Raw genomic sequence first — 57,671 nt, 5'->3', positions numbered from 1 at the left:
ACCCTTAGCATAGAGCTAGATAAAGATGGTAGACCCTATTTTACCCAGATATTTATGAAAGTAGAATAATCAACCAAAAACATATAAGAAAAGGAAAGGAGGGTGTTTAAAAAGTCTTCATAACTTGATTTGTCAGGTTGAGCCAGTCGAAACCGATATTGATTATCAGTAAAGTTGAAAATATTTCGACAAGCTCAATATGACATCGCCTTACTTTTTAGATACCCTCTTTTTTGTGAATCGTTATGTTGCTGGCAAGTTTTTTTTACCTTTAGTAAAATCTTTAACATGGCGATACAGGCACCTTTCAATCTAAATAAATGGGTCGAGGAAAACAGGGAAACCCTAAAACCTCCGGTTGGCAATAAAAATCTCTACAAAGAGTCGGGCGACTATATTGTTATGATCGTGGCCGGACCCAATGCAAGAAAGGATTACCACTACAATGAAACGGAGGAGCTTTTTTATCAACTAGAAGGCCATATAGAAGTACACATTCAAGAAGATGGCCAGAAAAAGACCATGAAATTGGGACCTGGAGATATGTACCTACATCCCGCTAAAGTACCACATTCCCCTGCCCGCCATGAAGATTCCATTGGGCTGGTAGTTGAGCGAAAACGTGTAGACCTTGATGCTGAAGATGGATTGCTTTGGTTCTGTGATAACTGCAACCATAAATTGTACGAGGTCTATTTTAAATTGAATGATATCGAAAAAGACTTTTTGGGTCATTTTAAGCACTTTTATAGTTCTGAAGAATTGCGCACTTGTGATAATTGTGGAACTGTTATGCCCGTTGATGAACGTTTTGTAGCAAAAGAAGAATGATACCCCTAGTGGCAAAAATTATTATTGGTGTTGTGGCATTGCTCCACATCTATTTTCTGTGGTTGGAAATGTTTGCATGGACTACCAAAGCGAAAAAAGTATTCCGTAACTTCAGGGAAGATTTGTTCGAACCCACAAAAACTTTAGCAGCAAATCAAGGTCTTTACAATGGTTTTTTGGCAGCAGGTCTTATTTGGTCCTTGATTATTCAAGACTCGCAATGGCAAGTTTATGTTGGACTCTTCTTTTTGAGTTGTGTAGTCGTGGCAGGTATCTATGGAGGTATAACGGCATCAAAAAAAATATTTGTGGTTCAGGCGCTTCCAGCCCTTATAGCAATTATTCTTTTATTGACCCATCTATTGCTGTAAACCGTTTATCCTCTGCAAGATTATTCGTAATATTGTAAAAATATAACAATTCACTCCTAAAAAGTTATAAATGTCAAAAATAGCAACTGCTTTTGGAATACAAGAAGCCTTAAAAGAACTTGGTTTAAATGAAATAAACAACGGTACCTCCACAGGAAAAAACTGGTTTTCCGAGGGAGATATCATTGAATCCTACTCACCTGTAGATGGTGCATTGATCGGAAAAGTGAAAGCCACTACCAAAGAGGATTACGAAAAAGTAATCAGCACGGCTACGGAAGGGTTTAAAACTTGGAGGACAATTCCTGCCCCCCAACGTGGTGAGGTGGTTCGCAAATTTAACGATGAGCTTCGCAGGTTAAAAGAGCCTTTGGGCAAATTGGTATCCTTTGAAATGGGGAAGAGCTACCAAGAAGGATTGGGCGAAGTACAGGAAATGATAGACATCTGTGATTTTGCTGTAGGCCTGTCACGTCAATTGCACGGGCTCACCATGCACAGCGAACGCCCGGGTCACCGCATGTACGAACAATACCATCCTCTCGGTGTTGTTGGTATTATCTCTGCCTTTAACTTCCCCGTAGCCGTTTGGTCATGGAACACCGCCTTGGCATGGGTTTGTGGGGACGCATGTATCTGGAAAGGTTCCGAAAAAACTCCTATGACCTCTGTGGCATGCCAAAATATCGCAGCCCGTGTGTTTACTGAGAACGGAGTACCAGAAGGTATTTCCTGTTTGATTACCGGCGACTACCGCGTGGGTGAATTTATGACCAAAGATGAACGTGTTCCATTGATTTCGGCCACAGGTTCTATCCGTATGGGAAAAATAGTTGCAAAAACAGTTGCCGAACGCCTTGGAAAGACCTTGTTGGAACTTGGTGGTAACAATGCTATCATCGTTACACCTGATGCAAACATAAAAAATACTGTTATCGGTGCCGTATTTGGGGCTGTGGGAACTTGTGGGCAACGCTGTACCTCAACAAGACGATTGATCGTTCACGAAGATGTGTACGATAAGGTTAAAAATGCCATTGTTGACGCCTACAAACAAATACGAATTGGAAATCCATTGGATGAAAACAACCATGTAGGCCCATTGATTGATAAAGATGCCGTAAAAAATTATTTGGATGCCTTGGAAAAGGTAGAGGCCGAAGGCGGAAAAGTATTGGTTGAAGGGGGTGTATTGGAAGGTGAAGGCTATGAAAGCGGTTGCTATGTAAAACCTGCAATCGCCGAAGCCGAAAACCATTTCGAAATCGTTCAGCATGAAACCTTTGGTCCCGTCTTATATATTTTGAAATATAAAGGCGACCTTCAAAATGCTTTGGATATGCAAAATGGTGTCAGACAAGGACTTTCATCAGCAATTATGACCAACAATTTGCGGGAAGCAGAGCGCTTCCTTTCTGTTGAAGGTTCCGATTGTGGAATTGCCAACGTAAATATAGGTACATCCGGAGCAGAGATTGGTGGTGCCTTTGGTGGTGAAAAAGAAACCGGAGGTGGTAGAGAAAGTGGTTCGGATGCATGGAAGATTTATATGAGAAGACAAACCAACACCATTAATTATACTACGGAGCTTCCATTGGCACAAGGCATTAAGTTCGACCTATAAAAAAAGCCGCCCATTTGGGTCAAACCTCAAATGGGCAGTCTTTAAAACCAACTTAACTAACTCAAACTTAACTTTAAAACCCTATTTCAATGCCGGATCTTCGTCGGGAGAAACAGGGTTCTTTACCTAATATTGAGTTATAAATTTCTAAATTTTATCTTTAGTAATTAAGAGCTATATTACAAGTGGCTATAAAAAGTGTATGGTTGGTACATTTTATTTCGTTTTCGGACTCGGGTTTTCTAGTAAAAATTCCTTTCTTTTATGAATAGCCTAATTTCCAGTATTATAATTTAGGAATTTAAGGTTTTTTTAATATTTTAAAAGTGCGGTTGATAACTTGCATTTACTCAAAATATGGATTTGGAAAGTTCTACGATATGGTATTGGGGTATTTTGGCCATTACAGGAATCATCTCTGGGATTCTTGGCTATTTTTTTGGAAAATCCAGCAGTCATTCCTCCCCAGAAAAATCCATGGAGCTCAATAGTCTAGAAATAGCCAATGCCAAATTAAAATCCGATTTGGAAACCTGTCGAAAAAGACTCGAACCCTTTACCACAAAAACTAAAGAGTTTACGATTGATGACCATCCAGAACCTTTGGAAAAAGAACCTTTTTTATTTGATGCAAAGGAAGCTAAAGCGGTATTTGGAAAAACCATTAAAGAAAACGACCTTAAACTTATTGAAGGTATCGGCCCAAAAATCGAAGGCCTCTTCCACAATTTTGGCATTAAAACCTGGAAAACACTTGCAGAAAGCTCCACGGATAAATGTCAAGAAGTGTTGGATTCTGGAGGAAAGCGTTATCGTGTCCACGATCCCGCCTCATGGCCAATGCAGGCAAAAATGGCCTACGAGGGGCATTGGGAACAATTGTTTGAATGGCAGGAAAAGCATCGGGCCGGTAAATACTAATGAATTAAGACCGACTTGTCTTTCTATAACATTCCATTGGCTTCTACCCATTTAAAAGTATGCTGATCTTGGGTGAACTGCATACGTTCGGATATTCTTTGTAATCTGTCCGGTAGCTTCATTAAATAAACCCTGGCTTTTTCCGCTTCATCGGAAAGCCCGCGCAGATTTCCTATGTCCCAATAAGCGTTCAGCTTTTTAAGAATATCGATATAGTCCTGGGCGGTATAAACGCCCAACCGTTGTGCGCAATTGGAAAATTGTTCAAACGCCTCACCGATGCTTCCACCGGATTCCCTTAAAAAATGAGCAGGCATCACAATTTTTTTCTTCATCATATCGGCAAAGGCCAACACCATGCCATCAGGGTCTTGCCCCATAATGGTTTTTACAAACTCTCGGTAAGCCAAATGGTGCCTCATTTCATCACCAGCAATAATGGTACACATTTTGGCGAGCAGCGCATTTCCTTTTTGCCTGGCCATTTTCCCTACGCGCTTATGGGAGATATTTGTAGCCAACTCTTGAAAAGTGGTGTAAACAAAATTTTTATAGGGATCCCGATCCGTTCCGATATCAAATCCATCGGATATCAAATGCTGCGTAGTCATCTCTATTTCCCGCATATTCACGCGTCCGGATAAGTAAAGATATTTGTTTAAAACATCGCCATGCCTATTTTCCTCGGCGGTCCAAGCGCGTACCCATTTGCTCCAACCGTTATCCTTGCCGTTATGTTGGTCAATACCTTCCACATCCATCAGCCAAGACTCATAAGTTGGCAATGCTTCTTCAGTAATAGTGTCTGCAACAAGGGTCACCCAGAAATCGTAGCCGAGTTCCTTGGCTTCACCACGGATTTTTTCCACTTCATCATAAAAACTATCACTTTGTGAGTTTGGCAAGAAATCGGTGGGCTGCCAAATTTTTTCGGCTGGAATTAGAAATTCATTGATATAACCTTCAACTTTAGGCTCAATGGCCTGCATAACTTCCAATCGGACATTCTTAATCGACATAACAAGAGGTTTTATACAAAGGTCTAGATAAATTCTTGGAATTCTCTTAATTTCTTCCTCTTTCGCCAGGGTAAAAGGTAAAAACAGGGTCACTTTGCCAATATTCTTTGGATTCTACGTCCATCATCGTCAATCCCCCCTTAAATGCAGCCCCGGTATCCACGTTCCAAACATTGGCCCTTTTTTGGGGCTCCACAAACGCTGTTTTCGATAATGGGGTATGGCCAATGTAAACTTCCTTGTAATGAGTCAATCTTTTGGGAAACTTAGGGTCCGAAGGTTCTAAATTGCGATCCATTGCCGTAGCAAGCTCCCATAATGTTCGATCCCAATAAAAGGTTTGTTCAAAATATTCATAATCTATTCCTTTGAGATTGGTATAGCCTGCATGCAAATACAAACGGTTGTCATCGGTGAGGTGATAATTCTTTAATTCCCTATAAAATTTAAGATGCTCTTCCCATTTTTCCCTGTCTGCATTCAAGTAGGATTCCCTTGTTGCTTTTCCACCATGAGCCAACCATTGTGGATTCTCTTTTTGGTCCATCAACCAAGCTCGGCAAAGCTCGTCGTGGTTGCCGCGGATAAAAGTGCAACGGTATTCTCGTTGAAGCCGGATTAAATAGTCAACGGTCTCAACGGCCGTGCTCCAAGCATCTACATAATCTCCTAAAAATATAATATGATCTTTGGAGGTAACCTTGGCTTTGTTGATCAATTGTTCCAAAGCCCTCACCCCAGAATGGATGTCGCCCACTACGAGTGTCCGCATAGAAAAGTTTTTAGCAAAATTACACACAAATGCTTGGCCCGTGAAAAATCATTGCTGCTTTATAACGCATTTAACCTATAATTTAAATTAACCTAACTGTTTTTTTGGACATGGTACATTTTTCTATGTACCTTAGAATATTCCGAAAACCTATGAAAAAAGTATACTGCATTGGGGAATTATTGATCGATTTTGTTGCTGAAAAGCAGGGAAGCGACCTGTCCAAAGCAAATGAGTTTACCAAAAAAGCTGGTGGTGCACCGGCCAATGTGGCCTGTGCGATATCCAAATTGGGAGGAAACGGAGTTTTTATTGGTTGTGTTGGCAAAGACCCCTTCGGTAAATTTCTTTTGGAGACCTTAAAAAGAGAAGGCGTTGATATATCACTGGCGCAATTATCGGACACTTTTACGACCTTGGCCTTTGTTTCCATTGCGGAAGATGGAGAACGTGATTTTGTTTTTAGCAGAGGGGCGGACAAGGAATTAAAATACAATCCCGCTCTTAGAAAAAATCTATCCGGAAACATTCTTCATTTAGGCGCTGCCACCGCTCTACTGGGAGGTCCCTTGGAAAAAACATACGCCAAATACCTGTTTGATGGCCTTACCAAAGAAATGTTCATCTGTTTTGATCCCAATTTTAGAAGCGACCTATGGAAGGATGATGAGGAAACATTCGTAAAAAAATGTATGCCTTTCGTGGAGAAATCACATTTGTGCAAGTTTAGCCTAGAGGAAGCTCAACTTCTATCCGGAAAAGAAGATCTGAACGAAGCTTGTGATAAATTGCATAAGGTTGGAACAAAAATCATTGCCGTGACTTTGGGGAAAGACGGAACCCTTCTAAGTATGAACGGAACCAAAAAAACAATCCCAAGTGTACCAGTAAGCCCAATCGATACTACGGGTGCTGGAGATGCTTTTATCGGGTGTTTGTTATATCAAATTTCCGATTTGGGCAGTTTTGACCCTGTTTTGGAGGATTTTGAACTACTGGAAAAAATGGTTGCCAAAGCAAATAAGGCCGGAGCCATAACCACTACCAATTATGGTGCGATTGTAGCCTTGCCCACAAAGGAACAGCTCGAAAAATAAATGAACCAAGCCAGCTTACATAGACTACTTTCACAAAAAGGCAAGGACAGCAAGGAACTCTTTGACCTACGATTGGCCACCAACCTGACCCTGATTCAAAAACAGTTTTTTTCCCTGTATCCTGAAGAGCGTCACGAGAAAAATTTTAAAAAATTGTTGCAACTTCTGCCCAAATTGTATTTGGAAAGACCCGAAGCGTTGCGGAATCAAGATTTGCAGCGATTAAAATCGGGCAATTGGTACCAGTCCGAGAAAATCGTGGGCATGCAATTGTATGTGGAGCATTTCAATAAAGACCTAAAAGGGCTGCAAGAAAAAATACCCTACTTTAAAAAACTGGGGGTAAACTTTTTGCACCTTATGCCCATTACTACCAGACCCAAAGGAGAAAGTGATGGCGGTTATGCGGTGAACAGCTACCTTGAAGTGGATAAAAAGTATGGTTCCAAGAAAGATTTACTGGAGCTCACCTCAGCTTTACGTAAAAACGGTATTTATTTGATGCTCGATTTTGTGGTCAATCACACTTCAAATGAATTTTCTTGGGCCAAAAAGGCCATTAAGGGCGATAAAAAATACCAAAACTACTATTATACTTATGAGGATTTCACTATCCCGGCCGAATTTGAAAAAACTTTGCCAGAAGTCTTCCCGGAAACCTCTCCTGGCAACTTCACCTATATCCCCGAAATGGAAAAATGGGTGATGACCGTTTTCAATAGCTACCAATGGGACCTCAACTATACCAACCCCGAAGTATTTTTGGAGATGCTCGCCAATTTGGTAAAGTTAACGGATTTGGGCGTGGATGTAGTTCGTTTTGATGCGCTCGCCTTTCTTTGGAAAAAAATCGGGACGATTTCCCAAAACCTTCCCGAGGCCCACAATCTTATTTCCTTGTTCAGGATGTGTCTACAAGTAGTGGCCCCAGGATCCATTTTATTGGCCGAGGCCATTGTGGCACCCACGAACATTGTAAAATATTTTGGGGAAAGCGAAAAACGGGGCAACGAATGCGAAGTGGCCTACAATGCATCATTGATGGCACTTTTATGGAATTCCATTGCCACGAAGAAAACACAATTGCTCTATAAAAGTTTGATGCACGTCCCTCCCAAACCCAAGGATTGTACTTGGATCAACTACATCCGTTGCCACGATGATATTGGTCTGGGATACGAAAACCATCTCATCCAAGAATTGGGCTGGAATCCAGAAATGCACCGTAAATTTTTGTTGGACTACTATTGCCAACGATTGGATTGGTCCCCGGCAAAAGGCATGCTTTTTATGTACAACCCAAAAACTGGAGACGGCCGCATAACGGGAAGTGCAGCTTCTTTGTTGGGGCTTGAGAAGGCCATCGCAACAAAAAATGATGATTTGATAAAAGAATCGGTAAATAAAATCATAATGCTGCATGGAATAACCTTGGCCTTTGAGGGTATCCCCCTGATTTATGCCGGGGATGAAATCGGCACTTTAAACGACTACTCCTTTCAGAATGATGCATCCAAAAAAGGGGACAGCCGATGGGTAAACCGACCGAGGCAAGATTGGGAAACCATTTCAAAATTGGAGAAAGAGGATTCCCCTCAATCGGCAATATTTCGCACGCTTCAAAAGCTCATCAAAATAAGAAAGGAAAATACGGTTTTTGCCGACCACAACAATCTGGAGATTTACCACACGGGGAACGACCACATTCTTTCTTTAGAAAGAACGCACGATGACAAAAGGCTATTGGTGATTTGCAATTTTGATGAAAACCCACAGGTAATTGACAGCAGTTGGATCAAAAAACTGGGGTATTTTAGCAATGGTGAGCCCATGGATTTGGTGTCGGCCGAAAAAATAGCATTGAACAGTGCCCTTTTGGAAGTGATGCCTTATCAAATGCTTTGGCTGATGAAATCCTAGGCGTACCTAACTTTTCTCAGAATCCGTTGTGACTCCTTCAAGGATTGATACACGTGGCTATCATATGCCTTGAGCAGTGCACGCGACCCATCCATTTTGTCCTTCGCCTCTTCAAAACCGTTCAAATAACAAATAAGATAAGTTGCCGGTAGGTGCGTAATATCGGTATGTTCCGAATCGGTCAAGGGAATATGGTTTTCCAATTTTTTAAGCAACGCATTATTGGAATTGTATACGTGATAAAGGGTTTTTTTATCAAATTGTGGCGGCTCAAATATTAATTCACTGTTGATGGTGTACTTGCCATTGTCTGAAAATGTGATGACCACTTCTTCCAAGGGATAATATTTTTGTTGCGAGCCCAAACCCAGTTGCACATATTCCAAGGTTTTAAATGAATCTTCATCGTGCTCAATAGTGATTTCATCCAAAGCGGAATAGAACAACTTTACCTGTTCGTTGATGAGTTCTATGTCCACTCTCGAATAATAGACCTTGCCCTTCACCTTTTTCTTGTTTCCGGCCCAGCAGACCACAAATTGCTCCTTAAATACTTTATAATCGCTGGTAAGATCGGGGTGCCGGGTATTAAAAAACTGCATCACGGCATCCAGGGTAAGTTCAATGTTGTTTCGGGCGTGCTGCTCAATAGTGGCCACCTTGTCGGAATTGATGTCCTTCAACTCAATATCAAAAGCTTTGGGCAGGCTGATACTTCCCTCTCGGAAGAAAACCGCACCTCCATAATACTTCCAAATATTCTTCCGAAGGGCACAGACCTTACCATTGGACCTGATAGTGACCAGACCAACTACTTTGCCTTCGGGCAAATGCGGAAATGGAATGTTTTCGTAGGAAATCAAAGGGGGATTGTCCAGATAGGCATTGACGAGGTTCTGTATTTTGCTGTCATCAAAAAAATCGACGCCAACAATGGTATTGTCCTCATCCTCCACGCCGATCACGATAAAGGAATTGTTCTTTGGATTGCTGTTGGCCAAGGCACAGACATGCTTTAAAAACTTGGCCTTGCCTTCTTTTTCACCAATGGATATAAAACGCTTTTTGTCGTAAAAACTATTCTCGTCGTTGTGGGCCAAAAGGTTTTTTACGAGTAGGCGTTTGTTGATCATATTTTAAGGTTTCGAGATTTTATAAACCAAAGAAAAATTCGTCATTTCGAGTGGTTTTTTGAACCTAAGTTCAAAAAAATGTATCCAGAATAGAATTTTTAATCGTACAAACCTTGTTCTCGATACTTTTTCCTTCAGAAAAAACTCGAACTGACGGTTTTGACCTTTAAACATCAACTATGAACCATTTTTGTTGACAATCGTGCTGCTGGCCTGTGCAGTGGGCATCACCACAAGGTCGGCAATGTTCACATGGTAAGGACGCGTGACAACAAACAGAATGATATCCGCAATATCTTCCGGTTTTAAGGGCTGAAAGCCTTTGTACACTTTGGAAGCTTTTTCCGTATCGCCCTTAAACCTAACATCGCTGAATTCCGTTTCTACCAGGCCGGGGTTTACGGCCCCAACTCGTATGCCATAGGCATTTAAGTCGATTCGCATTCCTTGGTTGATGGCATCCACAGCGTGCTTACTGGCACAATACACATTTCCGTTTGGGTAAACTTCCTTGCCTGCCGTAGACCCAATGTTGATAATATGCCCCGATTTGCGCGCTACCATTTGGGGAATAACGGCCTTGGACATGTACAACAATCCTTTGACGTTAATGTCCAACATCGCATCCCAATCGTCAGGGCTACCTTTATCAATTGGGTCCAAGCCGTGTGCATTCCCCGCATTGTTGACCAAGATATCGATTTCTGAAAATTCCCTGGGCAAACTTTCAATGGCCGAGAATACGTCCTCACGATTTCTCACATCAAAATTGAGTGTAAAAATCGCCGTATCCCTGCCCAGTTCGTTCTTAAGTTGGTTCAAACGCTCTTCCCTGCGACCACAAAGAATCAAATTGATTCCTTGCTCTGCAAAAAGTTCAGCAGTTGCCTTTCCTATGCCGCTTGTAGCTCCTGTAATTAATGCTGTTTTTTCCACTTTTCATTCTTTACTAGGGAACATCATGCCCTTGACCTGCCACCAAAAGGGCGAACCAATCCTGAAGTTCCAATTCTATTTTGCTGGCCTTTGCAGCCAATGCTATTCTTTTTTTGTTTGTGGTCCCAATAACCGGATACACTTTTGCGGGATGTTTTAAAATCCAAGCCAAAAGCAACTGACTCTCTTCAGCATCATACTTCTCCATCAAAGGTCCCATAGCCTCTTTTATCCGTGTCACTTGTTCATCATCCTCCCTAAAAAATGTTCCCAAAGGGCTCCATGCCATCGCCATTTTTTTAGTGGCTATACAATCATCAAAAGTACCATCGTACATAGGGCCGTGATGTGTCAGCGAAAATTCTACTTGGTTTCCTTCAACAGGTATAGCAGTTTCCAACATGGCCACTTGTGATGGTGTAAAATTGGATACCCCAAACCGTTTTATTTTTCCGCTTTGCAGCAATTGCTGTGCAGCTTCCGCCATCTCTTCGGGTTCCATCAGCGGACTTGGTCTGTGCATCAAAAAAAAGTCCAGATAATCTGTTTTCAACTTTTTTAGAGATTGCTCTGCGGACCAAATGATGTAATCCTTGTCGTACTGATAATGATTAATTTGATTATCCCTGCCACGAGTCATTTGAATACCGCATTTGGTGATCAATTGGATGTCCTCTCTCTTGATTCCACTATCCCCAAAAGCCTTACCAAAATCCGATTCGGTAGAATAGCTCCCATAAATATCGGCATGGTCAAACGTGGTAAGCCCACAGGCTATGCTGTGGTGCATCAATTCAATCATTTCTTTTTTGGAAAGTTTTTTGCCCCAACTTCCCCATGTCATCGCTCCCGATATAATGCGGGAAAATTTCGTTGTCTGTTTCATAAGCGCTTAAAGTATAAAATTAAACCCTTAAATCCTTCATAAAACTAGGGGTTTAGCGTTTTTTTTAACCATTAATTAACAGCTAGGTTTTAAATAAATTTTCATTTTGCACACCTTAGAAAAAACCCCGACATTAACACCAAACAATAAAAGTATATAATGGAAGAAAACACTACTATTGATATTAGTGCTGTGAATGAAAAAATCGCCAAGGAAAGCGCTTTTATTGACCTTTTGACTGTTGAAATGAACAAGGCCATCGTAGGGCAGACCCATATGGTGGAGCGCTTACTGATAGGTCTTTTGGGAAAAGGTCACATTCTACTTGAAGGTGTTCCAGGACTCGCAAAAACATTGGCTATCAACACCTTGGCCAAAGCTGTTAAAGGAAGTTTTAGCAGAATACAGTTTACACCAGATCTTTTGCCAGCCGATGTGGTGGGAACACTCATTTACAATATTAAAGAGAACGATTTCTCCATTAAAAAAGGGCCTATTTTCGCCAATTTTGTTTTGGCAGATGAAATCAACAGAGCTCCCGCAAAAGTACAATCAGCACTTTTAGAGGCCATGCAGGAAAAGCAGGTAACCATTGGTGACGAAACATTTATTTTAGATGCCCCATTTTTGGTAATGGCCACCCAAAACCCAGTGGAACAAGAAGGTACTTACCCGCTTCCCGAGGCACAGGTGGACCGTTTTATGTTGAAGACCGTCATCGACTATCCAAAATTGAACGAGGAACAACTGATCATCCGTCAAAACCTGAAAGGTGCGACCGAAACCGTAAACCCTGTGGTTTCTTTAGAGCAGATCCTAAGAGCCCAAGAAACCGTTGGCGAGGTCTATATGGACGAAAAAATTGAAAAATATATACTCGACCTCATTTTCGCTACGCGATACCCAGAAAAATATAATTTGGAAAGCTTGAAGCCACTTATCAGTTTTGGTGCTTCTCCAAGGGGTAGTATCAACTTGGCCAAAGCGTCCAAGTGTTATGCATTCATCAAGCGAAGAGGTTATGTGGTTCCCGAAGATGTTAGGGCTGTGGTGCACGATGTACTGCGTCATAGAATCGGAATCACCTACGAGGCCGAGGCTGAAAATATTACTTCCGAAGAAATCATCAACAAGATTGTAAACGAGGTAGAGGTGCCTTAGCGGTTCAATGTTTATCGGAATATAAGTAGCAATACTTTTAACCAACCCGAAAACCTATTTTTTTTGAACCAAATGGATACAAAGGAACTACTAAAGAAAGTACGCAAAATTGAAATTAAGACCCGACGTCTTTCCGACCATATTTTTGGTGGGGAATACCACTCTACGTTCAAAGGTCGGGGGATGACGTTCAGCGAAGTACGCCAGTATCAGTTTGGAGATGATGTACGGAGTATTGATTGGAACGTTACCGCGCGCTACAATGAGCCTTATGTAAAGGTTTTTGAAGAAGAGCGCGAACTCACGATGATGTTGATGGTCGACGTGAGTGGGTCAGAACTTTTCGGTACGTCCAATCAGTTCAAAAAAGAAATCATCACAGAGATTTCAGCCACGCTCGCATTTTCTGCGCTTCAGAACAACGATAAAGTAGGTTTGATCCTATTTTCCGATAAAGTAGAGCTTTATATCCCGCCTAAAAAAGGAAAAAGCCACGTACTTAGAATTATTAGGGAATTATTGGAGTTCCATCCAAAAAGTAGTGAAACCAATCTTGCAGAGGCATTGAAGTTCCTGACCAACGTGATGAAGAAGAAGGCCATTGTTTTTGTGCTTTCCGATTTTATCGCAGACGACTACGAGAACACGCTCCGTATCGTTGGCAACAAACACGATGTAACGGGAATCAGGGTATACGACGAACGCGAGGAGGCCATCCCAAACTTGGGAATGGTACAAATGCAAGATGCCGAAACGGGTGAGGTTCAGTTGGTGAACACCCAATCCAAACAGGTGAGGTCTGCTTACGGGCAACATTACAAAGACAAGGTCGCCTACTTCAGTAATTCCTTCAATAAGTCAGGATGTGGCGTAATCAATTGTCGAGCAGACGAAAGTTATGTAAAGAAACTATTGGGGTATTTTAAACGAAGGGGATAATGCGAATGGATGGTCTACATATAATACAAGGTAAAAGAAAGCTCCAAAGTGCATGGATGGGGCTACTATTTCTATTGTTGATGACCACATCCGGTTTTTCGCAAACAGGCCCCAAGGTAAGTGCCAAAGTGGATACCCTGGACATCAAAATAGGAGAGCAAATCCAATACAAAATTACCGTTGAAACAGATTCCACCGATGTGGTTTTCTTTCCGGAAGGCCAAACTTTTTCCCCGCTGGAAACTGTAGAGGCCATTATGGCCGACACCCTAAAAAACGACAACAAGGTCATTCTTCAAAAAATATACTCCCTAACGCAATTTGATAGTGGCGCGTACACCATTCCACCGCAGCGCATTGCCATTAACGAGCAACCGTTCTTTACGGATTCTTTTCAGGTGAAAGTGGCGGATGTGGTCGTAGATACCACGAAACAAAAAATGTACGACATTAAACCTCTAATTGAAGTAGAGCGAAGTACCGCCGATATGTGGCTCACAGCACTTTGGATTCTTTTGGGGTTGATTGTAGCCGGCGAATTGGTCTATTGGTTCTTTTTACGTAAAAAACCCCTGACCGAAGAGGAAAAAGTTGCGTTGCTTCCTCCTTATGACCGAGCCATTATAGAACTTAAAAAGCTGGAGAACTCCAAATACCTTATCCAGGACGAGTACAAGCAATACTACTCCGAACTTACCGATATTGTACGGTCCTATTTGGAAGAAGATGTAAACGTTACCGCAATGGAGAGTACCACTTCCGAGCTCATTACCAAACTGGAAATGTTACGGGATGCTGGAGAGCTTAAATTGGAAGATGACACCATTAAACAATTTCGAGAAATATTACAGACGGCCGATTTGGTAAAATTTGCCAAAAACAAACCAGCCACATCCATTGCAGAACAAGACAGGAAGTTGGTCGAAGAAATTGTGACCAAAACCCACGAAGGACTTCCAGAACCGACCGAAGAAGATCTATTGTTGGATGAAGAATATTTGGAAGAACTGGCCAAGAAAAAACGACGTAAAAGAATATACTGGGCTGCAGCCATTTTTGCGGGGATTATTGTTTTGGGCGGTATTGGTTCAACCATTTATTTTGGGACCAAAAAGGTTAGTGACACCGTTTTTGGTTACCCCACCAAAGACCTATTGGAGAGTGAATGGGTAGCCAGTTCCTACGGTTTTCCTCCCATTCAAATTGAAACTCCCGAGGTTCTGGTGCGGCAGGAATTGGAGCTACCCAAAGAAACCGAGGAGCTGATCAAGGAACTTCAGGCGTTCTCATACGGTAGCTATGTGGGCATCTTTTCGGTGAGCACAAGTTCCATCACGTTCAAAGAGCAAAAAGAAGAACCTCAATTTGAGGCGGTAATCGGGTCCACGCTGACCAATTTTGAACAATTGGGACTAAAGAATATCATTACCAAACAAGAAGAATTTGTGACCCAATCCGGTGTAAAAGGCATGAAAACCTATGGCACGGGAACTCTGGAAAGACCTAATGGAGATTCCAAAAGAGCCAAGTACAACATTCTCACTTTTGGTGGTAAAGGTTTTGTCCAACAAGTGGTAATCACTTGGGAAGAGGACGATGAATATGCAGAACAGATCGTTAATCGGATTTTAGGAAGTCTGGACGTAAAAACACAAGTGTAAATGTTTGAGAATATAGAATTTGCAAATCCTGAATTTTTCTGGCTGCTCCTTTTGCTGCCATTGGCTTTGCTATGGTATGTTTTCAAACGCAAAAATGAAATGGCTTCCCTGCGTATTTCTAGCATCAAAGGGTTTACGGTAACAAGTTGGGCTTCAAAATTAAAACCCGTACTGTTCGGAATCCGATTGTTGGCTTTAGCAGCTATCATAACGGCACTGGCACGACCTCAAACGGAAGATATTTCAACTCGGACAAAAACCACGAAAGGTATCGACATTGTAATGGCCATCGATGTATCATCCAGTATGTTGGCCCGCGATTTAAAGCCCAACCGATTGACTGCCCTAAAAGAGGTGGCAGCGGATTTTATCGATGGACGACCCAACGACCGTATCGGTTTGGTAAGCTATGCGGCCGAAAGCTACACCAAAACCCCGATTACCAGCGACAAAGCAATTGTATTGAACGCTTTGGAGGAAATCACATATGGCCTATTGGAAGACGGTACCGCCATAGGAATGGGACTGGCCACTTCGGTAAACCGCCTAAAAGAAAGCAAGGCCATCAGTAAAGTTATCATTCTTTTAACGGACGGTGTCAATAATTCTGGCTTTATTGAACCTAGAACCGCTGCCGACCTTGCCGTAGAGTTCGGGATCAAAACATACACTATTGGTCTAGGAACCAACGGAAATGCATTGTCTCCCATCGCGTACAACAGGGATGGTTCCTATAGATATGGTATGCGACAAGTTGAGATTGATGAGGAATTGCTAAAGGAAATTGCGGAAGTGACCGGGGGAAAATATTTCCGTGCCACCGACAATGAATCCCTGGAGGACATTTATGATGAAATCAACAAATTGGAAAAAACAGAAATAGAAGAATTTAAATATTACAAGTACGAGGAAAAATTTAGACCATTGATTTTCTTGGCAGGAATTTTATTGTTGTTGGAATGGGGATTGCGAAATTCCATATTTAAAAGTTTTATTTAGCGAATGATTCAGTTTGACGAAAAAATATATTTCTACCTCTTGGCCATAATTCCGATAATGGCCCTGGCGTTCTTTTTTCTTCAACTCTGGAAGCGAAAAACCCAAAAACGTTTTGCAGATTCAAATCTGTTGAGGCGTTTAGCACCCAATAGATCCAGTTTTAAATCCACCGTAAAATTGGTTTTTTTATTAGCAGGCCTTGCTTTTTTGGTGTTGGGGTTGGTCAATCCTAAAATAGGTACAAAACTGGAAACCGTAAAACGTGAAGGTGTGGATATTGTATTCGCTATCGATGTTTCCAAGAGTATGCTCGCAGAAGACATTGCTCCGAACCGTTTGGAAAAATCCAAACGTATCGTTTCGGAAATAATCAATCAATTGGCCAGTGATCGTATCGGAATAATTGCCTACGCTGGGCAGGCATATCCACAATTGCCTATTACCACAGATTATGGAGCTGCCAAAATGTTCCTACAGAGTATGAATACGGATATGCTCTCATCCCAAGGAACCGCCATTAACGCTGCCATAGATCTGGCTAGCACCTATTACGATGACTCCCAGCAGACCAATAGAGTCCTTTTTATTGTTTCTGATGGAGAAGACCACTCCGAGAGTTCAACCATAAACGCAGTTGAGAAAGCCACGCAAAACGGAATCCGTTTGTACACCATAGGTGTTGGCAAAGCAAAAGGGGCTCCAATTCCAATCAAACGAAATGGAATTGTAGAAAGTTTGAAGAAGGACAACCAGGGCGAGGTGGTAATCACCAAGCTGAACGAAAGCATTTTAACAGAAATAGCCAATAGGGGCAATGGCGAATATATTGATGGTTCCAACACGGAAAATGCCGTGGAATTCATCAAAGAAGAGCTGAACCGAATGGACAAAACAGAATTTGAAGCCAAACAATTTGCGGAATATAAGGACCAATTTCAGTGGTTCCTCGCCGCTGGCTTTTTATTTTTATTTTTGGACATTTTTATTTTGGACAGGAAAACACAATGGTTGAAAAAACTGAATCTTTTTAATGAGTATGACGATGACCAAGATTAAGTTGCTATTTGGACTATTGCTATGTTTTGGCGCAGTCCAAGCACAGGACGACATTACCGAACAAGCAAACAAAGAAGCGGAGAAAGCACTACAAGCCTCTACAAATATTACTTATGAGGCCAACGATAAACTTACCTCCAACGATTTTGTTACCGCCGAGGCCGATTACAGAAGGGCCATATCCAAGAGCAATAAAAATGCCGCTGCGAGATTTAACCTAGGTAACGCCTATTACAACAGGGAAAGTTTTGGGGAAGCATTTGGACGCTATAAAGAAGCCGGAGAAGCCGCCGAAGAGAAGGGAGATAAGCACAAAGCCTTTCACAATATGGGCAACGTCTTCATGAAGAACAAAGAATACGAAAAAGCGGTAGAAGCCTATAAACAAGCGTTACGTAGCGATCCTAATGACGACGAGACCCGTTACAACCTTGCCTTGGCCAAAAAAATGCTGGAAAAACAACAAGACGAGCAAAAGAACGACCAGAATCAGGACGATCAAGACAAGAAAGACCAAGAAAACGAAGACAAGGACAAAAACCAAGATCAAAACAACGAAGGAGGCGATAACGAGAAGAAGGACGAGGGCGAACAGAACGAAGACGAAAACAAAGATAAAGGCAATCAGGGAGACAATGGAGAAGACAAGCCCAAGGAAAACCAAGAAGGCGATGGTGACAAGAAGAAAGAGCAAGAGAAAAAGCCGAATGAAGGTGACCAGCCTGAAGATAAAAAACAACAGCCTAGACCCAATCAATTGTCTGAACAACAGATTCAGAATTTGCTAGAGGCCATGCAGAACGAAGAGAAAAAAGTGCAGGAAAAAATGGAGGCCCGAAAAGTTCGCGGCAAGAAAATTAAAAACGAGAAGGACTGGTAATGAAAGTGTTAAAGGGCAACATATTGTTCATGATGGTAATGTTACTCTTTACGGGGCTGCATTCCCATGCCCAAGATGATGCTGAAGAGATTACTTTTACCATGAACCTGAGCAAAGAGGAACTAGGTCTAAACGAACGTCTTCGTGTGGATTTTACCATGAACAAAGATGGCGATAACTTTAAGCCGCCACAGTTCAATGGCTTTAACGTGGTGATGGGGCCTTCACAATCCATAAGTTCTTCTTGGATCAATGGTAAACGTAGCTTTTCCAAAACGTACTCATATGTTCTTAAGCCCACGGCGAGAGGCAGTTTCACCATAAACCAAGCTACCATTGAGATTGATGGTCAGACCTATAAAACCACACCAAAAAAGGTGGAGGTTACCGCAGCGGTCGACAAACCCAATTCCGAAAAAACCGTGGACGATGTAGCGGATGAAAACCTACATTTGGTCGCAGAAGTTTCCAAGGGAAATCCTTATTTGAACGAAGCTGTAACGGTAGTCTACAAATTGTACGTAAGTCCAAATATAAGTGTTACCAACTACCGCCCTTTGGACAACCCTACTTACAATAACTTTTGGAGCCAAGACATTCCAGTTACCAAACACACTGCACAAAATGGGACCTACCAAGGCAAACCTTATCGATACGTGGTGTTAAAGCGCGTGGTCCTCTATCCTCAAAAAGCAGGGAGATTGGATATTGAACCACTTTCTTTGGAAATATTTGTTGATGTTCCCACTAATCGAAGAGACTTTTTTGGAGGGCGGATTTATACCTCAACGAGTAAGACCGTTTCTGCAGGTAGCAGAACAATCAATGTAAAGCCTTTGCCTGAAGCAGGAAAACCGGCAAACTTTAGCGGAGCAGTGGGGGAATTTGATTTTTCCGTGACCACGAGCAAAACACAATTGAATGCATCTGAATCATTACAGGCCGTAGTAGAAGTTTCCGGTAAAGGAAATTTAAAACTGTTCCAGCTGCCAGAACCCGAACTACCAAGCTCGTTGGAGGTGTACGACCCCGAGTATGAAGAAGGCATCAAGACTTACAGTTCAGGGATGGAAGGAAAAGTATCGAACAATTATACCATTGTACCATCCTTTCGGGGAAAATATCCCATTCCAAGTATTTCCTTCAGCTACTTCAACCCCAATACGGAGAAATATGTAACTTTAAATTCAGAAGAAATCAATATTGAGGTTATTGAAGGGCCTACGAGTGGAGCAGCCAGCGGGGTAAGTCCTTCCGCGAACAAACAAATGGTGGTGTCAACAGGCGAGCAATTTCACTTTATCAACATAAAGCCCAACTTGAGTGCCATTGGTGTTGAGCGCTTTTTTGGGTCGAAACTGTTTTTTGTCTTATTGCTAGCTCCATTATTGTTGATTCCGATAGCCATTTTCGCTTTCAAGAAAAGAGAGGCCATCGCAAGTGATGTTGTTGGCAACAAAATTAAAAGAGCCAACAAACTGGCCCGAAAGTATTTGTCTACTGCAAAAAAGGAACTTGGAAACAAAGAAGCTTTTTACGTTGCCCTGGAAAAAGGTTTGCACAATTATTTAAAAGCAAAATTGCACATAGAAACATCGGAGTTTAGCAAGGATAAAATAACAAGTATCCTCTCCGATAAAAAGGTGGAAAAAGAAGATATTGATGGGTTTATAAGCTTACTGACCAGTTGCGAAATGGCTCGATACAGCCCATTTTCCAATGTGCAGATGCAACAGGATTATGAAAAAGCAAGTGAAGTGATTTCTAATTTGGATAAGCACCTATGAGCATGAGAAAGACCGTCCTTTTAATTTGTCTCCTTTCGCTCTCTTTTGGGTTCGCCCAAAATGAAAAGCTTTTCAATGAGGCTACAGAGCTTTACAACAACGGGGAATATTCCGCGGCCATAGAGAATTACAAGGAAATTCTGAATAATGGCGAACATTCGGCCTCGCTATACTTTAATTTGGGAAACTCCTATTATAAACTGAACGCTATTGGACCCAGCATCTATTATTATGAAAAGGCATTGCTTTTAAATCCCAACAACGAGGAAATAAAAAACAACTTAAGGTTCGCTCAAAATATGAGGCTGGATGCAATCGAGGAAGTTCCAACCACCGAAATATCTAAAATTTACAAATCCGCTGTGGGCTTGTTCTCCTATGATGGATGGGCGTACTTGGCCATTGCCTTGGTGTTTTTGTTTGTTCTGGCCTATATGGCCTATTATTTTCTTAGGCCCGCCAACCAAAAGCGAGCCGCTTTTATTTCCAGTATGTTGTCGCTTGCTTTATGTGTTGTTTGTATTTTGATGGCCTATCTTAATTTTGAACAGTACAAAAACAATGACCCTGCCATCGTTTTTGGTAAAGAAGTGAACGTAACCTCCGAACCCAATATAAACAGCAATACAGTATTTACCATCCATGAGGGAACCAAAGTGAACGTTTTGGACGAACTTGACGAATGGAAAAGAATCCGCATTGCAGATGGCCAAACAGGTTGGTTGTTGGGGCGCGATATTAAGGCCTTAAAAGATTTTTAGGTATTATTTAACAAATATGTTTGGATCGTATCTTAATTTTGCTATTATTATATACTAATGCGAAAACTGGCCATACCTTTTATTTCCATCTTGATGGTGTCAATCTTATTGACAGCATCTTTTATTCCCCTTTTGGGGCAGGAATACAGTACGGCCATTATTCTAGGTTCCTCTGAAGAAGAAAGCAATAACCACGATACACTCAGCAGCAATGCTTTCGACTCTAAATACTTTATGTCAAAAAGTTTTTTTTCTACAGGGCTCTTCCTAAATCAGGATAAAAATAACAATGCATCAGGATATACATTCACTGTATTGGAATTCACCCTCGAAATTCTTGATCCTCCCCCCAGAAAGTTCAGTTAGCACCCAAATTTTATTCAATCAATTTTTATTCAACCTTCTTCTATGATAATCCTAACCTATAAATAGAAGACTAATTTTATATATCATTATGTTCAAGCATATTAAAAACGATTTACCTGCCAGTATTGTGGTCTTTTTCGTGGCATTGCCCCTTTGTTTGGGTATTGCCTTGGCCAGCGGCGCTCCCTTATTTTCGGGACTCATTGCAGGTATTGTCGGAGGAATCGTCGTAGGGGCGCTCAGTGGTTCCCAAATCGGGGTAAGTGGCCCTGCTGCAGGACTGGCAGCTATTGTACTTACCGCAATCGGTACGCTCGGAGGTTATCAAAACTTTCTGGTGGCAGTAGTCTTGGGCGGTGTTATCCAGCTTGTTTTTGGATTTTTAAAAGCTGGTATCATAGCTTATTATTTTCCATCCTCGGTTATTAAAGGGATGCTTACCGGTATTGGTATCATTATCATTTTAAAACAGATTCCCCACTTTTTTGGTTACGATGCCGACCCCGAAGGAGACTGGGCGTTTTTCCAGGTGGATGGCGAAAACACTTTTAGCGAAATTATTAATTCCATCAATTACATAAGCCCTGGGGCAACCTTGATTGCGGTTATTGGCTTCGCCATACTTATTTTGTGGAGTGCAGTACTTACCAAAAAAGCTAAAATATTTGAATTGATTCAAGGTCCATTGGTGGCAGTGGTCGTTGGAATAATTTATTTTACCGTAACTCAGGGTAACGAAACCTGGGGTATTTCAGCAGAACATTTGGTAAAGGTTCCCGTACCCGATAGTATTCAATCTTTCTTGGGCTTTTTTAGTTTTCCAAACTTCTCTGCCATCACCAATCCAGATATTTGGGTAACAGGTTTCACCATTGCCTTGGTGGCCAGTTTGGAAACCTTACTCTGCGTGGAAGCAACGGATAAATTGGACCCGGAAAAAAGAACAACGCCCACCAACCGTGAGCTTAGGGCACAAGGAGTAGGAAATATGCTTTCCGGTCTTGTTGGAGGCTTGCCCGTAACCCAGGTAATCGTTCGTAGTTCCGCGAACATACAATCTGGTGGTAAAACAAAAGCTTCCGCAATTATTCACGGATTCTTTTTGTTAGGCTCTGTAATATTGATACCTACCCTGCTCAATATGATTCCATTGTCCGTATTGGCTGCTATACTATTTATCGTAGGGTACAAATTGGCCAAGCCAAGCTTGTTCAAAACTATGTACAAAGCAGGTTGGAAACAATTTGTTCCATTTGTGGTTACCGTGGTCGGAATCGTATTTACCGATTTATTGGTCGGTATCAGTTTGGGCCTTTTGGTAGGGATCGTAGTAGTACTGATAAAAAGCTATCAAAACTCTCACTTTTTACATATTGAGGATAAAAGTGATGGAGCACACAATATAAAAATGACATTGGCGGAAGAAGTTACCTTTTTTAACAAAGGTGCCATTCTAAAAGAATTGGATAGTCTTCCAGAAAATGCTTATCTGACATTGGATGTTAGAAAAACCCGTTATCTCGACAATGATATCGTGGAAATTCTGGAAGATTTTTCCAGTAAAGCAAAAAACAGGAACATCGACATAAAAATAATCTCCGAAAAAGGTGAAGTAGAAAATCCTGATAGTTACATTGAATTCTTTAATCTTAGGCCGAAAAAAACGGCATAAAATCATAGATATGAAAGCACATACAAAAGAAACGCAAGCGACCATGTCGCCAGAAAAGGCCATCCAATTTTTAAAAGAAGGCAATGAGCGTTTTCAACAAAATTTAAAAGCAAACAGAAACCTGTTGGAACAGGTCAATGATACAAAGGACGGTCAGTTCCCGTTTGCCACCATTCTGAGCTGTATTGATTCCAGAGTTTCAGCTGAGTTGGTCTTTGATCAGGGTCTTGGTGATATTTTCAGCGTAAGGATTGCAGGAAATTTTATTAACCAAGACATTCTGGGAAGTATGGAGTTCGGTTGCAAATTGGCAGGCACAAAAGCCATTGTGGTTCTTGGGCATACCAGTTGTGGGGCAGTAAAAGGGGCTTGCGATCATGCACGTATGGGCAACCTAACTGCATTGATCAATAAAATTGAACCTGCCGTATATGCAGTAAAAGAACCCGCGGATGAGGCACTCAGAAATTCACAAAACTTAGAATTTGTGGACGCCGTTTCCATGAAAAATGTAGAAATGGCTTTGGAAAACATCAGAAACCAAAGTGTGATTTTAAAAGAAATGGAAGAAAAAGGCGAAATTGCCATAGTAGGTGCCATGTACGACATCTCGGATGGTAAAGTTACCTTTATCTAAACCAAAATAAACAATTTTGATGCAAAAGACCGGTGGTGTTCCATCGGCTTTTTTGTTTTTTACCGGTGTATATTTTGTGGTCCTTACCACAATGATTTATTTTACTGCCAAGCTATTCTAAAGAACCATGCTAGCAATAAAATTCCCAAATGATTCTGGCCCCATTTATTTGGAAACCATGGAGGGTAGGTTTCCAGTAGAGCCCTTTAATACGTTCAGCAATCTTATTTTTTTGGTGTTGATTCTATATTGGGGGTTCAAAGTCTATAAAAGCCATGGAAGGCATCTATTTTTAGCTTGGGTGCTTCCTATCATTGGAATTAGCTATATCGGGGGAACCATATATCATGCCACCCGCAGCCATGAGTTTTGGTTGCGTTTGGATTGGATGCCCATAACTTTTCTATGTGCTGCCGTCGTAGTCTATTTTGTTTTCAAGCTGGTCCGAGCATGGTGGCAACGTCTCTTGTTTGTTACTCTATTGTTCGGGGCTTCCTTTTTGCTTCGGATACTTCCCCTGCCATCAGGACTGCGAATTTCCCTTGGATATGTAATTACGGCAGCTACCATACTTATACCTTTGGTTTGGTATTTGGTCAAGACCCGAGGTAAAAATGTAACATATGTCATCGTCGCTTTCATCATATTTGGTGCGGCCATTTTCTTTAGAAGCATTGATCTTCATCAAAATGTCTTCCCTATGGGAACACACTGGTTATGGCATCTTTTGGGTGGAATCGCAGTACATTTTCTTATTGTCTACATATTCAAGGACAATTTGCTAAATTTGTCCGCCAATAGCGCAAGCAATCATGATTGATACCATTAAGGAACACATCGCCGAAGTAGAAAAATTCACTTCGACCTCAATAGAAGAAATTGAAGCCTTCCGAATTAAATATTTGGGAAAAAAAGGTCTTTTGAACAGTTTCTTTGCCGAATTTAAAAATGTGCCCAACGAGCAGAAAAAAGATTTTGGCAAGGTCGTCAATCAATTAAAGACTACGGCGACCGATAAGGTCAACGCCCTTAAAGAAGCCTTGGAGAACCAAACTGAGGTGACGGGAAAATATGGTGATCTTACCCGGCCTGGGGAACCCATTGAAATTGGGTCTCGGCACCCTATCAGCATCGTGAAAAACCAAATCATCGATATTTTTTCAAGAATTGGGTTCAATGTTTCCGAGGGGCCCGAAGTTGAGGACGACTGGCACAACTTTACCGCATTGAACCTTCCCGAATATCATCCTGCAAGAGATATGCAGGATACCTTTTTCATTCAAACGGATCCGGATATCCTGTTGCGCACCCATACCTCATCGGTACAGGTAAGATATATGGAAAGCAATAAGCCGCCCATAAGAACCATCTCCCCTGGACGAGTATATAGGAACGAAGCTATTTCGGCGCGTTCCCATTGCTTTTTCCATCAAGTAGAAGGTTTGTATGTGGACAAAAACGTATCTTTTGCCGATTTGAAGCAAACTTTGCAATATTTCACCTCGGAAATGTTTGGCAAGTCAAAAATCAGGTTGCGTCCTTCTTATTTCCCATTTACCGAACCCAGTGCAGAAGTAGATGTATATTGGGGCCTTGAGACCGAAACCGATTACCGAATGACGAAGGGAACCGGGTGGTTGGAGATTATGGGATGTGGAATGGTCGATCCCAATGTACTTAAAAATTGTGGTATTGACCCGGACGTTTACTCAGGATTTGCCTTTGGAATGGGAATTGATCGTATTGCTCTTTTGTTACATCAGATTTCTGATATTAGACTGCTTAGCGAAAATGATATTCGTTTCCTGGAACAGTTCAAAAGCGCATTGTAGCACATTTTATGAAAAAAGACATTGAAATTCCCGTAGCCAAGGATGTGCATATTGCCATAATACGTGAATGGAACGATGAATTTTTATCCAAAGATTGGAATGCTTACCTCATCAATAACAGAACGGATACCATTGAAATGACCATTGTGGTTTCCAAAGGTTTTGATCAAGATAAAAAAACCTCGACCATGCGACACGGTATCGGGGCGCTCGAACCAAAGTCCTTCAAGAAAATTGAATGGATACAAGAAGATGTCCTGGCGCTCAACAATGAATTCTTTGTTACCTTTTTTGCCGAGAACAAACTGTTTGAAAAAAGATTCCTCTTTCCCAAACATACTATTTCTGAAAACAACCTTACCAAAGTGCCCGTGCTGGATATGGAAGGAGTTCTTACTAAGGGTTGATGGATATTTTGTAAAAGGAAGCTTTCTTTTAACAAAAATTTAGCTCCTGTTGGTTCGGTTTGTTCCGAACCAACATTATTTTTGCTGTCAAAATCCATCTTATGGAAAAGACGAAGGAAGAAATCATAGAAACTTTAGGGTTGCATTTGGAAAAAGAATACAATCTACCGCCCTTGGCCGCCCGAATCTATGCAATACTGATATTGACGGATGAGGATGGAATCACCTTTGAGGACTGCTTGGAAAAAAGAGGTGCAAGCAAGAGTTCCACATCAACCTCTTTAAATCTTTTACAGAACATGGGCCTGATCACCTATTTTACAAAACCGGGCGATCGAAGAAGGTACTTTACCACTGCCAAGAAAAAAAACTTCTTTCTTTCAAAGCTTCAAGAAAACCTGAATCGGGTTGAAAATGAAAAAAACATCATCACTTTGGTTTTAAACTATCATAAAAAATATGCTCCTAAAAAATATAAGGAGGGCCAGGAAAGAACCGAAGTGTATCTGGACTACACTAACGAGAACGAAAAAATCTTGAAAAAATCAATCAATAAGCTGGAATCCATTTTAGATGAGTAATCACTCCAACAACCACAAACCTTACAAAGTAAGTTCGTATATGAAAACAATAAAATCAATCTTAGTATCAACGAGTGCACTTTTGATTATATCCTGTGGCGGTAAAGACCAGCAGCAAGCTGCTGCACCTCAAACCCCATCGCTAAAAGTAAGTATGCTTAAAAAGCAGGATATTACCCTATACAATTCCTATTCCACCAATATTGAAGGAGTACAGCAGGTAGAGATATGGCCCAAAGTTTCTGGTTTTATCCAAAATATTTATGTGGGAGAGGGGCAAAAAGTAAAAAAAGGGCAGCTCTTGTTCAAGCTAGAGACCCAGACCCTTTCCCAAGATGCCGAAGCGGCAAAAGCAGCTGTTAATGTAGCTCAAGTGGAAGTGAACAAGTTGATTCCATTGGTAGAAAAAAATATTATTGGCAAAGTCCAATTAGAAACCGCCAAAGCACAATTGGAACAGGCAAAAAGCAACTATAACAGTATTACTGCCAACATTGGCTACTCCAATATAGTGAGCCCTGTAAATGGTTACATTGGTGGGATTCCTTATAAGATAGGCGCTTTGGTAAGCAGTACTATGGGCGAACCACTTACGGTGGTTTCGGACATCAGCAGCATTAGGGCCTATTTTTCCATGAACGAGAAAGAGTTGCTACAAATAAAAATGCAAATGGCGAATGAGGGAGGTGCCATAGCTTCGGCAAACAGTCCCGAAGTAGAGCTTGTGATGATCAATGGTGAGACTTATCCCCAAAAAGGTAAAATAGCCATGATCAACAACATTATCAATCCAGCCACGGGAAGTGTAACCCTTAGGGCGGATTTTGATAATCCCAACCAAATATTGAGCTCCGGTAGCACTGGAACCATAAAAGTGCCATCAACTTATCAAGATGTTTTTGTGATTCCGCAATTTGTTACCGTTGACCTACAGGGCACCAAAATGATATATGTGCTGAACGATGACAATACTGTGACCACAAAACCATTGACCATTGTTGCGCAAACAGATAAGGAGTTCATCGTTAAGGATGGATTAGAGGCAGGAAGTACCATCGTAACCGAAGGAGTATCCAAACTAAAAGATGGTCAAACCATCAATCCCGTAAAACAATAATCGCATCAACCATTTATAGAACAATTTATATATGTTCCAAAAATTTATAGATCGTCCTGTACTTTCCACAGTAATATCCGTGATCATTGTGATACTGGGTATTCTAGGCCTAAGTACATTGCCCGTAGAACAATATCCCGAGATTGCGCCACCAACAGTTCAAGTTACCGCCAATTATACGGGTGCCAATGCCGAAACTGTACTTAAAAGTGTGGTGATTCCACTCGAGGAACAAATTAATGGGGTGGAGGGCATGACGTATATGACCTCATCCGCCAGTAACGATGGTGCGGCAAACATTAGCGTGTTTTTTGAACTTGGGGTTGACCCCGATATTGCCGCGGTAAACGTGCAGAACCGTGTGGCCAGAGCCAATAGTTTATTACCTCAAGAGGTGATAAATACAGGTGTTACCACTCAAAAAGCACAAAACAGTGCATTGCTGTTTTTCTCTATTTTTTCTGAAAATGAGGATTACGATGCCACCTTTGTGGAGAATTACGCCAAAATAAACCTTGTACCACAACTACAACGGGTTAAAGGGGTTGGTAATGTAAACGTGTTTGGATCCAAGGACTACTCGATGCGGATTTGGATTTCTCCTGATAAAATGGCTGCCTATAATTTGGTTCCTGCTGATATTCAAGCGGCATTGAGGGAGCAGAATACCGAAGCCGCAACAGGTAAAATTGGCGAGAACGCCGATGGTATTTTTGAATACGTGATGAAATACAAAGGTCGTCTCTCCGAAGTAAAAGAATATGAGAACATTATTCTAAAAACTACGGATGACGGAGGTTTTCTTCGCTTAAAAGATGTTGCCGAAATTGAGTTGGGGGCACTGAGCTATGTTCGAAAAAATTCCGGGATGGGCAATCCGGGTGTTGCGGTCGGGGTGTATCAAACATCCGGTTCCAACGCAAAGGAAATCATCGACGAAATCGAAACTATTTTGGAAGAATCAAAAGCAGATTTCCCAAAAGGACTTGATTATGTCATCCCTTTTAACTCCAAGGATTTCTTGGATGCTTCCATCGATCATGTGGTTCAGACATTAATAGAGGCATTTATCCTAGTGTTCATTGTGGTATTCCTTTTTCTACAGGATTTTAGGTCTACCCTTATTCCGGCCATTGCCGTACCCGTGGCCATTGTAGGTACTTTTTTCTTCCTACAGTTGTTTGGGTACTCCATCAACATGCTAACCCTTTTCGCCATGATCTTGGCCATTGGTATTGTAGTGGATGATGCTATTGTGGTGGTTGAGGCAGTCCATGCAAAGCTGGAAGAAGGAGCCGAATCGGCTAAAACTGCGACCAAAAGTGCTATGAGCGAGATCTCGGGTGCCATCATCTCCATAACCTTGGTGATGTCGGCCGTATTTATTCCCGTTTCCTTTATACAGGGTTCTTCAGGAGTTTTCTACCAACAATTTGGTATCACATTGGCAGTTGCAATTTTGATATCGGCCGTTAACGCTTTGACCTTGAGTCCTGCTTTGGCTGCCTTGTTCTTAAAGCCGCACAACCATGAAAAAGGCAAAAAATCCAATGTAATGGCACGTTTCTTCAAGGCTTTCAATGTTGGCTTTACTGCAATGACCAATAAATACACCAATACCATTGGCACCTTGGTTAAAAGAAAGTGGATAACGCTAGCCTTATTAGTGGGCTTTAGTGGGCTGGCCGTATTCTTGTTTAAATCAACACCATCAGGGTTTGTACCCGATGAAGACAGAGGGATGATATTTGTCAACGTAAGCATGCCCCCTGGTACCACCATCGAAAAAACAGAAGAAACCATTATGAAGTTGGATTCCATTTATGAATCTATGGATGTGATTGATGCCAGAATGAGCGTTGCCGGTTATAGTTTGTTGAGCCGAGTTAGTGCGGGATCCTATGCCTTCTCCATTATGAAGTTGCAAGATTGGAGCGAAAGGGATGCAGATTCCTTATCGGTAAATGCGACCATGCAAAAGCTATACGGTATTACAGCAGGTTTCAATGACGCTGAAATCATTTACTTTACCCCTCCCAGTATTCAAGGGTTTGGTACAAGTTCTGGTTTTGAGGTGCAACTGCAAAGCAAAACAGGTGAAGACTGGAACTCGATTAACGACGTAAAGAATCAATTTTTGGGAGCGCTCAACGCCCGACCGGAAATACAGTACGCCATTTCCCAGTTCGACCCAGGATTTCCGCAGTATGATTTGGATATTGATATGGAGAAAGTAAAAATGGCCGGATTCACGGCAACCGATATCTTCAATTCATTACAAGGTTATTTTGGTGGTATTTACACCACAGACTTCAACAAGTTTGGTAAGCAGTATCGAGTTATGATCCAGGCCAAACCAGAAGATCGTGCAAATGAAAAATCACTGAACCAAATTTTTGTAAGGAACAACAATGGGGAATCTGTTGCCGTAAGTCAGTTTGTAAGCCTAAATAAGATCTATGGCCCCGAAGTGGTGCAACGATTCAACCTGTTGAGCTCCGTGAAAATAACGGGGGTCCCAAATGCCGGTTACAGTACAGGTGATGCAATTACGGCCATAGAGGAGGTATCAGCTCAGGTATTGCCAAATTCTTACACCTACGATTACTCAGGGCTGACACGTGAAGAAAGTAATGCTGGTTCTCAGACCATCCTCATATTTATCCTGAGCTTGGTGTTTGTGTATTTCTTGTTGAGTGCCCAATATGAAAGTTATATTCTACCACTTTCTATATTGTTGTCGCTTCCCTTTGGTATTGCAGGGGCAATTCTTTTTATCAATGTAGCCGGTCTGCAAAACAATATTTACTTCCAGATTGCACTGATCATGTTGATTGGTCTACTGGCTAAAAACGCCATTTTAATCGTCGAGTTTGCCTTACAACGCAGACGGGGCGGTCTATCACTTTTTGATGCCGCTGCGGATGGAGCACGTGCCAGGCTTCGTCCTATTTTGATGACTTCCTTCGCTTTCATATTTGGACTGTTGCCATTGGCTCTTTCGTCCGGTATCGGAGCCATAGGAAACCAATCCATTGGTATTAGTGCCGTTGGAGGGATGCTCGTTGGAACTATCTTGGGAGTTTTTGCAGTACCCGTGCTGTTTGTAGTGTTCCAAGCCCTGCAAGAACGCATATCGGGAAAACCGGAATCCTTTGAAGCAAACAATGCTTAATTACAAAGCTTAAAAAAACATGAAGATAAAATCTACATATAAATTCACGCTGTTGCTCACGGTACCCCTATTGCTTCAATCTTGTTTTGTGGCAAAAAACTACGCCCGACCTGAAGTAGAAACCGAGAATCTATACCGAACGGATAATTTACCGCAGGACAGTGTTTCCATGGCAGAAGTATCATGGAGGGACCTGTTCAACGATGAACAGTTAAAATCATATATAGAAGAAGGGCTCGAAAACAACATTGATATTAGAATTGCGCTACAAAATGTTGTGGCCGCTGAAGCTTATGTAAAACAAGGCAAGGCCGGTTACTACCCAACTCTTTCGGGCACGGCTAGTTTCACGAGAACGAAAAACTCTGCAAACAGTCAATTTGGTAGTTTTTTCACCGAACCTTTGGAACAATATGAATTGTCCGGTACACTTTCTTGGGAAGCCGACATCTGGGGCAAGATCAGAAGTAACAAAAGAGCTTTTGTAGCTTCTTATTTACAAAATGTTTCTGCCCATCAAGCCGTAAAAACAAATCTAATAGCAAACATTGCCACAACCTACTATCAGTTGATGGCGTTGGACAAACAATTGGAAGTTTCCAAAAGAACTTTGGAATCCAGAAAACACAGTTTGGAAACCATTATGGCCCAAAAGGAAGCGGGACAGGTAACCGAAGTTGCCGTAAAAGGGGCCGAAGCACAGGTACACACCACAGAAATCATTGTGATCGACCTTGAGAACAACATAAAACTTCTGGAAAATGCTTTCAGCATACTATTGGGTGAGGCTCCACAAGAAATTGAGCGGGGCAGTTTGGACAACCAAACCATAGATACCGAGTTACATACAGGAGTCCCCTATTTGCTTCTAGCCAATCGCCCAGATATGATGCAAGCAGAATATGGGCTTATCAACGCTTTTGAACTTACCAATGTTGCCAAGAGCAGTTTGTATCCTTCTTTGAGCTTATCCGCGTCGGGAGGTTTTCAGAGTTTAGAGTTTGATAATTGGTTGGATGCAAGTTCACTGTTTTCTACCTTGGTAGGCTCCTTAACACAACCTCTTATTAACGGAAGACAGCTACGCACACAAATGGAAGTGGCTAAAGCACAACAAGAACAAGCCTTGTTGAATTATAAACAAACCTTGCTCAACGCTGGCAGAGAAGTTAGCGATGCACTATATACCTATGAGGCTGAAACCCAAAAATTGGAAGCGCGTGCCAAAGAACTTGAAGCGTATTCCCTAGCCGAAGATTATTCCGAGGAATTGTTGAACAACGGATTGGCCAATTATTTGGAAGTATTGACCGCCCGTCAAAATGCATTGAACTCCGAGCTCAACTATGTAGATACAAAGTACTCACAATTAAGTGCCGTCGTAGAATTGTATCGAGCTCTGGGAGGAGGCTGGAAATAAAAATTAAGGTTGGGGAACAAAAACGACATATTGGGTTACGCTATCGAGAACTTTACCAAGTTCGGCAGCAAAAGGTTCTCCATGGACGAATTGGCCACCAACCTTGGTATTTCCAAAAAAACCCTATACAAACATTTTAACAGCAAGGAAAAACTGGTCCAGGATAGCTTTCAGTTTTATTTGGATAACGTGCGTAGGGATATAAACGAGTACATGCTTCAAAATCCCAATAATGAGCAACCACTCATCACTATAATTTATATTTATAAACGAGGGTTGATTTCCTTTCAAGAACTCAACCCTTCTTTTTTATATGGGCTAAGCAAATATTATCCAAAGGCCTATCAAATTTATTCCAAATTAAAAAAGGACATTATTTGGGATATTGTGTGTCCGCTTTTAAAAAAAGCACAGGCACTACAACAAGTCCGCAAAAATGTTAAAGTGGAATTGGTTTGCTCCCTTTTTTTGGCACGAATGGAAGAAATCGTTTATTCCAAGGCCAATTTGTTCAATGAATATAGCCTTCACGAATTACTAGACCACATCACAATCAACAATTTACGAGGCATCCTCACATTGGAACATCTTCAAAAAAGCCCACTTTAACAGAAGTCTTTCTTATCAATCTTTCAAAGAAACCCTTTTAATTTTAACAAATAAACATATAAACAGTTGATTTTTATGCTTTTATGATTGTTTTTAGCCAAATGATCGCGTAGTTTTAATTTCTTCATAAAAACTAAAAACCAATGGGAACTACAACTAACATCAACAGACGCGATTGGATAAGAAAAAGTGTGCTCACCGCAGGAGGTGCAATGGCCTTACCTTATATAGGACTGGCTGAAACACCAAAAGCTCCATTAACTTTGGATGTCGAGGGCAATGCAATCTATAGTCCATTCTTTAAAGAATACTTACCAAAACCTGAAGCAGCCTTTCCAGAACTGACAGCCAAATTGAACGCCAATGAGAATCCCTACGGACCATCACCAATGGCCTTGGAAGCCTTTAAAAATTCAGCTTCTGGAGGAAACCGATATGCATGGAAAGAATTATTCCAGCTAGTGGACAAAATTGCCGATTTTGAAGGTGTTGAAAGCAAAAATGTTATGATGGGTCCTGGCTCTTCCGATTTATTGGAAAAAACAGCCATGGTTTTTTTTATGAACGGAGGCAACGTAGTTTCTGCAGATCCAGCTTATATGTCTCTTATTCGAGTGGCTGAATCTGTTGGTGCATCGTGGAAGCCTGTTCCATTGAAAGATGACTGGTCGCACGACCTTAAGGCCATGGAGGAGGCAATAGATGACGAAACCAAATTGGTTTACATCTGTAACCCAAACAATCCAACGGGTTCCATGACGGACCATGAAGAGTTGGTTGATTTCTGTTCTAGAGTATCCGAAAAAGTTCCTGTATTTGTGGATGAAGCCTACCTATGGTTCTTGGACGAAGGAGCCAAAAAGAGCATGGTTTCCTTGGTAAACGAAGGTAAGGACGTAATCATTGCCAGAACCTTCTCCAAAATACACGGTATGGCGGGACTGCGTGTTGGATACGCTGTCGCCCAAGAAGAAACATTGGGGAGAATACAAAAAATTACAAGGGGAGGTATGGGAATCTCTTTACCGTCCGTGTATGCAGCTATGGCTGCCATGGATGATGATGCGTTCCTTGAAAAATCCCGTAACCTCAATGCCGAGTGTCGAGAATACGTATATAAGAGCCTAGAGAAAATGGGCATTACATCTTATGTCCCCTCTTCAACAAGTTTTATCATTTTTCCTATTGAAATGGAGGGACGCGCATTTTTAGAGCAAATGACAGAGTTAAAAGTGGGAGTTCGTGCTTTTCAGTTTATGGATCAAAACTGGTGCCGTGTCAGCATGGGTACCATGGACGAAATGAAAACATTTACCGCCGCACTCAATAAAGTGTTGGTATAGTGGATGTAGGCATTCAAAAAACCATTGTATTTCTTTTTTTCATCTTCCTTGGCGTTTTACTAAAAGTAAAATTCAAATCCAAAGAAGAGATTACTGGAATAAAAAAGGTGATTCTTAACCTAGCGTTGCCCGCGACCATTTTTATTGCGTTGTTGGGGGTAAAGGTGGAATTACACCTATTAATATTGCCCCTGTTGGCGCTTGGGCTTAACCTATTGTTGTTTTTTGCCATGCCCTTTATTTTGCCCCTAATGGGTATTGGCAAAGGAACTTCCGAGTACAGAACTGCCAAAATATTGGTGCCTTCTTTGGCCCCGGGATTATCTTCCTTTCCTTTTATATTAGAATTTTTAGGAGAAGAATATCTCGCAAAGGCAGCCATGTCCGATCTTGGAAACAAGGTTTTTGTGCTGTTCTTCTTGTATTTAGTCGCCATGAACTGGCACTATAGTCTTCAGTCAAACAAAACGAGAAATGGTGGAACTAAATTGAAGCCTTTGATCAGGGCCATGGTTTCGGAGCCTGTAAACGTTTTTATCGGTGCAGCTTTAGTGTTGTTGGGATTTGGTCTTAGTATGGATTCGCTTCCTTTTTTTATGAGTGAGACCCTAGAGAAGCTAAGCTTGATCATGACTCCTTTGGTGCTCTTATTTATTGGATTGGCCGTAAAAATCAAAAGAAAACAGTTCTTCCAGATTTTTTCCCTGTTGTGCACCCGCGCAGGATTGGTTTTATTGATTTCAGGGATTTTCGTGACCGTAACAGGAATTGACGCTCGAAATGAAATTTTGTTGACCATAGCCTTTGGCCTAAGCGCCTGTAGTTTTTGGCCCTACGCCCATATAGCTGCAGTAGATAGTATGGAGATGGACAAAAAATCCAGAAAAAAAACATTCAGCAGTGATTTTGGTGTGGCCATATTGGCATTGTCATTCCCATTGTCCACTATCTTGATTTTGACAACTTTAAACAGCGGTTCGTTCTTTGTGAACCCTTTCAATATTTTCATGATGGCCGTTGTGCTCTTAACAGTTGGTTTTGCATTTCCATTGATCAGTGGTGTCAGCAAAAAAAAGTGGTCCGAGCAACAATTGATTGATCATGAAATAAATTCTGCTGCCACAGAAAAAGCGGCCTAGGTTTCCGAAGAAAAGTTATTTTTAAATTCCTAACTTTCAAAAAATTAGGAAATCATGAAACAACTACTCACTACTGTTTTGACCCTTATTTTCGTTGGAGTGCTATATGCTCAGCAACCAAAAGTCAATCAAGACCGACTTGAAGATAGAATATTTGACCTTGCCGAATTTGGCCTTCAAGAAAATGGAGAAACGGAGCGCGTTGCCTTTAGTGATGCGGACATTGATGCCCGAAATTGGGCGATCAAAACCCTAAAGGGTTTTGGCATGGAGGTAAAGGTGGATGCCGCAGGAAACATTATTGGAAAAAGAGAAGGAACGGATTCATCAAAAAAACCGATCGCTTTTGGTTCCCATATTGATAGGGTGCCCAACGGTGGAAATTATGATGGGTGCGTAGGTTCCATGGCCGCCTTGGAAGTGATTGCAACCCTCAACGAAAACAATATCAAAACCAATCACCCGCTGGAAGTCATCATTTTTCCGAATGAAGAAGGCGGTGTAATGGGTAGCAGGGCCATGGCTGGAAATTTGGGTAAATCTGCCCTTTCGGTTGTTAATTCGACAGGCTATTCCATGGGTGAAGGTATTATGCGAATTGGAGGGGATACCACAAAACTTGCTAATGCCAAACGCGAAAAGGGGAGTTTGGCCGCTTTTTTGGAACTTCATATTGAGCAAGGAGGCAAGCTTGAAAAAGAAAATCTGGATATTGGTGTGGTGGAAGGCATTGTGGGCCTTAATTGGTGGGACGTTGTCTTTACAGGCTTCGCCAATCACGCAGGCACCACACCCATGGATGCGAGGCAAGATGCTTTGTTGGCAGCGGCAAAATATATTGTAGCGGTCAACGAAATAACCAACAGTTTTGAAGGAACCCAAGTGGGCACTGTGGGCAGAATAAAGGCCGAACCAGGAGCGCCCAATGTAATCCCAGGAAAAGTTACGGCCAGTTTAGAAATCCGTGATCTATCCTCTGAGGTGATTCAAAAAGTGTACGAAGCCATCAAGAAAAAAACCGAGGAAATTGCCGAAGCATCCAATGTATCCGTGGAATTTTTACCGTTGGATACTACAGCTGAACCAGCCTTGACCGATACTAACATCCAAAAAGAAATTGAGTCCTCAGCAAAAGTACTTGCATTGAGCTATCAATATATGCCCAGCGGCGCAGGGCATGATGCTCAAGACATCTCAAGATTTGCACCCGTTGGGATGATTTTTGTGCCGAGCAAAGGAGGCATCAGCCACTCACCCAAAGAATTTACATCGGCAGAAGATATTGCCAATGGTGCCAATGTCCTTCTTCAGACTATTTTGTCGTTGGACAAGAAGTTGGATTGAAAAAACCTATCATGCGAAAATCATACTACGCCCTATTTCTTTTTATTCTGATTGGTCAACTTACCTCTTCTCAAAAAGAAAAGAAGCAGACCATATTTACTTATTTGAACGAGCTCGCCTATCCAGAATTCTCCGGGTCAATATTGTTGGCACAAAAAGATAGCATTCTTTTTGAAAAAGCCTATGGCTACGCAAGTTTGGAGTACGATGTTAAAAATCAGGTCAACACACTTTTTAATACCGCATCCATTACCAAAACTATGACTGCTGTTGCAGCCTTACAACTCGTGGATAAAGGTCTTTTGGATTTGGAGGTTCCCGTTGGTAACTATTTGCCCAATTATCCCAACCGGACTGTGCGGGATTCCGTCACCGCCTATCAACTGCTGACACACACATCAGGATTGAACAATTTTTTGGTGGATGAATCTCAAAATATAGGGAAATTGGATTTAGTAGATATTAAAGACTATTTGCCCTTTTTTGCAACTAAGCCGCTATTGTTTTCACCTGGGTCAAAATATGCTTATAGTGGTTCAGGATATATGGTCCTTGGCCTGTTGATAGAAAAACTGAGTGGTTTGAGTTATCATCAATATTTGGATAAGCATGTTTTTGAAAAAGCTGGTATGGAAAACACCTTGGCCATCCCGCTGGATTCAATTGTAAAGAACAAGGCAAGTGGATACACCTCTTACTTTGGAGAGTCCGACAAGCTAAGTAAGAATGACACCTTTCTTGAAATGGCCAATCCTGCAGGTTTTTACTATTCAAACGCCAAGGACCTTTTGAAGTTTTTCGACGCTCTAAAAAACTATCGCCTTATCTCGGAGCCTCTGACCAAAACAATGATGTCGCCACTGGTAAAAGGATATTATACCAATTATGGGTTTGGCTTATCAGTGGATAAACGATGGAATCAGACCATTGTAGGGCATACGGGTGGGTGGTACGGCATTCAATGTGAGTTGATGCATTTTGAAGACGACGAAATAACCGTAATAATCCTTTCAAATGTGGATACGGCCGAAGGTGAGGGAATGAACAAGGTTTCAAATTCCATTAAAAATGTGCTGGCCAATAAACCGATAAATAACTAATGTATTACTCTTTTGATTCTAACACAATACGCCGCGTAGCGTTGGCAATAAACAAAATACTCATCCAATATGTGGCCAAAATTAATGGTCCAGAGAAGTAAAATGGGGTTTTAAATTTGGCAATCGCCAACAAGGTATCCGAAAACATAAAGAACAATACGGCCATGGCTATCCAGGCATGCACATTGTTCATTTCTCTCAAGTACAAACCCACACCTTGCCATGCCATAAACGTGATAATCAACATATAAATGGAAACAGGAAGCATTAAATCTCCCAACCAAGGTTGTAACCAAAAGAACAATGCACCGGCCATACCAAAGAGAACAAGAAAAGTAATCCAATTTTTGTAAAATCCTCTGTACTGAATAAATGACACCGCTAATAGGATATGGGCAGTTAAAAACGCCACAAGACCCATCAAAAAGTAATCTTTAAAAAGCAACAGCACATCACCTAGCAAACAAAATACCAAGGAAATGGTAACCATTCTTCCTAATGGAACATTACTCTTTTTTGGAGTAAAGAATAGTAAAGCAATCACCAAAATTGTGGTCAGTGGCTTGAATAACATAAAAAGTTTCCTGTGGTCATAAAGACCAAAGTAAATGGCCAAAATAGCACTAATTACAATCAATAAATTAGTTATCCTGGTTATGTTCACTGATTTGACTACCATTCCCGAAACGGTTTTTTACTTAACTGGGAATTATAATATTGTACTTGGCCTGTTACTTCCTCGCCCAACCAATCGGGTTTCTCAAACCTTTCGTCTTCGTGTTTGAGCTCCACCTCTGCTATAATGAGACCTTTGTTCTCTCCTAAAAACTCATCGACTTCAAATAAATGGTTTCCGAAAGGCACTTCAAACCTTACCTTTTCCAAAATACCTGCCTCGCAGAGGTCGATAAGGTTGGCGGCTTCTGCCGCAGTGATTTCCGTTTCCCATTCAAAACGCGTGGTTCCCGATTCGTTACTGGCTCCTTTTACCGTCAAAAATCCTTTGTCGCCCCTTATCCTTACTCTAACAGTTCTATCGGGGTCCGTGTTCAAGAATCCTTGTACAATTCGTGTTTTAGACGAGGCCTTTTGTTTAAACCCATCAGACTTTACTAAAAACTTTCGTTCTATTTCCAAATGTTCCATCAAACTAAATATACCCTAAATTTGAAAATGGACTTTGATTTTCCCTTAAGAAAAATTATTCATGTGGATATGGATGCGTTTTATGCGTCCGTAGAACAGCATGATGACCCCGAGCTCAAAGGGAAACCCATTGCCGTTGGTGGTGGGTCCAAACGTGGTGTCGTCTCTGCCGCAAGTTACGAAGCTCGAAAATTTGGAGTGCGAAGTGCCATGGCTGGAAGCATTGCGAAAAGAAATTGCCCTGAACTCATTTTTGTAAAACCCCGTTTTGATCGATACAAAGAAGTTTCCATTCAGATTCGCAGCATCTTTTTTGAATATACCGACCTCGTGGAACCGCTCTCTTTGGACGAGGCCTATTTGGATGTTACCGAAAACAAAAGAGGAAACCCCTCCGCTACTTTGATTGCTCAAGAAATACGGAAAAAGATTTTTGAAAAAACAGGATTAACGGCCTCCGCAGGAATCTCCATAAACAAGTTTATCGCCAAGGTCGCCAGCGATTACAACAAGCCCAACGGGCAAAAAACGGTAAACCCCGAAGAAGTCACTCAATTTTTGGAAGACCTAGATATTCGAAAGTTCTACGGTGTAGGGAAAGTCACGGCCGAAAAAATGTATCGCTTGGGCATTTTTACGGGCAAAGAATTAAAAGAAAAGTCCTTGGAGTTCCTGGACCAGCATTTTGGCAAAAGCGGAAGCTACTACTACAATGTTGTCCGTGGCATTCATCTAAGCGCTGTAAAACCACATCGCATTCCGAAATCGGTGGGTGCCGAACGTACTTTTTCCGAAAACCTGAGCAGTGAAGTCTTTATGCTGGAAAAATTGGAAAACATTGCTGGCGAATTGGAAAGAAGGCTTCAAAAATCCAAGATAGCCGGCAAGACCATCACTCTAAAAATCAAGTACAGCGATTTCACCCTACAGACCCGTAGCAAAACGCTCCCTTATTTTATTGCGAGCAAAGATTTGATCTTGGAAACTGCCAAAGAGCTTTTGTATCAAAATTCGTTGGAAAATTCGGTAAGGTTATTGGGCATTTCATTGGCCAACCTCAACACGGAAAAGGAAAAAAAGAACGAGGACAAAGAGTCCGTCCTCGTTCAGCTAAAATTTGATTTTTAAAAGAAAAGCTGTCTAAAAATACTTTTAAGTTGTCCGTCATTCCGAACTGGTTTCGGAAACTCATCATAGCATTGCATAAATATTATGAGAACCTGAAACAAGTTCAGGTTGACGCAAAAATTTCTTAGACCGCCTCTACTCTTTAATTTTTGATGTCCGTTTTAACGGGTTCCACCGCTGGTTTTTTAGGATTTCCATCAGCATCGATTTCTATGATGTTGTCAAAACCAAGTTCATCCAATTTATCTATGATTTCAGCTCTGTCTCCCACCATAAACCAGTTTATCTTTTCTGGCTGTACCACTTCGTTACTCACTTTTCTGATATCATCCACCGATAAGTTCCTTACGTTCTGATCATACTTTTGGTAATAATCGTCCGGCAGATCATATCTGATCAGGTTCCTCACTGAACTGTTCACAGCACTATTGGTTTCCCATTGCCCGGGCAACTTCAACACCTGATTCGTTTTTACCTTTTCCAATTCTTCACTGGTTGCGGGTCGTGTAGAAGTGAATTCGGAGATTTCCTTTCTGATCTCGGTCACGGATTCCGCGGTTTTATCCGTTTGCACCGGTGCATAGACGATAAATGGACGCTCTTCTTTGGATCCAAGTACAAAACCACCTGCTCCGTAGGACCAGTGTTTGTCTTCCCTTAAATTCATATTGATTCTGGAAGTAAAATCACCCCCCAGAATATTCACCATTTGCTCCAAGGCAATTTCAGAAACATCACCGTACTTTTCGGTCAAATGTCCTGCAAGAATTACGGATTGCTGGGATTCTGGCCTGTTCATCAAATACAAGGTGTTCTTGGAATTGGTTTTGGGCTCGTTGAACGCAATGGTCGGAACGTCTCCTCTCTTCCATTTACCCAATGTTTTTTCCAATTTGGATTTTAGTTCGCTCATTTGAACATCTCCAGTAATGATTAAGGTGGAGTTGTTGGGCTTGAACCACGTATTGTAAAAGTCCACCACATCTTCCCTGGTCAGATTTGAAACGGAATCTTCGTATCCAGTGCCCGTGTATGGACTGCTGTAAGGATGGTCTTCGCCATAAAGGTACTTGTTCATCACCCGCAATGCCATAGTTATGGGCTGTGATTTTTCTTGTTTTATGTTATTGATCTGTTCTTTTTGCAGTCTTTCGAATTCCTTTTCAGGGAAAACAGGGTTGAGCACCACGTCCATAAACAAATCCAGACTGGCATCCAGACTTGGCATTAATGTACTCATGTACACGTTGGATTCATCTTGACTGGAAAACGTATTTAAGGATGCCCCCAAGAGCTGGAGTTGCTCATTGATTTCCAACGAAGTTTTGTCCTTGGTTCCCTCATCCATCAAATTCATGGCTAAATTGGCCGTACCAGGACTGGACAGATAATCGGTTTTGTAGCCTGCATCGGCCACTAAATTGATGATTACAGTAGGAACTCCTTCGCGTTGTGCCAAAACCACATTAAGTCCGTTGGATAATTGGGTACGCTGCAATTCCGGAAACTTTGAACTTTTTGGCGCCCCCAACTCCGGCAACTTGCTTCTGTCCACGGAAGATGCAACGACATCATATTCTGGAAATGGTCTGCATATCAACACATGCTTGCCTTTGGTAAGCCATTTTTCCGCGGTTTTCCGAAGATCTTCAATGGTGGCTTCTTCCACATATTCCAATTGGGTTTTGTAGTACGATGCATCCCCGTGATAAGTTTGGTTGGAAGCGAGTATGTCCGAAACTCCACCAAAACCACCGATTCGTTCCAATCCTTTGATGAAATTGGCGAAATAATTGGCTTTTACCCTTTTTAGCTCGTCTTCTGTGGGGCCTTCTTTGATAAATTTTTCGATTTCCGCCTCAAGCTCCTTTTCCAATTTAGCTGCGTCTTCACCCTCTTTAACATTCAAATAGGTTATAAATCGACTTGCAATTTCGCTGGATGCCTGAAAAGAGACCGCTGCACTGGCTGATTGATCTTGATAGATGAATTTTTGGTACAGTCGCGAATTTTTTCCACTGCTCAATATGGCGGAAATCAAATCAAAATGAAGGTCTTCTCTTGCTCCAAAAGGAGGTGTGTTCCATGCAAAAAGAACCCTGGTCTCAGGAACACGGTCTTGATATTCTTGACGAGAGTCATAAATTTTATTGGGAATATTGACCTCTTGGCGTTCCACTGTTGGACCCGAAGGTATGTCCCCAAAATATTTGATTACTTTTTGATGCACTTCTTCGGCATCGACATCACCTGCTACGGCCACCACAGCATTTGCGGCTCCGTAATACGATTTGAACCATTCCTGAACATCTTCCAATGAGGCTGCATTCAGGTCTTCCATTTCGCCGATAACGGTCCAGGAATAGGGATGTCCTTTGGGGTACATGGCCTTGGTCAAGTAATCCCATTGCATGCCATACGGCTGGTTTTCCCCTTGCCTTTTCTCGTTTTGAACCACTCCTCGTTGTTCGTCGAGCTTTTCTTGGTCAATGGCTCCCAATAAATGGCCCATCCGATCGGACTCCAAGAACAAAACTTGGTCCAAGGCGGAAACAGGCACATTCTGGAAATAGTTGGTTCTGTCGGTATTGGTGGTTCCATTAAGGTCCGTTCCGCCAATACTTTCCAAAGCTTGAAAATAATCGGTGTTGTAGTTTTCACTTCCGTTGAACATTAAATGCTCAAAAAGGTGGGCAAACCCGCTTTTCCCGGGTTTTTCGTTTTTAGATCCCACATGGTACCAAACGTTAACGGCGGCAATGGGCGCCTTATGGTCTTCGTGGACCAAAAGTGTAAGCCCATTTTTAAGGGTGTACTTTTTGTAGTCGATGTCAATGTCCTCTGCTTTAAACTGAAATTCTTGTCCAAAACCCATGGAACAGGATAATAGGCCCACAATAGAGGCCAGAAGAAATTTTTTCATTTAGGTAGTGTTTTAATTATTTGATTGATAAAACTTGATATACAAGATAGGAAATAGTTTACAATTGACACTATGTTAATAAGTTATGATTTATATTGGTATTATTCCCATGCCTGCAAAAGCTATGTGTTACACAATAATGGATTTCAACGATTGATGGCTGGCCCATGGTTTAATTGCTTGGCCCATTTTTTCTTTATTACTTTGTAAAAGTAGCCCCCAACAATTTTATTACTCTCAATTTCTTCTATGCAACGAAACGAATTGCACGAACACATTATAACTTCAGCGGGCGACCTTTTTTATTTGCAGGGGTACAATTCTACCGGGATTAACGAGATTATATCAAAATGTGATATTGCAAAAGCAACGCTCTACAGTCATTTTAAATCCAAAGAAGATATTTGTATTGCTTATCTGAAGCAACGGCATGGTGCATTTATGGACAGGCTTAAAAGCTATGTTGAACAAAAAAATGAGAGTAAAAACCAACTGTTGGCTATTTTTGATTTGTTACGGGATATGTATCTCGAAGAGAATTTTCAAGGGTGTTGGGGGATTAAGATGCTCGGGGAGCTTTCTCCTGCTCAAACTAATATATTAAAGGTGATTCAACAACAGAAAAAGGAGTTGCTTTTGTATTTAGGAGAGCTTGTAGGGGATAACATTTCCAATTTGTCCAAAGCGGAAACCGAAAAAATTTCGGGAGGTCTCTACCTTTTATATGAAAGTGCGGTTACGGAAAGTCATCTCTTTAAAAACGATTGGCCCATTTTTATGGCCAGAAGCATTGCTCCGTCACTTTTTAAGGACACCGAGCTTACTTAAAAGCCAAAAATGTCACAACAGACGCAGTCAATAAAACGTTATGTTGTCAATTGACAAAACATATGGACTACGCCCGTTGTGACCTTACTATCAACAATGATACGACTTGTTAGGTTATAGTCGCGATTACGCTCCTACCGTTTCCAAAGGCTGAGCCACTGGGAAATCTACAGGCACTTTGGTTGTACTGTGGATATAGTTGGATATAGTCTTGTCTCCTACCAAAACAATAGTATCTATCAAGTTTTCTTTGGTCCATCCGGCAGCAAAGAAATCATCCACTAGTTGGGCATCTGTTGCTCCTCTGTTCTCGGTAATATTTTTGGCTAAGCGTGCCAAAGCATCCAATTTTTCATCAAAAGATGCTTTACCTGCTCTTAGCTCAAAAATCTCCTCGTCTGTAAAACCGTTCATTTTTCCAATGGCAGTGTGCGCAGATAAACAATAAATACAGTTGTTTACCTGGCTAACAGCTAGATTTACCACTTCTTTCTCCTTAGCCTTCAATGAAGTCTTTGCATTGGAAAGTGTCAAATAATTACCTAGCGCATTTTCTGAGTGGGCATAGGTAGCGAATAGATTCGGCACAAAGCCGACTGCTTTTTCCAAATTGTCAAAAATAGCCTGATTGGCCGTACTTACTTCTTCTCTTTTAGGTAAATTGATTGTGCTCATAATTGTAAATTTTAATATGAATTGTTCTAAATGGATTAATAGGTCTGTACAAATGGTTTTTCCACATCACAGTAAAAATCGTGATGGTATTTCTGCTCACAGTGTTCCGAAGCTTTTACCGTTTTCACCGCAGTTTTTGGAGTTGTTCTAAAAATCTCGATGATGTTAAATATTGACTTTTCCGTAATATTCATCTTTTGTTTGTTTTTTAATTACAGTGCAAAGATGCTTCGGAAAGAAGGATGTGTGTTAGGAGCAATTTCCCGACGGCTTGACTAATTTTCCCTTAAGCCACCAAAAGAAGGTTTTCGCGGTAGTCTGAGGGTGTCATCTGGGTCATTTTTTTAAAAAAACGACTAAAATGGGCAGGGTCATTGAAGCCAAGTTCATAAGCGATTTCTTGATTTTGCTTGTCGGTAAAATTGATGAGTCGCTTCGCTTCTAGTGCAATTCGTTCCAAAATGATTTGCTGGGGCGATTTTTGATTGTAAATGGCAAAAAGATTGGAAAGTGTTTTGGGGGACTTATGCAACAATTCAGCATAATCGGCCACCTTACGCTTTGTTCTAAAATGCATGTCCACCAAAAAGTTGAATCTTCGGATGGTGTCAATTTGCTCGTTCCCAAGCGTTTTTACAATCAGCTGTTCCTTTGCCAAACGCGTGCTCATGATGATCAATCTTTTTAGGAGCATTTGCAGCATATCTCCTTGGATATTATCTGGCGTGGAAAATTCTTCAATGAACACGTCATGCAACAAATTGAACCTGTTCAATTGTTCTTGTGGAATGGTAATGATTGGGATATCCTGGGTGCCAAAAAACAGGATTCCGTTACAAGAAACCTCGCTATCATGATCGGAAATACAATAAAATTCCCTATTGAAAAGTATGGCTGAAAGAGGTAAATGGGTTTCAACATAGGAAACATGCTGAAGATAGGTAACGGTAATAATTTGATTGGACAGCAGCTCTAGATTCATCCCATCTATTTTTATAGTGAGGGGGCAGTCGTTTCTGTTCCACAAAAATTTAATGGTCTTTTTGGTTATGGAAAATCGTTCTTCGTCTTTTTTGATATCATCAGTAAATCCTAAAATGGCCCCTAACCTGGAATCGCTGTACTCGTGTCTCATGAAATAATTGCTCGGTTTCTAAACAATTAGTCATACTTGATTGTCCATACTTACAGCACTAATGCTCCCATACCAAGAAATTGCTGCTCAACAAAAAAAGGCGGGCATTTTAAAATGCCCGCCTTTTTTATATTTGACCCGTCCTGAAATAAGTTGACAACAATTCGACTTATTTATGGAATCATCAATTAGCTAAAGTTGTTAAAAATTACAACTTTCTATTTCGGTTACACGCAAGGTGTTCACCATTCCTTTTTCTTTGATCGGCATGGCCGCTAAGCTCACAAGCATATCGCCAACTTCCAAGAAACCTCTTTTACAGGCGATTTGGTTTACATCTTCTATGGTTTGGTCCGTGGACACAAACTTATCGTAGTAAAACGCTTTTACGCCCCACAACAGGTTCAGCTGGGTCAATATTCTTTTGTTCGATGTAAACACAAGAATATGCGCGGCAGGTCTCCATGCAGAAATCTGAAATGCGGTATAACCACTATTGGTCAATGTAGAAATGGCCTTGGCGGAAATTTCGTTGGCCATTAATGCGGCGTGATAACATACCGACTTGGTAATATATCTATTGGTGCGAATGTGCGGCGGGTTCTGAGGCACTTTGATCAAGGTGGAACTTTCCACGCTCGTTACAATACTTGCCATTTTCTCAATAACCTGAACCGGGTAGTTACCGACAGATGTTTCCCCGGAAAGCATCACAGCATCGGCGCCATCCATTACGGAGTTGGCCACATCGTTTACTTCGGCACGGGTCGGTGTTAAACTAGTGATCATAGTTTCCATCATCTGGGTGGCAATGATCACTGGTATTCTTCCTTTTTTTGCACTCAATACCAATTGTTTCTGAACCAAAGGCACTTCTTGCGCTGGAATTTCCACGCCCAAATCGCCACGGGCAACCATCAATCCATCAGAGGCTTTTACGATTTCCTCAATGTTTTCAAGTGCTTCAGGCTTTTCTATTTTTGAAATAACCGGTATTTTGTGCTCAGTGTGCTCCTTTATCAAATTATGAAGATCGTACAAGTCCTGTGCATGGCGCACAAAGGACAAGGCTATCCAATCTACATTTTGGCCTATTGCAAAAATGGCATCTTTAATGTCCTTTTTGGTAAGTGCCGGCAAGGATATCGCCGTATTGGGCAGATTTACCCCTTTTTTGGATTTTAATGGTCCCCCTTGTATTACCGTAGCGACCACCTCATCTTTACCATTGGTGGATTTCACTTCAAAAATAAGCTTGCCATCATCCAATAGAATGCGCTCCCCCGCCTTTACGTCTTGTGGAAAGGTTTGGTAGTTCATGTATACCCGTTCCGCTGTTCCTTCAAAAGGCTCTCCTGTAACAAAAGTGATTTCGTCGCCAGGTGAAACTATGGCCTCGCCGCCCATTACCCCTACTCTCAATTTTGGACCTTGTAAATCGGCAAGTATGGCGGTATTGATATCCAACTCCTCATTAAGTTCCCTTATCATTTTAATTCGTTCGGCAACATCTTCGTATGCAGCGTGGGAAAAGTTTATTCTAAAAACGTCCACCCCCGCCAGGATCATTTCTTTTAGAACTTCTTTCTTACTGGTGGCCGGACCCAGGGTTGCTACAATTTTAGTCTTCTTTCTAGTTGGCATTGTTAAAAGATTAAATTTCTTTTTGATTTTAAATTTTGCGTGTCCAATGGATAGGCTGTTATTACCTTGGAAATTTTGTTGATGGCTTTTATTTTTTGGGAAAACAAGATTTCGTCTGCTACATCCACTTTCAAAAAATAATCCACATCTTTTCGTTCTTTCACCAAATGATCGGTTCTTTTGGAAATGTTGTTCCCAAACAGACCTAGTGAGGGTGTTTCTTCTTCGATCTCACATTTGTTGGAAATCAACGTCCAATATATATCGTTTATCTCATCGTCCCAATCAAACACGGAGAAAGACATACTATCATTTAGATGAAGGTCTTTTTTCATCCGTTTTAAATACAGTCCACAAGTAGAGTTTATGGCATAAGTTATTGCATAATCCTCCAAATTACTGTGAATGGCGATCAGAGAAAAACTATCATCATATAAATCCGCTGATATCTTGTGCGTTGTTAACATGCCCATAACACGAACTGTAAATATAGGCTTAATCCTAATGAATGCCTAGTCAATACAAAACAATACACTTATAAAACAAGCGAAAACGTTTGAGTTTACCATTATTTAAACTTACTGGTTTTCTATCTTGCTCTGTAATGCAAAGTAAGCCCTTTTGGATGCCTTTTCCTCTGCTTTTTTCTTGGAAGTGGCCCTTGCTTTGGCCAGCATTCTGTCCCCAATGGTAAGTTTTACCGCAAAGTGTTTGAGCTCATCTTTACCAGTGTCTTCGTACACATTGTAATTGAAGGGTTTTTTCTCTTTCTGGCACCACTCGATCACCAAACTTTTGTAACTGATCACCTTCCCTTCGAGCTGCTCTATATCCACATAAGGCTCGATAACCCTTTCATCAATAAATTTTTCGCAATAATTGTAGCCCTTGTCCAAATAAATGGCTCCCACAAGTGCTTCAAAAACGTTTCCATGAATGTTTTCGCCAAAATGTGTCTTGGGAATTCTGCTCTCTACGTACTTCAACAGTCCCAAATCTTTTCCCAATTCGTTGAGGTGCTTTCGGCTTACCACCTTGGAACGCATTTTTGTAAGATAGCCCTCATCTCCTTCGGGCACTTCGTTGTATAAATATTTTGAAATGATGGTCCCCAACATGGAGTCCCCCAAAAATTCCAAACGTTCGTAGTTGACCGGGTTTCCCATGCCGTCCTTTTTGTTCATGGACCTGTGGAGGAATGCCGTTTTGTAGATTTCTATATTCTTGGGCTTAAATCCCAGAATTTTTTTCATTCCCAAAAAAAAATCCCCATCCGTGCTCGGATGGGAATTGAATATTTTGGAGGTAAGTTTCATGTTACAAAACTACCCTAATTTTTTGAATAACACACAAGCATTGTGTCCTCCAAAACCGAACGTATTACTCATGGCAACCTTTACCTCTCGCTTCTGAGCCTTGTTCAAGGTCAGGTTTAATGATGGGTCTATTTTCTCATCTACCACACTATGGTTAATGGTTGGGGGCACTAAGCTGTGCTCCATGGCCAATATGGAAGCGATGGCCTCAATGGCTCCCGCTGCACCCAGTAGGTGTCCTGTCATGGACTTGGTGGAGTTAATGTTGATTTCTTTGGCATGTTCTCCGAACACTTTGGAAATAGCCTTGAGCTCAGCTACATCCCCGAGTGGTGTGGAAGTTCCATGCGTATTGATGGCATCAACGTCTTCAGGTTTGAGCCCCGCATTTTCCAAACAGTTCTCCATCACTTTTATCACTCCAATTCCTTCTGGATGTGGTGCAGTCATGTGGTGGGCGTCGCTTGATAGTCCGCCACCTAAAACTTCAGCATATATTTTAGCTCCCCTGGCCTTGGCGTGCTCATATTCTTCAAGTATAAGCGCTCCTCCTCCTTCTCCAAGCACAAATCCGTCGCGTGTGGCGTCGAATGGTCTGGATGCGGTTTCCGGACTTTCATTTCTTGTGGAAAGTGCGTGCATGGCATTGAATCCGCCCATACCTGCAATGGTCACGGCGGCTTCACTACCTCCGGTCACAATTACATCACAGTGGCCCAACCTAATATAGTTAAGCGCATCGATCATAGCATTGGCCGAAGAGGCACACGCAGAAACCGTAGTATAGTTAGGCCCCATAAATCCATGTTTGATGGAAATGTTACCCGGTGCTATATCGGCAATCATTTTGGGAATAAAGAATGGATTAAAACGTGGTGTACCATCGCCTTCGGCGTAGTTGATAACCTCATTTTGAAAAGTTTCCAATCCGCCTATTCCTGCTCCCCATATAACGCCTACCCTAAACTTATCCACAACGTCCAAGTCGATTCCAGAGTCTGCTATGGCTTCATCTGAAGATACCAAAGCATATTGGGCAAACCTGTCCAACTTTCTGGCTTCCTTACGATCAAAAAAATCGGAAGGGTCGTACCCTTTAAGTTCGCAAGCAAACTTTGTCTTGAACTTTTCAGTATCGAAATAAGTGATGGGGGCAGAACCGCTCTTACCGGTCCGTAGTCCTTCCCAATAAGCTTCCAAATTGTTACCTATGGGCGTTAACGCTCCCATTCCGGTAACTACAACTCGCTTTAACTGCATTGAACTATTTTTTTTACCCTAATAGACCTAAATTATAAAAAAAATTATCCATGTGATAACCACCACATGGATAATTTATAATCTTTAGCGATATATCATTTAATTACTTAGCTTCTTCGATGTAGCTAATGGCCTGACCAACAGTGGCAATGTTCTCTGCCTGATCATCTGGTATTTGAATATCAAATTCTTTCTCAAACTCCATGATAAGTTCAACAGTGTCCAAGGAATCCGCTCCTAAGTCGTTGGTAAAGCTAGCTTCTGCAACTACTTCATTTTCATCTACACCTAGTTTATCAACGATGATAGCCTTTACTCTTGATGCAATGTCTGACATAATTATTGTGGTTTTAAAAATTTAAATCGTTGGCAAAAATATAAAACTTTGGATTAAATACACTATTTGTCGATAAAATGTGCTCCAAATTAATCGTCTTAAAGTACTGTACATTACTTTAGCCGTCGTAATTTAGTTCAAAATCACATCAATTCCTAACGAATGAAACGAATTGTAATCTTCGCATCGGGTAGCGGGTCGAATGCAGAAAATATTATTTCCTTTTTTCGTGAAAAACCAGAGATAAAGGTCGCTGCGGTGCTCACCAATAAAAAGTCTGCTGCTGTTCTGGAGCGTTGCGACCGGCTTCAAGTACCTGCTTTTTATTTCAACAAAGCTGCTTTTAAGGGTTCTGACGCGGTGGTAAATATTTTACAAGGATTTAATACGGATTTAATTGTGCTCGCCGGTTTCCTTTGGAAGGTTCCATCCAACCTTATCGAGGCTTTTCCCAATAAAATCATCAATATTCATCCGGCTTTGTTGCCAAAATATGGCGGAAAAGGTATGTATGGGGACAGGGTGCATGAAGCCGTGAAAGAGAACAAAGATTCCGAAACGGGCATAACTATACATTATGTAAACGAAAACTATGATGAGGGCGCCATCATATTTCAAGCCAAAACTGATGTGAAACCTTCGGATGATGTCGAGGCCATTGCCCAAAAAGTACATCAATTGGAATACGAGCATTTTCCTAAAGAGATTGAAAAAGTTTTATCCTAAATGGCCAAGAAGAAAAAATTTTATGTAGTCTGGAAAGGAAAACATCCCGGAATTTTTGAATCTTGGGCGGACTGCAAAGCACAAATTGATGGTGTAAAAGGAGCCCAATACAAGTCTTTCGCCACTTTTGAAGAGGCCAAAAAGGCCTTCAACAGCAATTATTTGGAGTACAAAGGCAAGTCCAAGGGCAAAAAAGAGCTCACCCCGGAAGAATTATTAAAAATTGGCGACCCCAACTATAATTCCATCGCCGTCGATGCCGCATCGAGCGGCAATCCCGGAAAAATGGAATATCGCGGTGTGGACACCAAAACCAAAAGAGTGCTTTTTCACCAAGGCCCTTTTCAACAGGGAACCAGCAATGTAGGGGAGTTTTTGGCATTGGTGCACGGCTTGGCATTTCTAAAACAGCAAAAAAGTGAACGCATACTTTATTCAGATTCCAGAATCGCCATTGGATGGGTTCGAAAGAAAAAATGCGGCACCAAATTGCAAAAAACACCTAAAAATGCCCAACTTTTCGAACTCATCGAGCGAGCAGAGGAATGGCTCAAAAAGAATCGGTTCAACACGCCGATCGTAAAATGGGAAACCAAGGCCTGGGGCGAAATTCCAGCCGATTTTGGCAGAAAGTAGCTTTAAAAATGAGATGAGAGACTTGAGTTTTGTTGAAGTCGAAAGTCAAATATCAGGAGTCAGATGTCTGCTGCTTGAACTTGTATTTGGGTCCGAAGTCTGGAGTTACTCAGTTATTGAATTGCTGGAATTTGGAACTTGATTGTTGGAATTAGGTGTTTGATGTCGGAAGTCGGTTGGCAGTAACAGTACGCAGTAACCCAATAACTCCAAACTTGAGTCTTGGTTCTTGCCTTTCTGTTCTATCTTCCCTTTTGACACTAATTTCACAAATCATCACGAATAGGTTTGCTCTTGAACTTGATACTTGAACTTGAACTTGCTCCACCCTTTTTCTTAAATCCTTTGCCAATGATTACAAATGGAATATCAAACCGTATATTTGCAGCAAAAATTAGGGAATGGGCAAATTACTGATCGTGGGAACCTTGGCTTTTGATGCCATCGAAACACCGTTCGGGAAAACAGGAAAGATTTTAGGTGGCGCAGGCACCTTTATTGGTTTGGCTGCTTCACAGTTTAATGTAGATTCCGCAATCGTATCCGTAGTGGGAGATGATTTTCCACAATCTTACATGGATATTTTAAAAAATAAAGATATTGACCTTTCAGGAGTGGAAGTGGTAAAAGGAGGCAAAACCTTCTTTTGGGAAGGAAAGTATCACAACGATCTAAACTCCAGAGATACTTTGGCCACCGAACTAAACACCTTGGCCGATTTTAACCCAGTGGTACCAAGTGATTATGCCGATTCGGATATTGTAATGTTGGGAAATCTTCACCCAAACATACAGCTGAGTGTAATTAATCAGATGGAAAAACGACCAAAACTCGTAGTTTTGGACACCATGAATTTTTGGATGGACAATAGTTGGGACGAATTGATGACAGTTATTTCAAAAATCGATGTCATTACCATAAATGATGAAGAGGCTAGACAGCTGACCAACGAATATTCTTTGGTGAAAGCTGCCGCCAAGATTCAGGAAATGGGCCCTAAATATGTGGTGATCAAAAAAGGGGAGCATGGAGCCCTTTTGTTCCAGAAGGACCATATTTTCTTTGCGCCCGCCCTTCCTTTGGAAGAGGTTTTTGACCCCACAGGAGCTGGAGACACGTTTGCCGGAGGTTTTGCAGGGTATTTGACCGAGACGGAGAACATTTCCTTTGAAAGTATGAAGAACGCCATTATCCATGGATCTAATTTGGCATCGTTCTGTGTGGAAAAATTTGGCACCGAGCGTATGGTGGATTTACAAAAAAGCGAGGTGGATGCCCGCTTGATGCAGTTTAAAGAGTTGACGCAGTTCAATATTGAATTAACATAAATGTTCGCCCTGAAAATTTTGGGGCTTTTTTATTCGGTTTGTTATGAGTGATCCCATTAAGCACGAATGCGGAATATCGTTGATCCGTTTGCTTAAACCTCTGGAGTACTATAAAGAAAAGTACGGCACAGCTTTTTACGGTGTAAACAAGATGTACCTAATGATGGAGAAGCAGCACAACCGCGGACAGGACGGTGCAGGTTTTGCAAGCATTAAAATGGATATGGATCCTGGGGAGCGATATATGAGTCGCGTACGATCGGCCCAACAACAGCCCATACAGGATATTTTTGCCCAAATCAACAACCGTATCAATACCGCATTGACCGAACATCCAGAACGCGAGAACGATGTGGCCTGGCAAAAAAAGAACATCCCCTACATCGGTGAACTTTTAATGGGTCACGTGCGTTACGGAACTTTTGGCAAAAATAGTATAGAGAATGTTCATCCATTTTTAAGACAGAACAACTGGATGCACCGTAACCTTATTGTAGCGGGTAACTTTAACATGACGAATGTTGATGAACTCTTTAGCAATTTGGTGGAACTGGGCCAACATCCTAAAGAAAAAGCCGACACCGTTACGGTAATGGAAAAAATCGGTCACTTTTTGGATGATGCCGTGGCCAAGCTCTACAAACAGATCAAAAAAGAAGGCTACACCAAAAGGGAGGCCTCTGCCTTGATCGCGGAACGCTTGAACGTGGCCAAGATTTTGAGAAAAGCATCCAAAAACTGGGATGGAGGATATGCCATGAGCGGTCTTATTGGCCATGGCGATGCCTTTGTGATGCGCGATCCGGCAGGAATACGACCAGCTTATTATTATCAAGATGATGAAGTTGTGGTCGTGGCATCGGAACGCCCAGTGATTCAAACGGTGTTCAATGTTAATTTTGATGATGTAAAAGAACTGGATCCAGGACATGCTGTTATCATCAAGAAAGACGGTTCAATGGGACTCAAACAAATTTTGGAGCCCACCGAACGGAAAGCTTGTTCTTTTGAACGCATCTATTTCTCTCGTGGCAGCGACAAGGAAATCTATCAGGAAAGAAAGAAATTGGGAAAACTGGTATTTCCGGAAATATTGAAGTCCATCGACAACGATTTGGAGAACACGGTTTTCTCCTACATACCCAATACAGCGGAAACATCATTCTTTGGAATGGTGAAAGAGGCCCAGAATTACCTCAACAAGAAAAAAGAGGAACAAATCCTGTCCCTAGGGTCAAAAATGACTGGAGAAGAACTGCATAAAATATTGAATATTAGACCACGAATAGAGAAGGTGGCCATCAAAGATGCGAAGCTCAGAACCTTTATCACCCAAGATAGCAGCAGGGACGATTTGGTGACACACGTATATGACATTTCTTATGGTTCGGTGAAACCTACGGACAACCTTGTTATTATAGATGACAGTATTGTTCGCGGAACTACCTTAAAGCGAAGTATCCTTAAAATTTTGGACCGCTTATCCCCAAAGAAAATAGTCGTGGTGTCCTCCGCTCCGCAAATACGCTACCCGGATTGTTACGGTATTGATATGGCCCGGTTGGAAGATTTTGTTGCCTTTAAAGCAGCATTGGCCCTACATGAAGACCACGGCACCACTCATTTGGTAAAAGAGACCTATGAAAAATGCCTTACCCAGACAGACCCTTCTAACAAAGAGGCGGTAAACTACGTAAAAGAATTTTACGCCCCGTTTTCGGCCAAACAGATTTCCAAGAAAATCGGAGAGATATTAAGCCCGGAGGACATCAACGCGGAAGTTGAAATTATTTACCAAACAATTGAAGGTTTGCATAGTGCCTGTCCCAAGAACTTGGGCGATTGGTATTTCACTGGGAACTATCCAACACCAGGAGGCAATAGGGTAGTAAATAAGGCCTTTATCAACTTTTTTGAGGGCAAGAACGAAAGAGCTTATTAATCAACAAGATAGATAAACAGTGGAATCTGTGCACTTTATCGATGAAACTAGCAGAACAGCGGGTTTTTATACGACACACAACCCGCACTCCTACTTTAGTACTTGCCATAGCATAAGTAGGTTAAGTTCATGGTAAGATTTGGGGCAAAAAAGGTGGAAGCTATTCCACCTTTTTTATTTTTCGCACCTTTCCCGATTATTTCTACTTTTTCCAGATTTCAGCGCTGTTCAAGCTTGAAATTACGTAAAAACCACAGTTTTTTTAAGGTTTTTGTGCAACGAGGATTGAGCAAAAGTTATTAGCTTAGTCCCAATACAATCCCCATTACTTGTCGAGTGCAGCAAAAGTGTACGTCCAGAGTGGCCGTATGCGGTGTGTTGCCATATGCTTTTGAGATTTCCCCAGATCTTATTGATAACTTAAAACTTGACAAGCAATGAAACGATTGAAAGCCCTACTGCCCCTTATGCTATTGGCCCTCTTGGTCTGGAAATGCCAAAAGGATGATGGCCCATTGAGTCCGCCTCATAAAAGTGCTGTGGAAATACAGACATTGACCCTGGAGGAACTTAATCAAAAAGAATCCCTAAAGGGCCCTTTGGAAAAGATGCACAGGGTGTTGGATGTGAACAAAAAGAAAGCATCAACCTCTAAAGTAACTGCAACGGATGGTTCCTTCACCGTATTGACCAAGGAAATTGTGGAGCTCACCACAAGCAATTCAAAATCTTACAGTTTTAGGACCGAGACGCCTGTATTTCCCGAAGCAGATTTTGAAAACCTGGTCATTTATAAAAAAGAAAGAGAAGCGTTCAAGTTTTATCTATACAGTTATAAATACATTTTTTTTGAAGGGGAATGGCGGAATTATATTATCTCCATAATTCCCATTGATGCAGCAGCACTGGGCTTGGATAATTTGGTGGAGGACTTCACGGCCAAACAGGTTATGGCCAATAATTGTTTGTGGAATATCGCAGGTGACGATATAACCTTGATCTGGTGCTTTGGAAGCAACGACCAAGGAGGCTTGGATGGACAAGAAGGTTCCCTGAACCCGAGCTATGGCTGTGATGATTGGGTGTATTTTAACCCCGATGGCATCGGAAAATGCATAAGGACCAGAAGTTGTGTGGACTCCAATGGCAATTTATATTCCACCACCGAATATGGGGTTGATTGTAACGGCAATGTGGTACACGGCAATGAAGGAGGGGGCAATGATGAACTCAATAATGACAACAACGATAATGATTTTGACGATAATTGGGGCATAGAGGACGGACCGGTAAACGATGGTCCTGTTAATGGAGGGGGGTCCAGTAATGATAATGAGGACGAGGAAGTAGTTCCTGTAAACCCACCTGTTGATTATGTACAGGCAGCGGAAATGTGTTTGGGTTTTATGGGGGGCAATTACAACATTCCACAAGATGCCATGGAAGATCTCGGGAAATACACTTATGAGAATGGTTGCGATGCCTTTGCCCTGAAAGTAGCTAACGAAATGGAAAATAATAATTGGGCTTTTGAGCAAGACTATAAAGGACGAATGTCGATTTCTGAAAGAGCTATATATGATTCAATGTCAAGGTTTAAACAAGTTGGGTATTTACTTAATGCTCAAAAAGCAACATGGGTATCAGAAGACCTTTATCCTAATTCTTTATATAATGGAAAAGGGGACGCTTTCAGGCATGCCTACTTTAATGGATTAAATGCCATTTTGTTGGGGCCCACATTGGCAGAAGATTTGGCAACTGCACATGAAGATAAACCTGCACCACTGAATTACCCAAATTATTTTAAAGAAGTACAAATGGACTTGTTCAACAATGCTGTGGGCAGGAACAAAAGAAACTGGCTATCGGACGGTTACGATTCTTTAACTGAAAGCATTCAGGACGCCATGGTAAATGGTGAATTGAGGTACTTGTCAAATTTACATCCGGCTTTGGGCACTAATGAAGATTATCGGGCAACGTATAATTCTCAATTAATCCCTTCTAACCAATAGTTTTATGAAAAACAAATTAGTTATATCAAGTTTATTTTTGTTAATAGTTTCTTGCTTTCATAGAAAAGAGCCAAAAATCACAATTATCAACAATTCAGGAAATCTATATGATAGTATAAAAGTATTTACATCGGTGAACAAGCCAACATTATTTTATAATGTTAAAAGTAAAAGTATAGTCAATGGGAAAATATTATTTGATGAGAGCAACAAAAGTGATGGATGTTATAAAATATTGCTTTATCAAAAAGATAGTTTAAAACTAAATAATTGCTTTGGTTATTATACAAATGGAGCCTCATTGAACTATAAGTTTGACATAAAAATCGAGAAAGACTCTTTGATTATTGATGGACATTGAACGGCATAATCAATTGGGCTTTTAATCCATATAAGGAAAACTTGAGATTGAATATTGGCTTTAAAAATTAATTCATGAAAGCGGTTTATTAAATTATTGTGACCATAGCATTAGTGGTTGTTCTTTACATTTTGGGAGTTGAAAAAGCCTCAACATCTGCAATGTAAAAGAAATCCTTAAAATAGATTCAAAAGGATTCCACACAAGCAAAAACGCAGGCTGCTCCCGAGGAAAATCACAAAAAATATCACAACTTTCTTGACATTTATCAATAATCGCGCCTTGCTGAACACTTCAACCCATTTAAGGGAGTTTCATCTAAAAGCTTGGGCACAAAAACATCACTTGGCTTACATTTGAAGAACCATAGCATAAGTAGGTTAAGTTCATGGTAAGATTTGGGGAAAGAAGCCGGAGCGTGCTCCGGCTTCTTTATGTTTGACTACCAAGGTTTTATCCATTTTATCGATGAACTGCACAATTTCTTTTTCTTCCTAAAAGCAAAATATTTTTTAAAACCCTTTGTTATTTCTCACAATACCAGTATTTTAGTCGTGCCATAGCATAAGTAGGTTAAGTTTATGGTAAGATTTGGGACGAAAAGGGTGAGGACTTCCTCGCCCTTTTCTATTTTAAAAAAAACAGTGTGTCGTCCTAAAATAGGTTGACAGTTTTTAAGTATAATTATTTAATAGACCTGTGGAGTTTTCTTCACAGGTTTTTTCATGAATAAAGTTAGGTGTTTTCATCTGAAGACTCAAGTGAGGCCTAT

The 57,671-nt window shown here is 41.3% G+C and carries 54 protein-coding genes (1 of these 54 running past the window's edge); 38 read left to right on the top strand and 16 right to left on the bottom strand.

The features are described 5' to 3' along the window. The 5 genes from J4E06_RS03560 to J4E06_RS03540 all read left to right on the top strand — a co-directional run. Nucleotides 1–69 carry the end of a CAP domain-containing protein gene (locus tag J4E06_RS03560; protein ID WP_349522666.1) on the top strand. It extends 522 nt beyond the left edge of the window, so only the last 69 of its 591 coding nucleotides appear in the window; the start codon falls outside the window, past its left edge; the stop codon is at nt 67–69. A gap of 219 nt (nt 70–288) precedes the next feature. Next, nucleotides 289–831, top strand: a complete 543-nt coding sequence (locus J4E06_RS03555; RefSeq protein ID WP_349522665.1) for a 3-hydroxyanthranilate 3,4-dioxygenase — start codon at nt 289–291, stop codon at nt 829–831. Further along, nucleotides 828–1,202, top strand: coding sequence for a DUF1304 domain-containing protein (locus tag J4E06_RS03550; RefSeq protein ID WP_421813200.1), 375 nt, complete (start codon nt 828–830; stop codon nt 1,200–1,202). The genes J4E06_RS03555 and J4E06_RS03550 overlap by 4 nt, the downstream gene beginning before the upstream one ends. 70 nt (nt 1,203–1,272) lie before the next feature. Further along, nucleotides 1,273–2,826 (top strand): L-piperidine-6-carboxylate dehydrogenase, encoded by a 1,554-nt coding sequence (gene amaB / locus J4E06_RS03545; protein ID WP_349522664.1) that lies wholly within the window; start codon nt 1,273–1,275, stop codon nt 2,824–2,826. A 357-nt stretch (nt 2,827–3,183) separates the two neighbouring features. Next, nucleotides 3,184–3,747, top strand: coding sequence for a helix-hairpin-helix domain-containing protein (locus tag J4E06_RS03540; protein WP_349522663.1), 564 nt, complete (start codon nt 3,184–3,186; stop codon nt 3,745–3,747). Nucleotides 3,748–3,770: 23 nt separating this feature from the next. Here the strand turns inward: J4E06_RS03540 and J4E06_RS03535 are convergent, their stop codons facing one another. Further along, entirely contained in the window at nt 3,771–4,766 is a 996-nt protein-coding gene (locus tag J4E06_RS03535) for an acyl-ACP desaturase (protein ID WP_349522662.1), read from the bottom strand. 46 nt (nt 4,767–4,812) lie between these two features. Next, nucleotides 4,813–5,538 carry a metallophosphoesterase gene (locus tag J4E06_RS03530; protein ID WP_349522661.1) on the bottom strand — a complete coding sequence of 242 codons (726 nt, stop codon included), beginning with the start codon at nt 5,536–5,538 and terminating at the stop codon, nt 4,813–4,815. 152 nt (nt 5,539–5,690) lie between these two features. Here J4E06_RS03530 and J4E06_RS03525 point away from each other — a divergent pair, with 152 nt between their 5' ends. Next, a complete protein-coding gene (locus J4E06_RS03525; protein ID WP_349522660.1) occupies nt 5,691–6,635 on the top strand; it encodes a carbohydrate kinase family protein in 945 nt (314 codons plus the stop codon). Then, nucleotides 6,636–8,555, top strand: a complete 1,920-nt coding sequence (locus J4E06_RS03520; RefSeq protein WP_349522659.1) for an amylosucrase — start codon at nt 6,636–6,638, stop codon at nt 8,553–8,555. On the opposite strand, the gene J4E06_RS03515 is transcribed toward J4E06_RS03520, so the two are convergent. The 3 genes from J4E06_RS03515 to J4E06_RS03505 all read right to left on the bottom strand — a co-directional run bounded on the left by J4E06_RS03515 (nt 8,552) and on the right by J4E06_RS03505 (nt 11,510). After that, the gene (locus J4E06_RS03515; RefSeq protein WP_349522658.1) at nt 8,552–9,688 is read right to left on the bottom strand and encodes an ATP-binding protein; all 1,137 of its coding nucleotides are present in this window, start codon (nt 9,686–9,688) and stop codon (nt 8,552–8,554) included. The two genes, J4E06_RS03520 and J4E06_RS03515, sit on opposite strands and share 4 nt — an antisense overlap. 177 nt (nt 9,689–9,865) lie before the next feature. Continuing rightward, nucleotides 9,866–10,624, bottom strand: coding sequence for an SDR family NAD(P)-dependent oxidoreductase (locus J4E06_RS03510; RefSeq protein ID WP_349522657.1), 759 nt, complete (start codon nt 10,622–10,624; stop codon nt 9,866–9,868). A 13-nt stretch (nt 10,625–10,637) separates the two neighbouring features. Continuing rightward, a complete protein-coding gene (locus J4E06_RS03505; protein ID WP_349522656.1) occupies nt 10,638–11,510 on the bottom strand; it encodes an aldo/keto reductase in 873 nt (290 codons plus the stop codon). A gap of 159 nt (nt 11,511–11,669) precedes the next feature. Here J4E06_RS03505 and J4E06_RS03500 point away from each other — a divergent pair, with 159 nt between their 5' ends. From J4E06_RS03500 to J4E06_RS03390, 23 genes are all read left to right on the top strand, one after another. Further along, the gene (locus J4E06_RS03500; protein WP_349522655.1) at nt 11,670–12,671 is read left to right on the top strand and encodes an AAA family ATPase; all 1,002 of its coding nucleotides are present in this window, start codon (nt 11,670–11,672) and stop codon (nt 12,669–12,671) included. A gap of 72 nt (nt 12,672–12,743) precedes the next feature. Beyond that, nucleotides 12,744–13,610, top strand: a complete 867-nt coding sequence (locus tag J4E06_RS03495; protein ID WP_349522654.1) for a DUF58 domain-containing protein — start codon at nt 12,744–12,746, stop codon at nt 13,608–13,610. Then, nucleotides 13,610–15,271: a hypothetical protein gene (locus J4E06_RS03490; RefSeq protein ID WP_502877332.1), complete on the top strand. Its 1,662-nt coding sequence runs from the start codon at nt 13,610–13,612 to the stop codon at nt 15,269–15,271. The genes J4E06_RS03495 and J4E06_RS03490 overlap by 1 nt, the downstream gene beginning before the upstream one ends. Next, nucleotides 15,272–16,270, top strand: a complete 999-nt coding sequence (locus J4E06_RS03485; protein WP_349522652.1) for a vWA domain-containing protein — start codon at nt 15,272–15,274, stop codon at nt 16,268–16,270. A 3-nt stretch (nt 16,271–16,273) separates the two neighbouring features. Then, nucleotides 16,274–17,326 (top strand): VWA domain-containing protein, encoded by a 1,053-nt coding sequence (locus J4E06_RS03480; RefSeq protein WP_349522651.1) that lies wholly within the window; start codon nt 16,274–16,276, stop codon nt 17,324–17,326. Then, complete coding sequence (locus J4E06_RS03475; protein ID WP_349522650.1) at nt 17,313–18,206, top strand: tetratricopeptide repeat protein; 894 nt, start codon at nt 17,313–17,315, stop codon at nt 18,204–18,206. Before J4E06_RS03480 ends, J4E06_RS03475 begins: the two co-directional genes overlap by 14 nt. Beyond that, a complete protein-coding gene (locus tag J4E06_RS03470) occupies nt 18,206–19,993 on the top strand; it encodes a BatD family protein (protein WP_349522649.1) in 1,788 nt (595 codons plus the stop codon). Before J4E06_RS03475 ends, J4E06_RS03470 begins: the two co-directional genes overlap by 1 nt. A 2-nt stretch (nt 19,994–19,995) precedes the next feature. Beyond that, nucleotides 19,996–20,754, top strand: coding sequence for an SH3 domain-containing protein (locus J4E06_RS03465; RefSeq protein WP_349522648.1), 759 nt, complete (start codon nt 19,996–19,998; stop codon nt 20,752–20,754). Nucleotides 20,755–20,811: 57 nt separating this feature from the next. Beyond that, on the top strand, nt 20,812–21,120 hold the full coding sequence (locus J4E06_RS03460; protein ID WP_349522647.1) for a hypothetical protein: 309 nt from the start codon (nt 20,812–20,814) through the stop codon (nt 21,118–21,120). A gap of 88 nt (nt 21,121–21,208) precedes the next feature. Further along, a complete protein-coding gene (locus tag J4E06_RS03455) occupies nt 21,209–22,792 on the top strand; it encodes a SulP family inorganic anion transporter (RefSeq protein ID WP_349522646.1) in 1,584 nt (527 codons plus the stop codon). Between the two features lie 10 nt (nt 22,793–22,802). Continuing rightward, nucleotides 22,803–23,429 (top strand): carbonic anhydrase family protein, encoded by a 627-nt coding sequence (locus J4E06_RS03450; protein ID WP_349522645.1) that lies wholly within the window; start codon nt 22,803–22,805, stop codon nt 23,427–23,429. Nucleotides 23,430–23,556: 127 nt separating this feature from the next. Further along, nucleotides 23,557–24,249 carry a hypothetical protein gene (locus tag J4E06_RS03445; protein WP_349522644.1) on the top strand — a complete coding sequence of 231 codons (693 nt, stop codon included), beginning with the start codon at nt 23,557–23,559 and terminating at the stop codon, nt 24,247–24,249. Continuing rightward, nucleotides 24,242–25,261: a phenylalanine--tRNA ligase subunit alpha gene (gene pheS, locus J4E06_RS03440; RefSeq protein WP_349522643.1), complete on the top strand. Its 1,020-nt coding sequence runs from the start codon at nt 24,242–24,244 to the stop codon at nt 25,259–25,261. The genes J4E06_RS03445 and pheS overlap by 8 nt, the downstream gene beginning before the upstream one ends. Nucleotides 25,262–25,269: 8 nt before the next feature. Next, a complete protein-coding gene (locus J4E06_RS03435; protein ID WP_349522642.1) occupies nt 25,270–25,668 on the top strand; it encodes a hypothetical protein in 399 nt (132 codons plus the stop codon). 101 nt (nt 25,669–25,769) lie between these two features. After that, nucleotides 25,770–26,249 (top strand): GbsR/MarR family transcriptional regulator, encoded by a 480-nt coding sequence (locus tag J4E06_RS03430; protein WP_349522641.1) that lies wholly within the window; start codon nt 25,770–25,772, stop codon nt 26,247–26,249. A 40-nt stretch (nt 26,250–26,289) separates the two neighbouring features. Further along, entirely contained in the window at nt 26,290–27,366 is a 1,077-nt protein-coding gene (locus J4E06_RS03425) for an efflux RND transporter periplasmic adaptor subunit (protein WP_349522640.1), read from the top strand. Between the two features lie 31 nt (nt 27,367–27,397). Further along, nucleotides 27,398–30,541, top strand: a complete 3,144-nt coding sequence (locus tag J4E06_RS03420) for an efflux RND transporter permease subunit (RefSeq protein ID WP_349522639.1) — start codon at nt 27,398–27,400, stop codon at nt 30,539–30,541. A gap of 19 nt (nt 30,542–30,560) precedes the next feature. After that, nucleotides 30,561–31,961 carry an efflux transporter outer membrane subunit gene (locus J4E06_RS03415; RefSeq protein WP_349522638.1) on the top strand — a complete coding sequence of 467 codons (1,401 nt, stop codon included), beginning with the start codon at nt 30,561–30,563 and terminating at the stop codon, nt 31,959–31,961. Nucleotides 31,962–31,970: 9 nt separating this feature from the next. Beyond that, nucleotides 31,971–32,570 carry a TetR/AcrR family transcriptional regulator gene (locus J4E06_RS03410; RefSeq protein ID WP_349522637.1) on the top strand — a complete coding sequence of 200 codons (600 nt, stop codon included), beginning with the start codon at nt 31,971–31,973 and terminating at the stop codon, nt 32,568–32,570. Nucleotides 32,571–32,713: 143 nt separating this feature from the next. Next, nucleotides 32,714–33,913 (top strand): pyridoxal phosphate-dependent aminotransferase, encoded by a 1,200-nt coding sequence (locus tag J4E06_RS03405; protein WP_349522636.1) that lies wholly within the window; start codon nt 32,714–32,716, stop codon nt 33,911–33,913. Further along, the gene (locus tag J4E06_RS03400) at nt 33,913–35,052 is read left to right on the top strand and encodes an AEC family transporter (protein ID WP_349522635.1); all 1,140 of its coding nucleotides are present in this window, start codon (nt 33,913–33,915) and stop codon (nt 35,050–35,052) included. The genes J4E06_RS03405 and J4E06_RS03400 overlap by 1 nt, the downstream gene beginning before the upstream one ends. Before the next feature lie 54 nt (nt 35,053–35,106). Continuing rightward, entirely contained in the window at nt 35,107–36,396 is a 1,290-nt protein-coding gene (locus J4E06_RS03395) for a Zn-dependent hydrolase (RefSeq protein WP_349522634.1), read from the top strand. An 11-nt stretch (nt 36,397–36,407) separates the two neighbouring features. Beyond that, entirely contained in the window at nt 36,408–37,496 is a 1,089-nt protein-coding gene (locus J4E06_RS03390) for a serine hydrolase domain-containing protein (RefSeq protein ID WP_349522633.1), read from the top strand. 4 nt (nt 37,497–37,500) lie between these two features. Here the strand turns inward: J4E06_RS03390 and J4E06_RS03385 are convergent, their stop codons facing one another. Both J4E06_RS03385 and J4E06_RS03380 read right to left on the bottom strand, forming a co-directional pair. Further along, on the bottom strand, nt 37,501–38,175 hold the full coding sequence (locus J4E06_RS03385; RefSeq protein WP_349522632.1) for a lysoplasmalogenase: 675 nt from the start codon (nt 38,173–38,175) through the stop codon (nt 37,501–37,503). Further along, nucleotides 38,169–38,642 (bottom strand): CYTH domain-containing protein, encoded by a 474-nt coding sequence (locus tag J4E06_RS03380; protein WP_349522631.1) that lies wholly within the window; start codon nt 38,640–38,642, stop codon nt 38,169–38,171. The genes J4E06_RS03385 and J4E06_RS03380 overlap by 7 nt, the downstream gene beginning before the upstream one ends. Before the next feature lie 27 nt (nt 38,643–38,669). Here J4E06_RS03380 and dinB point away from each other — a divergent pair, with 27 nt between their 5' ends. After that, nucleotides 38,670–39,770 (top strand): DNA polymerase IV, encoded by a 1,101-nt coding sequence (dinB, locus tag J4E06_RS03375; RefSeq protein ID WP_349522630.1) that lies wholly within the window; start codon nt 38,670–38,672, stop codon nt 39,768–39,770. Between the two features lie 142 nt (nt 39,771–39,912). Here dinB and J4E06_RS03370 read toward each other — a convergent pair whose 3' ends face one another. After that, the gene (locus J4E06_RS03370; RefSeq protein ID WP_349522629.1) at nt 39,913–42,693 is read right to left on the bottom strand and encodes a M16 family metallopeptidase; all 2,781 of its coding nucleotides are present in this window, start codon (nt 42,691–42,693) and stop codon (nt 39,913–39,915) included. A 249-nt stretch (nt 42,694–42,942) separates the two neighbouring features. Here J4E06_RS03370 and J4E06_RS03365 point away from each other — a divergent pair, with 249 nt between their 5' ends. Continuing rightward, complete coding sequence (locus J4E06_RS03365; RefSeq protein ID WP_349522628.1) at nt 42,943–43,521, top strand: TetR/AcrR family transcriptional regulator; 579 nt, start codon at nt 42,943–42,945, stop codon at nt 43,519–43,521. A gap of 126 nt (nt 43,522–43,647) precedes the next feature. On the opposite strand, the gene J4E06_RS03360 is transcribed toward J4E06_RS03365, so the two are convergent. From J4E06_RS03360 to J4E06_RS03325, 8 genes are all read right to left on the bottom strand, one after another. After that, complete coding sequence (locus tag J4E06_RS03360) at nt 43,648–44,196, bottom strand: carboxymuconolactone decarboxylase family protein (RefSeq protein ID WP_349522626.1); 549 nt, start codon at nt 44,194–44,196, stop codon at nt 43,648–43,650. A gap of 35 nt (nt 44,197–44,231) precedes the next feature. Further along, a complete protein-coding gene (locus J4E06_RS03355) occupies nt 44,232–44,390 on the bottom strand; it encodes a hypothetical protein (protein WP_349522625.1) in 159 nt (52 codons plus the stop codon). 92 nt (nt 44,391–44,482) lie between these two features. After that, on the bottom strand, nt 44,483–45,331 hold the full coding sequence (locus J4E06_RS03350; RefSeq protein ID WP_349522624.1) for a helix-turn-helix domain-containing protein: 849 nt from the start codon (nt 45,329–45,331) through the stop codon (nt 44,483–44,485). 201 nt (nt 45,332–45,532) lie between these two features. Further along, a complete protein-coding gene (gene pyk, locus J4E06_RS03345) occupies nt 45,533–46,975 on the bottom strand; it encodes a pyruvate kinase (protein ID WP_349522623.1) in 1,443 nt (480 codons plus the stop codon). A 2-nt stretch (nt 46,976–46,977) separates the two neighbouring features. Continuing rightward, nucleotides 46,978–47,448 (bottom strand): IPExxxVDY family protein, encoded by a 471-nt coding sequence (locus tag J4E06_RS03340; protein WP_349522622.1) that lies wholly within the window; start codon nt 47,446–47,448, stop codon nt 46,978–46,980. Between the two features lie 105 nt (nt 47,449–47,553). Then, complete coding sequence (gene rnc, locus J4E06_RS03335; RefSeq protein ID WP_349522621.1) at nt 47,554–48,291, bottom strand: ribonuclease III; 738 nt, start codon at nt 48,289–48,291, stop codon at nt 47,554–47,556. Nucleotides 48,292–48,300: 9 nt separating this feature from the next. After that, nucleotides 48,301–49,551 carry a beta-ketoacyl-ACP synthase II gene (fabF, locus tag J4E06_RS03330; RefSeq protein ID WP_349522620.1) on the bottom strand — a complete coding sequence of 417 codons (1,251 nt, stop codon included), beginning with the start codon at nt 49,549–49,551 and terminating at the stop codon, nt 48,301–48,303. Nucleotides 49,552–49,654: 103 nt separating this feature from the next. Next, nucleotides 49,655–49,888 (bottom strand): acyl carrier protein, encoded by a 234-nt coding sequence (locus J4E06_RS03325; RefSeq protein ID WP_009778413.1) that lies wholly within the window; start codon nt 49,886–49,888, stop codon nt 49,655–49,657. A 162-nt stretch (nt 49,889–50,050) separates the two neighbouring features. On the opposite strand from J4E06_RS03325, the gene purN reads away from it, so the two are divergent. The 6 genes from purN (at nt 50,051) to J4E06_RS03295 (ending at nt 56,899) form a co-directional block, all read left to right on the top strand. Beyond that, on the top strand, nt 50,051–50,614 hold the full coding sequence (gene purN / locus J4E06_RS03320) for a phosphoribosylglycinamide formyltransferase (protein WP_349522619.1): 564 nt from the start codon (nt 50,051–50,053) through the stop codon (nt 50,612–50,614). Continuing rightward, entirely contained in the window at nt 50,615–51,250 is a 636-nt protein-coding gene (locus J4E06_RS03315; protein WP_349522618.1) for a ribonuclease H1 domain-containing protein, read from the top strand. Nucleotides 51,251–51,651: 401 nt separating this feature from the next. Beyond that, nucleotides 51,652–52,578 (top strand): PfkB family carbohydrate kinase, encoded by a 927-nt coding sequence (locus J4E06_RS03310; RefSeq protein WP_349522617.1) that lies wholly within the window; start codon nt 51,652–51,654, stop codon nt 52,576–52,578. A 43-nt stretch (nt 52,579–52,621) separates the two neighbouring features. Next, entirely contained in the window at nt 52,622–54,520 is a 1,899-nt protein-coding gene (locus tag J4E06_RS03305) for an amidophosphoribosyltransferase (RefSeq protein ID WP_349522616.1), read from the top strand. A 437-nt stretch (nt 54,521–54,957) separates the two neighbouring features. Next, nucleotides 54,958–56,538: a DUF6973 domain-containing protein gene (locus tag J4E06_RS03300; protein WP_349522615.1), complete on the top strand. Its 1,581-nt coding sequence runs from the start codon at nt 54,958–54,960 to the stop codon at nt 56,536–56,538. Between the two features lie 4 nt (nt 56,539–56,542). Next, nucleotides 56,543–56,899: a hypothetical protein gene (locus J4E06_RS03295; protein WP_349522614.1), complete on the top strand. Its 357-nt coding sequence runs from the start codon at nt 56,543–56,545 to the stop codon at nt 56,897–56,899. Nucleotides 56,900–57,671 lie beyond the last annotated feature (772 nt).

This window comes from Allomuricauda sp. NFXS6 (assembly GCF_040148835.1).
Lineage (GTDB): Bacteria > Bacteroidota > Bacteroidia > Flavobacteriales > Flavobacteriaceae > Flagellimonas.
The sequence above is the reverse complement of the archived record's forward strand: the minus strand, read 5'-3'. Positions and strand labels throughout refer to the sequence as shown.

Bases quoted from the DNA above. Each gene is read 5' to 3' on its own strand.
- J4E06_RS03555 (WP_349522665.1), top strand. From the start codon at position 289: ATGGCGATACAGGCACCTTTCAATCTAAATAAATGGGTCGAGGAAAAC.
- J4E06_RS03550 (WP_421813200.1), top strand. From the start codon at position 828: ATGATACCCCTAGTGGCAAAAATTATTATTGGTGTTGTGGCATTGCTC.
- amaB (WP_349522664.1), top strand. From the start codon at position 1,273: ATGTCAAAAATAGCAACTGCTTTTGGAATACAAGAAGCCTTAAAAGAA.
- J4E06_RS03540 (WP_349522663.1), top strand. From the start codon at position 3,184: ATGGATTTGGAAAGTTCTACGATATGGTATTGGGGTATTTTGGCCATT.
- J4E06_RS03535 (WP_349522662.1), bottom strand. From the start codon at position 4,766: ATGTCGATTAAGAATGTCCGATTGGAAGTTATGCAGGCCATTGAGCCT.
- J4E06_RS03530 (WP_349522661.1), bottom strand. From the start codon at position 5,538: ATGCGGACACTCGTAGTGGGCGACATCCATTCTGGGGTGAGGGCTTTG.
- J4E06_RS03525 (WP_349522660.1), top strand. From the start codon at position 5,691: ATGAAAAAAGTATACTGCATTGGGGAATTATTGATCGATTTTGTTGCT.
- J4E06_RS03520 (WP_349522659.1), top strand. From the start codon at position 6,636: ATGAACCAAGCCAGCTTACATAGACTACTTTCACAAAAAGGCAAGGAC.
- J4E06_RS03515 (WP_349522658.1), bottom strand. From the start codon at position 9,688: ATGATCAACAAACGCCTACTCGTAAAAAACCTTTTGGCCCACAACGAC.
- J4E06_RS03505 (WP_349522656.1), bottom strand. From the start codon at position 11,510: ATGAAACAGACAACGAAATTTTCCCGCATTATATCGGGAGCGATGACA.
- J4E06_RS03500 (WP_349522655.1), top strand. From the start codon at position 11,670: ATGGAAGAAAACACTACTATTGATATTAGTGCTGTGAATGAAAAAATC.
- J4E06_RS03495 (WP_349522654.1), top strand. From the start codon at position 12,744: ATGGATACAAAGGAACTACTAAAGAAAGTACGCAAAATTGAAATTAAG.
- J4E06_RS03490 (WP_502877332.1), top strand. From the start codon at position 13,610: ATGCGAATGGATGGTCTACATATAATACAAGGTAAAAGAAAGCTCCAA.
- J4E06_RS03485 (WP_349522652.1), top strand. From the start codon at position 15,272: ATGTTTGAGAATATAGAATTTGCAAATCCTGAATTTTTCTGGCTGCTC.
- J4E06_RS03480 (WP_349522651.1), top strand. From the start codon at position 16,274: ATGATTCAGTTTGACGAAAAAATATATTTCTACCTCTTGGCCATAATT.
- J4E06_RS03475 (WP_349522650.1), top strand. From the start codon at position 17,313: ATGACCAAGATTAAGTTGCTATTTGGACTATTGCTATGTTTTGGCGCA.
- J4E06_RS03470 (WP_349522649.1), top strand. From the start codon at position 18,206: ATGAAAGTGTTAAAGGGCAACATATTGTTCATGATGGTAATGTTACTC.
- J4E06_RS03465 (WP_349522648.1), top strand. From the start codon at position 19,996: ATGAGAAAGACCGTCCTTTTAATTTGTCTCCTTTCGCTCTCTTTTGGG.
- J4E06_RS03460 (WP_349522647.1), top strand. From the start codon at position 20,812: ATGCGAAAACTGGCCATACCTTTTATTTCCATCTTGATGGTGTCAATC.
- J4E06_RS03455 (WP_349522646.1), top strand. From the start codon at position 21,209: ATGTTCAAGCATATTAAAAACGATTTACCTGCCAGTATTGTGGTCTTT.
- J4E06_RS03450 (WP_349522645.1), top strand. From the start codon at position 22,803: ATGAAAGCACATACAAAAGAAACGCAAGCGACCATGTCGCCAGAAAAG.
- J4E06_RS03445 (WP_349522644.1), top strand. From the start codon at position 23,557: ATGCTAGCAATAAAATTCCCAAATGATTCTGGCCCCATTTATTTGGAA.
- pheS (WP_349522643.1), top strand. From the start codon at position 24,242: ATGATTGATACCATTAAGGAACACATCGCCGAAGTAGAAAAATTCACT.
- J4E06_RS03435 (WP_349522642.1), top strand. From the start codon at position 25,270: ATGAAAAAAGACATTGAAATTCCCGTAGCCAAGGATGTGCATATTGCC.
- J4E06_RS03430 (WP_349522641.1), top strand. From the start codon at position 25,770: ATGGAAAAGACGAAGGAAGAAATCATAGAAACTTTAGGGTTGCATTTG.
- J4E06_RS03425 (WP_349522640.1), top strand. From the start codon at position 26,290: ATGAAAACAATAAAATCAATCTTAGTATCAACGAGTGCACTTTTGATT.
- J4E06_RS03420 (WP_349522639.1), top strand. From the start codon at position 27,398: ATGTTCCAAAAATTTATAGATCGTCCTGTACTTTCCACAGTAATATCC.
- J4E06_RS03415 (WP_349522638.1), top strand. From the start codon at position 30,561: ATGAAGATAAAATCTACATATAAATTCACGCTGTTGCTCACGGTACCC.
- J4E06_RS03405 (WP_349522636.1), top strand. From the start codon at position 32,714: ATGGGAACTACAACTAACATCAACAGACGCGATTGGATAAGAAAAAGT.
- J4E06_RS03395 (WP_349522634.1), top strand. From the start codon at position 35,107: ATGAAACAACTACTCACTACTGTTTTGACCCTTATTTTCGTTGGAGTG.
- J4E06_RS03390 (WP_349522633.1), top strand. From the start codon at position 36,408: ATGCGAAAATCATACTACGCCCTATTTCTTTTTATTCTGATTGGTCAA.
- J4E06_RS03385 (WP_349522632.1), bottom strand. From the start codon at position 38,175: ATGGTAGTCAAATCAGTGAACATAACCAGGATAACTAATTTATTGATT.
- J4E06_RS03380 (WP_349522631.1), bottom strand. From the start codon at position 38,642: ATGGAACATTTGGAAATAGAACGAAAGTTTTTAGTAAAGTCTGATGGG.
- dinB (WP_349522630.1), top strand. From the start codon at position 38,670: ATGGACTTTGATTTTCCCTTAAGAAAAATTATTCATGTGGATATGGAT.
- J4E06_RS03370 (WP_349522629.1), bottom strand. From the start codon at position 42,693: ATGAAAAAATTTCTTCTGGCCTCTATTGTGGGCCTATTATCCTGTTCC.
- J4E06_RS03365 (WP_349522628.1), top strand. From the start codon at position 42,943: ATGCAACGAAACGAATTGCACGAACACATTATAACTTCAGCGGGCGAC.
- J4E06_RS03360 (WP_349522626.1), bottom strand. From the start codon at position 44,196: ATGAGCACAATCAATTTACCTAAAAGAGAAGAAGTAAGTACGGCCAAT.
- J4E06_RS03355 (WP_349522625.1), bottom strand. From the start codon at position 44,390: ATGAATATTACGGAAAAGTCAATATTTAACATCATCGAGATTTTTAGA.
- J4E06_RS03350 (WP_349522624.1), bottom strand. From the start codon at position 45,331: ATGAGACACGAGTACAGCGATTCCAGGTTAGGGGCCATTTTAGGATTT.
- pyk (WP_349522623.1), bottom strand. From the start codon at position 46,975: ATGCCAACTAGAAAGAAGACTAAAATTGTAGCAACCCTGGGTCCGGCC.
- J4E06_RS03340 (WP_349522622.1), bottom strand. From the start codon at position 47,448: ATGGGCATGTTAACAACGCACAAGATATCAGCGGATTTATATGATGAT.
- rnc (WP_349522621.1), bottom strand. From the start codon at position 48,291: ATGAAACTTACCTCCAAAATATTCAATTCCCATCCGAGCACGGATGGG.
- fabF (WP_349522620.1), bottom strand. From the start codon at position 49,551: ATGCAGTTAAAGCGAGTTGTAGTTACCGGAATGGGAGCGTTAACGCCC.
- J4E06_RS03325 (WP_009778413.1), bottom strand. From the start codon at position 49,888: ATGTCAGACATTGCATCAAGAGTAAAGGCTATCATCGTTGATAAACTA.
- purN (WP_349522619.1), top strand. From the start codon at position 50,051: ATGAAACGAATTGTAATCTTCGCATCGGGTAGCGGGTCGAATGCAGAA.
- J4E06_RS03315 (WP_349522618.1), top strand. From the start codon at position 50,615: ATGGCCAAGAAGAAAAAATTTTATGTAGTCTGGAAAGGAAAACATCCC.
- J4E06_RS03310 (WP_349522617.1), top strand. From the start codon at position 51,652: ATGGGCAAATTACTGATCGTGGGAACCTTGGCTTTTGATGCCATCGAA.
- J4E06_RS03305 (WP_349522616.1), top strand. From the start codon at position 52,622: ATGAGTGATCCCATTAAGCACGAATGCGGAATATCGTTGATCCGTTTG.
- J4E06_RS03300 (WP_349522615.1), top strand. From the start codon at position 54,958: ATGAAACGATTGAAAGCCCTACTGCCCCTTATGCTATTGGCCCTCTTG.
- J4E06_RS03295 (WP_349522614.1), top strand. From the start codon at position 56,543: ATGAAAAACAAATTAGTTATATCAAGTTTATTTTTGTTAATAGTTTCT.